Source organism: Capnocytophaga sp. oral taxon 412 str. F0487, assembly GCF_000271925.1.
Taxonomy (GTDB): domain Bacteria; phylum Bacteroidota; class Bacteroidia; order Flavobacteriales; family Flavobacteriaceae; genus Capnocytophaga; species Capnocytophaga ochracea.
Genome location: NZ_AJZR01000061.1, coordinates 7,501 through 65,171, shown reverse-complemented (window position 1 = coordinate 65,171; position 57,671 = coordinate 7,501). Strand labels below are relative to the sequence as shown.

General features: G+C 41.6%; 47 protein-coding genes and 3 pseudogenes (2 of these 50 only partly in view). 20 read left to right on the top strand and 30 right to left on the bottom strand.

The features are described 5' to 3' along the window. Positions 1 to 776, top strand: partial view of a DUF1735 domain-containing protein gene (locus tag HMPREF1321_RS10625; RefSeq protein ID WP_009422605.1) — the 3' portion only. 622 nt of this gene lie to the left of the window's left edge; 776 of the gene's 1,398 nt are visible here — the last part of the coding sequence; the start codon falls outside the window, past its left edge; its stop codon occupies positions 774 to 776. Between the two features lie 98 nt (positions 777 to 874). Here HMPREF1321_RS10625 and HMPREF1321_RS10620 read toward each other — a convergent pair whose 3' ends face one another. From HMPREF1321_RS10620 to HMPREF1321_RS12285, 6 genes and pseudogenes are all read right to left on the bottom strand, one after another. Then, positions 875 to 2,911, bottom strand: a complete 2,037-nt coding sequence (locus HMPREF1321_RS10620) for a S9 family peptidase (protein WP_009422560.1) — start codon at positions 2,909 to 2,911, stop codon at positions 875 to 877. A 9-nt stretch (positions 2,912 to 2,920) separates the two neighbouring features. Further along, positions 2,921 to 5,029, bottom strand: a complete 2,109-nt coding sequence (locus HMPREF1321_RS10615; protein WP_034576062.1) for a glycoside hydrolase family 97 protein — start codon at positions 5,027 to 5,029, stop codon at positions 2,921 to 2,923. A 24-nt stretch (positions 5,030 to 5,053) separates the two neighbouring features. Further along, positions 5,054 to 5,485 (bottom strand): Holliday junction resolvase RuvX, encoded by a 432-nt coding sequence (gene ruvX, locus HMPREF1321_RS10610; RefSeq protein WP_009422551.1) that lies wholly within the window; start codon positions 5,483 to 5,485, stop codon positions 5,054 to 5,056. Positions 5,486 to 5,487: 2 nt separating this feature from the next. Continuing rightward, entirely contained in the window at positions 5,488 to 6,300 is an 813-nt protein-coding gene (locus tag HMPREF1321_RS10605; RefSeq protein ID WP_009422635.1) for a M48 family metallopeptidase, read from the bottom strand. Further along, the gene (locus HMPREF1321_RS10600; protein WP_009422620.1) at positions 6,300 to 6,731 is read right to left on the bottom strand and encodes a hypothetical protein; all 432 of its coding nucleotides are present in this window, start codon (positions 6,729 to 6,731) and stop codon (positions 6,300 to 6,302) included. The genes HMPREF1321_RS10605 and HMPREF1321_RS10600 overlap by 1 nt, the downstream gene beginning before the upstream one ends. Then, positions 6,728 to 6,967 (bottom strand): annotated as a pseudogene (locus HMPREF1321_RS12285) (DUF2752 domain-containing protein); the annotation flags it as partial. The pseudogene HMPREF1321_RS12285 and the gene HMPREF1321_RS10600, both read right to left, overlap by 4 nt. On the opposite strand from HMPREF1321_RS12285, the gene HMPREF1321_RS12280 reads away from it, so the two are divergent. Further along, positions 6,888 to 7,055, top strand: coding sequence for a hypothetical protein (locus HMPREF1321_RS12280; protein WP_009417661.1), 168 nt, complete (start codon positions 6,888 to 6,890; stop codon positions 7,053 to 7,055). The pseudogene HMPREF1321_RS12285 and the gene HMPREF1321_RS12280 overlap by 80 nt on opposite strands. Before the next feature lie 80 nt (positions 7,056 to 7,135). On the opposite strand, the gene HMPREF1321_RS10590 is transcribed toward HMPREF1321_RS12280, so the two are convergent. The 10 genes and pseudogenes from HMPREF1321_RS10590 to HMPREF1321_RS10550 form a co-directional block, all read right to left on the bottom strand. Beyond that, the gene (locus HMPREF1321_RS10590) at positions 7,136 to 7,477 is read right to left on the bottom strand and encodes a TM2 domain-containing protein (RefSeq protein WP_009417595.1); all 342 of its coding nucleotides are present in this window, start codon (positions 7,475 to 7,477) and stop codon (positions 7,136 to 7,138) included. A 167-nt stretch (positions 7,478 to 7,644) separates the two neighbouring features. Beyond that, positions 7,645 to 7,837: pseudogene (locus tag HMPREF1321_RS12275) on the bottom strand (phosphinothricin acetyltransferase). A gap of 482 nt (positions 7,838 to 8,319) precedes the next feature. Beyond that, complete coding sequence (locus HMPREF1321_RS10585; protein WP_034576058.1) at positions 8,320 to 8,703, bottom strand: hypothetical protein; 384 nt, start codon at positions 8,701 to 8,703, stop codon at positions 8,320 to 8,322. Further along, positions 8,693 to 8,935, bottom strand: coding sequence for an AtpZ/AtpI family protein (locus HMPREF1321_RS10580; RefSeq protein ID WP_083832750.1), 243 nt, complete (start codon positions 8,933 to 8,935; stop codon positions 8,693 to 8,695). The genes HMPREF1321_RS10585 and HMPREF1321_RS10580 overlap by 11 nt, the downstream gene beginning before the upstream one ends. Then, a complete protein-coding gene (locus HMPREF1321_RS10575) occupies positions 8,886 to 9,332 on the bottom strand; it encodes a polymer-forming cytoskeletal protein (RefSeq protein WP_009422598.1) in 447 nt (148 codons plus the stop codon). Before HMPREF1321_RS10575 ends, HMPREF1321_RS10580 begins: the two co-directional genes overlap by 50 nt. A gap of 178 nt (positions 9,333 to 9,510) precedes the next feature. After that, complete coding sequence (locus HMPREF1321_RS10570; RefSeq protein WP_009422589.1) at positions 9,511 to 10,062, bottom strand: Maf-like protein; 552 nt, start codon at positions 10,060 to 10,062, stop codon at positions 9,511 to 9,513. Continuing rightward, complete coding sequence (gene mrdA / locus HMPREF1321_RS10565) at positions 10,062 to 11,921, bottom strand: penicillin-binding protein 2 (protein WP_002675470.1); 1,860 nt, start codon at positions 11,919 to 11,921, stop codon at positions 10,062 to 10,064. Before mrdA ends, HMPREF1321_RS10570 begins: the two co-directional genes overlap by 1 nt. Continuing rightward, entirely contained in the window at positions 11,918 to 12,424 is a 507-nt protein-coding gene (gene mreD / locus HMPREF1321_RS10560) for a rod shape-determining protein MreD (RefSeq protein WP_009411304.1), read from the bottom strand. The genes mrdA and mreD overlap by 4 nt, the downstream gene beginning before the upstream one ends. Further along, positions 12,421 to 13,257, bottom strand: a complete 837-nt coding sequence (mreC, locus tag HMPREF1321_RS10555) for a rod shape-determining protein MreC (RefSeq protein ID WP_002675472.1) — start codon at positions 13,255 to 13,257, stop codon at positions 12,421 to 12,423. Before mreC ends, mreD begins: the two co-directional genes overlap by 4 nt. 34 nt (positions 13,258 to 13,291) lie before the next feature. Next, positions 13,292 to 14,320: a rod shape-determining protein gene (locus tag HMPREF1321_RS10550; RefSeq protein WP_002675473.1), complete on the bottom strand. Its 1,029-nt coding sequence runs from the start codon at positions 14,318 to 14,320 to the stop codon at positions 13,292 to 13,294. A gap of 722 nt (positions 14,321 to 15,042) precedes the next feature. Here HMPREF1321_RS10550 and HMPREF1321_RS10545 point away from each other — a divergent pair. From HMPREF1321_RS10545 to HMPREF1321_RS10520, 6 genes and pseudogenes are all read left to right on the top strand, one after another. After that, on the top strand, positions 15,043 to 15,528 hold the full coding sequence (locus HMPREF1321_RS10545) for a hypothetical protein (protein ID WP_009422597.1): 486 nt from the start codon (positions 15,043 to 15,045) through the stop codon (positions 15,526 to 15,528). 31 nt (positions 15,529 to 15,559) lie between these two features. Next, positions 15,560 to 16,234: a (d)CMP kinase gene (gene cmk, locus HMPREF1321_RS10540; protein ID WP_009422545.1), complete on the top strand. Its 675-nt coding sequence runs from the start codon at positions 15,560 to 15,562 to the stop codon at positions 16,232 to 16,234. Between the two features lie 53 nt (positions 16,235 to 16,287). Next, on the top strand, positions 16,288 to 17,421 hold the full coding sequence (gene bioB, locus HMPREF1321_RS10535) for a biotin synthase BioB (protein WP_009422581.1): 1,134 nt from the start codon (positions 16,288 to 16,290) through the stop codon (positions 17,419 to 17,421). A 28-nt stretch (positions 17,422 to 17,449) separates the two neighbouring features. Next, positions 17,450 to 17,677 (top strand): DUF3820 family protein, encoded by a 228-nt coding sequence (locus HMPREF1321_RS10530; RefSeq protein ID WP_002675489.1) that lies wholly within the window; start codon positions 17,450 to 17,452, stop codon positions 17,675 to 17,677. After that, positions 17,658 to 18,168, top strand: a pseudogene (locus tag HMPREF1321_RS10525) (gamma carbonic anhydrase family protein). Before HMPREF1321_RS10530 ends, HMPREF1321_RS10525 begins: the two are co-directional and overlap by 20 nt. 344 nt (positions 18,169 to 18,512) lie before the next feature. Then, a complete protein-coding gene (locus HMPREF1321_RS10520) occupies positions 18,513 to 19,040 on the top strand; it encodes a DUF3575 domain-containing protein (protein WP_009411308.1) in 528 nt (175 codons plus the stop codon). 67 nt (positions 19,041 to 19,107) lie between these two features. On the opposite strand, the gene HMPREF1321_RS10515 is transcribed toward HMPREF1321_RS10520, so the two are convergent. Together HMPREF1321_RS10515 and HMPREF1321_RS10510 are read right to left on the bottom strand one after the other, a co-directional pair. Continuing rightward, entirely contained in the window at positions 19,108 to 19,923 is an 816-nt protein-coding gene (locus HMPREF1321_RS10515) for a 2,3,4,5-tetrahydropyridine-2,6-dicarboxylate N-succinyltransferase (protein ID WP_016479662.1), read from the bottom strand. A gap of 11 nt (positions 19,924 to 19,934) precedes the next feature. Beyond that, positions 19,935 to 22,571, bottom strand: coding sequence for a valine--tRNA ligase (locus tag HMPREF1321_RS10510; protein ID WP_009422612.1), 2,637 nt, complete (start codon positions 22,569 to 22,571; stop codon positions 19,935 to 19,937). 424 nt (positions 22,572 to 22,995) lie between these two features. Between HMPREF1321_RS10510 and HMPREF1321_RS10505 the strand changes: the two genes are divergently transcribed. Beyond that, positions 22,996 to 24,627, top strand: coding sequence for an acyl-CoA--6-aminopenicillanic acid acyl-transferase (locus HMPREF1321_RS10505; protein WP_009422587.1), 1,632 nt, complete (start codon positions 22,996 to 22,998; stop codon positions 24,625 to 24,627). A gap of 571 nt (positions 24,628 to 25,198) precedes the next feature. On the opposite strand, the gene HMPREF1321_RS10500 is transcribed toward HMPREF1321_RS10505, so the two are convergent. Next, positions 25,199 to 26,422, bottom strand: a complete 1,224-nt coding sequence (locus HMPREF1321_RS10500) for an exonuclease SbcCD subunit D (RefSeq protein ID WP_034576057.1) — start codon at positions 26,420 to 26,422, stop codon at positions 25,199 to 25,201. A gap of 64 nt (positions 26,423 to 26,486) precedes the next feature. On the opposite strand from HMPREF1321_RS10500, the gene HMPREF1321_RS10495 reads away from it, so the two are divergent. Then, the gene (locus tag HMPREF1321_RS10495; RefSeq protein WP_034576055.1) at positions 26,487 to 27,653 is read left to right on the top strand and encodes a class I SAM-dependent RNA methyltransferase; all 1,167 of its coding nucleotides are present in this window, start codon (positions 26,487 to 26,489) and stop codon (positions 27,651 to 27,653) included. A 4-nt stretch (positions 27,654 to 27,657) separates the two neighbouring features. Here the strand turns inward: HMPREF1321_RS10495 and HMPREF1321_RS10490 are convergent, their stop codons facing one another. The 10 genes from HMPREF1321_RS10490 to HMPREF1321_RS10445 form a co-directional block, all read right to left on the bottom strand. After that, entirely contained in the window at positions 27,658 to 28,455 is a 798-nt protein-coding gene (locus HMPREF1321_RS10490; protein WP_034576052.1) for a hypothetical protein, read from the bottom strand. 12 nt (positions 28,456 to 28,467) lie between these two features. Continuing rightward, entirely contained in the window at positions 28,468 to 29,001 is a 534-nt protein-coding gene (locus tag HMPREF1321_RS10485) for a c-type cytochrome (protein WP_009422607.1), read from the bottom strand. Between the two features lie 10 nt (positions 29,002 to 29,011). Next, entirely contained in the window at positions 29,012 to 30,811 is a 1,800-nt protein-coding gene (locus tag HMPREF1321_RS10480; protein WP_009422625.1) for a quinol:electron acceptor oxidoreductase subunit ActD, read from the bottom strand. After that, the gene (locus HMPREF1321_RS10475) at positions 30,792 to 32,723 is read right to left on the bottom strand and encodes a family 20 glycosylhydrolase (protein ID WP_009422579.1); all 1,932 of its coding nucleotides are present in this window, start codon (positions 32,721 to 32,723) and stop codon (positions 30,792 to 30,794) included. The genes HMPREF1321_RS10480 and HMPREF1321_RS10475 overlap by 20 nt, the downstream gene beginning before the upstream one ends. A 5-nt stretch (positions 32,724 to 32,728) precedes the next feature. Then, positions 32,729 to 35,587: a 4Fe-4S dicluster domain-containing protein gene (locus HMPREF1321_RS10470; RefSeq protein WP_009422583.1), complete on the bottom strand. Its 2,859-nt coding sequence runs from the start codon at positions 35,585 to 35,587 to the stop codon at positions 32,729 to 32,731. Between the two features lie 16 nt (positions 35,588 to 35,603). Further along, positions 35,604 to 36,305, bottom strand: a complete 702-nt coding sequence (locus HMPREF1321_RS10465; RefSeq protein ID WP_009422610.1) for a cytochrome c3 family protein — start codon at positions 36,303 to 36,305, stop codon at positions 35,604 to 35,606. 27 nt (positions 36,306 to 36,332) lie between these two features. After that, a complete protein-coding gene (gene coaE, locus HMPREF1321_RS10460) occupies positions 36,333 to 36,917 on the bottom strand; it encodes a dephospho-CoA kinase (RefSeq protein ID WP_034576050.1) in 585 nt (194 codons plus the stop codon). Then, the gene (locus tag HMPREF1321_RS10455; protein WP_009422548.1) at positions 36,914 to 37,846 is read right to left on the bottom strand and encodes a YbbR-like domain-containing protein; all 933 of its coding nucleotides are present in this window, start codon (positions 37,844 to 37,846) and stop codon (positions 36,914 to 36,916) included. The genes coaE and HMPREF1321_RS10455 overlap by 4 nt, the downstream gene beginning before the upstream one ends. A 197-nt stretch (positions 37,847 to 38,043) precedes the next feature. After that, the gene (locus HMPREF1321_RS10450) at positions 38,044 to 38,883 is read right to left on the bottom strand and encodes a prephenate dehydrogenase (protein WP_009422576.1); all 840 of its coding nucleotides are present in this window, start codon (positions 38,881 to 38,883) and stop codon (positions 38,044 to 38,046) included. 7 nt (positions 38,884 to 38,890) lie between these two features. Beyond that, positions 38,891 to 41,239 carry a hypothetical protein gene (locus tag HMPREF1321_RS10445; RefSeq protein ID WP_009422592.1) on the bottom strand — a complete coding sequence of 783 codons (2,349 nt, stop codon included), beginning with the start codon at positions 41,237 to 41,239 and terminating at the stop codon, positions 38,891 to 38,893. Between the two features lie 845 nt (positions 41,240 to 42,084). Here HMPREF1321_RS10445 and HMPREF1321_RS10435 point away from each other — a divergent pair. The 5 genes from HMPREF1321_RS10435 to HMPREF1321_RS10415 all read left to right on the top strand — a co-directional run bounded on the left by HMPREF1321_RS10435 (position 42,085) and on the right by HMPREF1321_RS10415 (position 47,212). Beyond that, the gene (locus HMPREF1321_RS10435; protein WP_009422629.1) at positions 42,085 to 43,446 is read left to right on the top strand and encodes an OprO/OprP family phosphate-selective porin; all 1,362 of its coding nucleotides are present in this window, start codon (positions 42,085 to 42,087) and stop codon (positions 43,444 to 43,446) included. Positions 43,447 to 43,473: 27 nt separating this feature from the next. Beyond that, complete coding sequence (locus HMPREF1321_RS10430; RefSeq protein ID WP_009422582.1) at positions 43,474 to 44,304, top strand: lamin tail domain-containing protein; 831 nt, start codon at positions 43,474 to 43,476, stop codon at positions 44,302 to 44,304. Between the two features lie 83 nt (positions 44,305 to 44,387). Then, entirely contained in the window at positions 44,388 to 45,032 is a 645-nt protein-coding gene (locus HMPREF1321_RS10425) for a hypothetical protein (RefSeq protein ID WP_009422572.1), read from the top strand. A gap of 3 nt (positions 45,033 to 45,035) precedes the next feature. Next, positions 45,036 to 45,509: a CYTH domain-containing protein gene (locus HMPREF1321_RS10420; protein ID WP_009422559.1), complete on the top strand. Its 474-nt coding sequence runs from the start codon at positions 45,036 to 45,038 to the stop codon at positions 45,507 to 45,509. Beyond that, positions 45,506 to 47,212 (top strand): SLC13 family permease, encoded by a 1,707-nt coding sequence (locus HMPREF1321_RS10415; RefSeq protein ID WP_009422608.1) that lies wholly within the window; start codon positions 45,506 to 45,508, stop codon positions 47,210 to 47,212. Before HMPREF1321_RS10420 ends, HMPREF1321_RS10415 begins: the two co-directional genes overlap by 4 nt. A 216-nt stretch (positions 47,213 to 47,428) precedes the next feature. Here the strand turns inward: HMPREF1321_RS10415 and HMPREF1321_RS10410 are convergent, their stop codons facing one another. After that, the gene (locus tag HMPREF1321_RS10410; RefSeq protein WP_009422595.1) at positions 47,429 to 48,061 is read right to left on the bottom strand and encodes an HdeD family acid-resistance protein; all 633 of its coding nucleotides are present in this window, start codon (positions 48,059 to 48,061) and stop codon (positions 47,429 to 47,431) included. 431 nt (positions 48,062 to 48,492) lie between these two features. On the opposite strand from HMPREF1321_RS10410, the gene HMPREF1321_RS10405 reads away from it, so the two are divergent. The 5 genes from HMPREF1321_RS10405 to uvrB form a co-directional block, all read left to right on the top strand. Then, positions 48,493 to 50,457, top strand: coding sequence for a putative porin (locus HMPREF1321_RS10405; RefSeq protein ID WP_009422613.1), 1,965 nt, complete (start codon positions 48,493 to 48,495; stop codon positions 50,455 to 50,457). Positions 50,458 to 50,501: 44 nt separating this feature from the next. Next, on the top strand, positions 50,502 to 52,553 hold the full coding sequence (locus HMPREF1321_RS10400; RefSeq protein ID WP_009422588.1) for a peptide MFS transporter: 2,052 nt from the start codon (positions 50,502 to 50,504) through the stop codon (positions 52,551 to 52,553). A 79-nt stretch (positions 52,554 to 52,632) separates the two neighbouring features. Then, positions 52,633 to 53,871: a type IX secretion system plug protein domain-containing protein gene (locus tag HMPREF1321_RS10395; protein ID WP_009422573.1), complete on the top strand. Its 1,239-nt coding sequence runs from the start codon at positions 52,633 to 52,635 to the stop codon at positions 53,869 to 53,871. An 84-nt stretch (positions 53,872 to 53,955) separates the two neighbouring features. Next, positions 53,956 to 55,236, top strand: a complete 1,281-nt coding sequence (locus HMPREF1321_RS10390) for a replication-associated recombination protein A (RefSeq protein ID WP_009422611.1) — start codon at positions 53,956 to 53,958, stop codon at positions 55,234 to 55,236. A gap of 530 nt (positions 55,237 to 55,766) precedes the next feature. Then, positions 55,767 to 57,671, top strand: the 5' portion of a protein-coding gene (gene uvrB / locus HMPREF1321_RS10385) for an excinuclease ABC subunit UvrB (protein WP_009422593.1). It continues 93 nt past the right edge of the window; 1,905 of the gene's 1,998 nt are visible here — the first part of the coding sequence; it begins with the start codon at positions 55,767 to 55,769; the stop codon falls past the right edge of the window.

Below are 57,671 nucleotides of genomic sequence, written 5' to 3'. Positions count from 1 at the left end.
ACAATGGTAGTGTTTATATAGGAAATAGTGATAAGGAAGTCGCTTTCACTATAAAGAGTAGCTATGAACTCCCAGCAGGACTTAAAGTAGCCTTAGTGCGCGATGATAGTGCTGTGCTAAGTGGTAGAACCCTCGCACCTGCAGGAGTTGAAGGAACACTCCCCGAAGATGATTTCGATGCGTTAAGTAAAAAGCTTACTTTCAATCTAAATGAAGATTCTTTTACTAATAAGGGAGAATACGCATTACCCCTCAAATATGTAGTAAAAGATGCTTCAGGCAATGAACAAGAATTGACTAATAACAAACTCTTTGTGAATTTCGACATTAAAGAGTTAGTCTCATCAAATGATAATGTAGAAGTGGGCACTCAACCATCAGGTAAAATAATAGATAGAAAAGGTATTATCGCTTCTTATTATGGAGACATATATTACTCTCCAAGATTTCTATTAGATGGAGATGAAAATACCTATTCTTATGTGAGAGATGGTGCTTATTATTACTTTACTTTTCCTAAAGTAAGACTTATAAAATCAGTAGTATTGAAAGCTATATCAGGGAACCAAGTGAAAAATATATCAGCGTATGCTGGTATGACACAAGGAAGTGAGCAATATCAAGGAACTATAACTTATAACGGTAGTGGTGAAATTGTAATAACCTTTAAAAAAGCCATTCCTCTTATACGTCTATCAGTAGGAAACTTTGTTAATGATGAAAACGCTTCCTCTTATTGGATGGGATTCTCTGAAATTAATTTCTACGAAGAGTAGTAAAAATTAAATAAAATACTATTCTACTTTTAATAGAGTAGTATCCTTTATAAAAAGGAATGTTTACTAAACATTCCTTTTTCTGTTTATCTATTTTCCTATAATTCCAATAAAAAAGCGTATTCTTTTGCAGTTTCTTTTAAGGCTTCAAAGCGTCCTGAGGCACCGCCGTGACCAGCTTCCATATTGGTGTCTAAATATAGCGGATGGTCGTCGGTTTTGAGTTCTCGCAGTTTGGCTACCCATTTGGCGGGCTCCCAGTACTGTACTTGTGAGTCGTGCAAACCGGTACTCACGTACATTGCTGGATAGGCTTGGGCTCGCACTTGGTCGTAAGGCGAATAGGAGAGCATATAATTGTAATATTTCTCGTTATTAGGATTCCCCCACTCGTCGTATTCGCCCGTAGTGAGCGGAATACTGTCGTCGAGCATTGTGGTTACCACATCTACAAAAGGTACAGAGGCGATAATGCCTTTATACAATTGTGGTGCCATATTCACTACGGCACCCATTAACAAACCTCCAGCCGAGCCACCTTCGGCAAATAGATGTTCGGGAGAGGTGTAGCCTTCGGCGATGAGAAACTGAGAACAAGCGATAAAATCGGTAAATGTGTTTTTCTTTTTGAGGAGTTTGCCATCTTCATACCATTGGCGACCTAAATACTCTCCTCCGCGGATATGTGCAATAGCATAGATAAAACCGCGGTCTAACAAGCTCAAACGGGTGGTAGAAAAATAAGGATTGATGGTTACTCCGTACGAGCCATAACCGTACAGTAACAAAGGATTTTGCCCATTTTTCACTATGTCTTTGCGGTAGATGAGCGAAATAGGAACTTTTACTCCGTCAGGGGCAGTTGCCCAAAGGCGTTCTTCTATATAATTATCTTTGTTGAAGTTCCCGCCTAATACCTCTTGTTCTTTTAGCAGATGCTCTTCGCCAGTGCGCATATTGTATTCTATAATAGAAGCAGGAGTTGCCAATGATTGGTAGTTGTAGCGCAACCATTCGGTGTTGAAATCTACATTTTGAGTAGTATAAGCGGTATAAGTTTCGCTATCAAAGGGGAGATAATGTACTTTTGAGCCGTCCCACGAACGTATTTGTATGCGTTCTAAGCCGTTGTACACTTCTTCGACTACTAAGAAATCTTTAAAAATCTCGATATCGTTGAGGCGTACTTCGGGACGATGGGCTATTACCTCTTCCCAATGCTCGGAAGTTGTAGCACTTTCGGGGGTACGCATCAGTTTGAAGTTGGTCGCACCGTCTTTATTGGTGAGAATATAAAAATACTTCTCATAATGAGCGATATCGTACTCCAAGCCACGTGTGCGAGGCTGGAATACTTTGAAAGTCTCGTGAGGGGTGTTGGCATTTAAGATTTGATATTCGGATGTAAGGGTACTTTCGCTGCCTATCACAAGATATTTGCGAGATTTTTCGCGGTAGATGAACACATCAAAAGTATCGTCTTTTTCGTGAAAAATCAGTACATCGTCTTTGGGGTCAGTACCTAAAATATGGCGGTATACTTTGAAAGAGCGCAGGGTTTGGATATTGTTCTTTACGTAGAAAATGGTACGATTATCGGCTGCCCAAATCGCTTGTCCGTTGGTATTTTTGATTTTATAGGGCAGTATTTCACCTGTGCTGAGGTTCTTGATTTGCAGGATATATTGCCGGCGAGATACCGTATCTACCCCAAAAACCGCCCACTGGTTGTCGTCGCTTATGGCAAAGCTATCGAGGTGAAAGTAGGCTTTGCCTTTAGCCATCGCATTACAATCGAAAAGCACTTCTTCGGGAGCTTTGATCGTTTCTTTGTAGCGCACATAAATAGGATAATCCTTACCTTCTTCATAACGAGTTTGATACCAATAACCGTTGTAAAAGTAAGGCACAGAACTATCGTTCTCTTTGATGCGGCTTTTCATTTCTGCAAAGAGCGTTTCTTGCAAAGGTTTGGTGTGTGCTGTTTGCGCCTGATAGTAGGCGTTTTCGGCTTCTAAATAAGCAATAACTTCAGGGTTTTCGCGCTCGCGTAGCCAATAGTAATTATCGGTGCGTTCTTTTCCAAATTCGTTGAATATATGGGGTATTTGTTTGGCTTTTGGAATTGTAGTCATCTGTTTTTGTTATTCACTTTTCACTGATATTGCCAAACCACCACTGGGGGCAAGGCGTTGTTTGAGTTTGGTTTTGTGAGTTACTTTCATTGTTTTGATAGAGTAACTTTGGGGGTTGGTACGCCAATCAGCATTTTTACCGTCGGTGTAGAGGGTAGCGGTATAGGTTTTTCCTTTGGGTAGAAAACTGAAATCAACGAGAGCTTCACGGGCGTTTTCATCGGTAATAGCACCTACGAACCACTCGTTTTTACCTTTAGCTTTGCGGGCAATGGTGATGTAATCGCCGGGTTCGGCTTCTAAAATGTAAGTATTATCCCAGTCGGCTACTACATCTTTGATAAATTGGAAAGCATCGAGGTGTTTTTCGTAGTTCTCAGGTAAGTCGGCTGCCATTTGCAACGGACTGTACATTGTTACGTAGAGCGCTAATTGCTTCACAAGGGTAGTGCTGAGTTTGGCTTTGTTGTTGCCATATTGGCTCAAATCGCCTTCAAAAATACCAGGGGTATAGTCCATAGCACCGCCCATTAAGCGAGTGAAGGGGAGGATAGTAGTATGTTCAGGGTGATTGCCGTTGAACGATTCAAATTCGGTGCCGCGTGCACTCTCTTGGGCTACCCAGTTAGGGTAAGTACGGCTCATACCGGTAGGTCGCACCGCTTCGTGTGAATTGACCATTATGCGGTACTTAGCAGCGGTTTCGGCTACATAGTTATAGTGGTTTACCATCCATTGTCCGTCGTGGTATTCGCTGCGCGGAATGATAGGTCCTACATAACCTGTTTTCACTGCATCGTAACCATTGTCGTTCATAAAGCGGAAAGCCTCGTGCAAGTGGCGTTCGTAATCCGCTACTGAGGAGGTCGTTTCGTGGTGCATAATCAGTTTTACACCTTTGGCAGCGGCGTATTGGTGTAGTGCTTGTACATCAAAATCGGGGTAGGCTTTGGTAAAGCTGTAGATGCGCTCTTTGTCGTAAGCATAATTATCTTCCCAACCCTCGTTCCAACCTTCCACAAGAACGGCATCAAAACCGTGTTGAGCGGCAAAATTGATGTATTTCTTCACGTGCTCGGTATTAGCACCGTGGTGTCCGTTAGGTGTGAGTTTTGTATAATCGGTAACGCCAATGGTAATATCGCGGTCATCGGAGTAAGCCCACGTACTGCTACCTCCTATGAAATACTCCCACCAAACGCCTATGTATTTGGTAGGGTGAATCCAAGAAGTATCGATGATTTTACAGGGTTCGTTGAGGTTGAGGATAAGGTTAGAAGCCAAAATATCGCGAGCATCATCGCTCACTACTATCGTGCGCCAAGGTGTTACGCTACCCGTTTGAATGTAGCCTTTTACCCCATTCTTATCGGGAACTAAATGAGCTGATAACTGATGTTCGACAGCATTGACGTTGAGCATCATCGCAGGGTAATTCACCAAAGCCGCCTCGTGCAAATTGATGTATAATCCATCACTCGATTTGAGCGTCAAGGGAGTTTGTACGGCTACATTGGGAGTAGGTGCTTTGGCAACCAAAGGCTCTTCGCGCACTTTATCTATAAGTTTTGGAATTTCCGAAATAGCAGAAGTGGTAATAGGAAACTCATTGGTGTCGTAGTCAGCGGGAATCCAGAAAGCTTTGTGGTTGCCAGAGAGTTGGAAAGCAGTAAGCTCTTCTTGAATTCTAAAGTGACGGAAGTTGTCTTGCAAGGGGAACTCATAGCGGAAACCTAAACCATCGTTGAACAAGCGAAAACGCAAGAGCAATTGTCGTCCGCTGTTTTTCTGAGAGAGGTGCACTAACATTTCTTTGTGATGGTCGCGTATTTCTTTGTTTTCACCCAATACTGGTTGCCATACACTATTAGCTTCAGCAAACTGAACATCTGTGATTTCAAAATTGCTGTTGAAATCCTCCTTTTGGTTGATTACAAAACCCAGTGCACTCTCGCTGATGACTTTTTTACCTTTGAAAGTTAAGGCGTAAGTAGGCGTGCCTTTTTCAGTGAGCCGAAATGAGAGTTTGAGGTTTCCGTTAGGAGATGAAAGAGTTTGTGCAAATAGAAGAGGTGCACAACAGAACATACATACAATAGTGATAATAAACTTTTTCATTGGTTAAATATTTTTGCTGTCATTTTATCTTTTGCTTGACCACTCATTGGCTCTCCCTGAAAGAAATTCTTGTAATATGATAGTAGCACTTATCTCATCTATCAGCGCTTTGTTCTGGCGTTGTTTCTTTTTAAGTCCGCTATCAATCATTGTTTGGAAAGCAAGTTTGGAGGTAAACCGCTCGTCTTGACGGTGGATAGGTATCTCTGGAAACTCCTGTTGTAACTTACTGATAAACTTTTGTATCTCAGCCTCTACGCTGGAATCCTCGTTGTTGAGTCGTTTAGGTTGCCCAATTACAAAGGCTTCTACGGCTTCCTCGGCAGTGTATTGTTTTAGGAAAGCCAGTAGGGTAGGGGTTTCTACTGTGCAAAGCCCCGAAGCGATGATTTGCAGGGGGTCGGTTACAGCAATACCTGTGCGTTTGGTTCCGTAGTCTATAGCTAAGAGTCGCATAATTATTCTTCCTCTATGATTTCCTTAAATGTTTTCCAAGTAGATGAAGAAATAACAGGCTTGTAGTTAGTTCGCTGTTTACTGATATTTTGTAGCAAATACTCTTTCCTATCTTTTGCGAAAGGATGAGTGCTTACCCATTTAAATGCCGAAGGCGGAGTATTTTTATCATCTATCACCCCTATAAACTCAGCAAAAGGTTTAGGGTCTATCTTCGCATTTTGTATATAGGTAAGTCCCACAAGGTCGGCTTCTTTTTCCATATTTCGGTTAAAAGCACTCGAAGATACAATTCTGCCTACTTCTGTAATCATCGAAAGGTCTGACCGCCCCGAAATAATAGCAAACAAAGTGCCTATCCCTAATTCTCTTACAAGCGACTGCATTACGTGATCTTTTTCAATATGCGCCAGCTCGTGCCCAATCACCCCACAAAGGGCTTCTGGGCTTGAGGTCTTTTTTACAAGTCCTGTATAAATCATCAGCTGGTGATTAGGCAAAGCAAAAGCATTTACCTCTTCACTATCTAATAAGTACACTTTCAGCTCCTTCCGGTCGATGTTATTAGCATCACATATTTTGGTCACCATACTGTCGATAGTCGCTACTGCAAGGCTATCGTCTACCACCGAGTTTCTGCTCGTGAAGTCCTCAAACATCATTTCACCCAGCTTCACCTCTATTTTCTTCACATATTCATTCCTTATCAGCGGGTTAATCTTAAAAATCCCCAACCAGTTTACTTGTTGCAGTAAAAACCAACCACCAAAGAAAACACACAGTAAAATAGTGCCTCTTGATATTACTTTATTCATTATTTTTTCACTATTAAATCTACAATATCACCGTAAAACCACCACGATAAATGTTCGCCCTTGCGTATCTTTATGGCAGAATAAAACGTGCCTATAATTTCATAGACATTAAAGATAAAGGCAATAATCAGCCAAGCAATATAAGCATTAGTTACTAAATTGCTCCCCAATACTATTGATACAGTCCACCAGAAAGTAGTGGTGTTTACAAAAAATAAGAAGAGTTGTGAAACGAAGGCTTGATAACAATGCCAACGCACAAAATAAGAGCCTTTGCGATGTGCCACCAGAAAGAATATGGTAGCCAGTAGATTGATGATAGGCAAAGGCATTCCCGCCATAATAGCCACTATCGACATTATATAGCTATTGGCAGCGCGCTCCTTGTCACCATCGCTGATGCGTTCGTTTAATTGTTTAGATTCTATCATAAACCTTTATAAATATTCCAAATCCAGTTCAGTACTATGAGAATAAAAAAGGGAATATACACGTAAGGGTGTTTAAAGAATTTTTCAAACTTTATGTAAGCTCCCTGCAAAGTAGTTTTCTTTCTGCATAAATCATAAAGTAACCATAACGGAGTAATGATAAGTAATACCGATGCCAATACCCCAAGCGGATTGGTTAGTAACGCCTCTCCCCAGTGTCCTTCAAAAAAAGCCTCAACCGACCGCGTGGTACCACACGACGGACAGGGGTACCCCGTAACATTCTTTATTGCACAAACAGTAACCCCTATGTCCTGTCCGTGAAAAATATAGTGGCTAAGTAGCCACCCCCAACAGGCAAGACATAGGAGTGTGATGAAAGTATAGAACTTTTTAGTCGTCAATTAGTAACTAAGTGCTGAAGCTAATAATTCCGCATTTTTGTCTCTTGTAGCGTCCATAATTAGGAACCAGTCCACAATTGTCCAAATACCCAAACCACCACAAGTAAGCAATTTACCAACTCCCATACCTACATCGCCTATGTAGAAACGGTCAATACCCAAATGTCCTGCAAAAATAGAAATGAGGAGAGAAGTAGTAGGGTCTTTAAATTGTATCGTTTGTAGCATTACCCATTTTGATTCGTCCAAAGAAAGAAGCTTTTCACGAATTTGAGGAACGATTTCAGGTCTGAAAAATTTACCATTAGTTACGATAAACATATCCACTTTTTGTGCATCCATAGTGTGTAAAATTATGAAATTAAAATTATGGTGCAATATTACAGCATTTTTTTGATATTGCCTAATATTTTAACAAAAAAAGTTATACTTCTGATTCAAATTCACAAATAGTGTCTTTAACAAGGTATTTTTCCACAAAATTGCAACACTTGGTCTTTACATTTCCCTTATCTTACCATCGTCTTGCCTTCATCATTCGTCTCTCGTCCCTCGTCATTTGTTCCCTTTTCCCTCGCTACCTTCCCCTTCTCGGAGATAGCCAGCAACAACTGGGTATGTGTAAGGGGGAGGTTTATCAGCTTTTCCAGCTTGTCCCCCTTCGGGGGTTCGGGGGCTTACCGAATAAAAGACTCGCCACAGTTTCTCCTTTTGAAGATATCCAGCAACAACTGGGTATGTGTAAAGAGTGATGTTATCTCCAAGTGCCTATGGCCTAAGGCCTAGTGCCTCTTCCTCTTTCTTTCGCCTCGAAACCCTCTTTTTGGCGTTTTTGGCATTGTTGTATTATATTATGAATCAATTATTTATATACCCTTTCTATACCAATCGTCCAAGATTCGTATAAGCTTCCTATAAGCTCTCTATAAGCTCACCCCACCCATCTTACAGCTCATTTTTTACCTCTTACCTCAACACGCCCTTCTGAACTCCTCCGTTTCCTTCCGAATTCTCCAACCTCTCCTCTGACCTGTCCGACCCGTCCATTCCTCTTGGTGGTATTATTGGCATTTCTGGTATTTCTGGCATTTATCCCATTTGCTAATCTGTTAATTTGCTAATTCTCTCATTTTCTAATTTCCAAATTTTCTAATCTGCTAATTTTCTACCCGCCTGGCTCCCACTTATTTTATCAACCGAATCGCTAATACAGCCTCTATGGTTGTAAAATAAAAAGAAGGTAATAAGATGAAGAGCATTTCGTATAAAGGAGAAGGACTTACAGTTTTTACCAGCGGAAGTGAGAGAATTACTACGGCTACAAAACGCAATGCAAAGCCCGCCATAAAAGCAAAAGCAGTGTGCTGTTTGCGTCTTTTGTTTACGATGAAGATAATACTAAATAAGAAGAAAGATAAACCACAATGGAAGATGAGCAAGGTTTTTAGCGAATAGTACAAACTAATACCCTCTGTGTTTACGCAATAATCGTACAGCCAAAAGAGTCCTACTCCTCCGGCAATAAGCAATAATAAATATTTTACAAACAGGAGTATGTTACTCTTCATCGCTCATCTGTTGGGCTTTCTTAATTACTGAATACATAGCTCCAAATACCCCAAAAAGCGAACATACCACTGTCCATAGAGAGTACTCATTAGGAAATTTACCATCTAACCAAACACCAAAAAAGCTACAAATGACTATGGTAATAGCCATTTGTAGCCCTATTTGTGAAAAGGTAATCCACTTATTTAGGTGGTTGTTTTTCGGCTGTAAGTGGTGTTTGTGGTTTTTCATTGATGGTAAAACTGTTTTTGCCTCCTTTCATCGAGCAAGAAACGTTAAATACCGCTCCTGGTTCTATAGAAAGCTTATCTACGTACACTTCGCCTTCTACAACTGCAGTAGATTTTAAACTTAAAATACTACTCACTTTGAGGGTACCTGTTATTTTACCTTCAATATCGGCGTTTTCGCAAATCACAGTGCCTTTTATCACACCGGTTCTGCCTACTACTAATTTACCTGAAGTTTGGAAAGTTCCTTCCACTTCACCATCAATTCTAAAATCAGATTTTGAATTGATTTCTCCTTTGAATTTTGTTTCAGTAACAATACGGTTGCTACTTCCTGTGGGATTTTCTGCTGCCATAATAATCTTTTTATTATCTCTCTCTTTATTAAATATAGCCATTTGTATTTCTATTTAAAATACAGCCCCAAAAGTACAATAAATATTTTTAAACTGCAATTTTTTTAATGATTCTTTTTTTATTATTTTTCTTAATAAATTGTTTTTTAATAGTTTAAGCTAATTAGCATATAAGAAAAAACTCTGGTAAAATTCAAGAATTACCAGAGTTTACTTGTTTTTATATTTGTTCTTTGATTAAGTGCGTAGGCAGTCCCATCACGTTGTTATAAGAGCCTTCAATAGTGGTAACTCCTATATGTCCTATCCACTCCTGTATACCGTAAGCTCCTGCTTTGTCAAATGGCTGATAGTGACTGATGTAATAGGTTATTTCGTCATCGGAAAGCTCTTTAAAGGTTACTTTCGTAATACAGTGCTCCGTTATTTGCTTTTCATTGGTAGTAAAACATATAGAGGTAATTACCTCGTGAGTCTTCCCCGAGAGCGAACGCAACATTGCAAAGGCTTCGGTAGTGTCTTTGGGTTTACCAAGGGCTTTACCTTCGTGCCACACAATAGTATCAGAGGTGAGAAGCATACAATCCGTAGGTATTTCACCCGCAAAGGGCGTAGCTTTCAGCTGGGCGAGATAGTCGGTGATTTGCTCTCGCTTTAAGTGTTTAGGGTAGGTTTCGTCTACGGGTTTGAGGACTACCTCATAAGGAAAATCTAATTCTTTCAGGAACTGCTGACGGCGCGGTGAGCCTGAGGCTAATATAATTTTCTTCATTATCGGTTGATGGTAAAAGGCAATCCGCTATAAGGCTTCATATATTCGTCTTCAAGACTCTTTTCGAGCATTTGCTTTTCGAGGTCACAGCGGTATACTTCCCCTTTTAGGTATTTTTCAATCATTAGTGAGGCGATGGGAGCAGCTACTCGTGCTCCGTAATACCCGTTTTCCACAAATACGGCAATAGCAATCTTAGGGTCTTCTATGGGAGCAAAAGCTACGAATATAGAGTGGTCAGTAAGTTGCATACGCTTCCCATTCACTTTTATAAAGTTTTCGGCGGTACCTGTTTTAGCAGCGATATTAATACCTTCAATTTGGGTACGGCGTGCGGTACCTTGCTCATATGCCATATTCATACCTCTAATCACAGGTTCAAAGTTCTTAGGGGCTATCGTAGTGTGTTTAGCAACGGTATACTCTTGAAATGGAGTAATTTTATTATCTATTTTTTTTACGATATGAGGGGTATAGTAATAACCTCTATTAGCGATGGCAGCCATCACATTAGCAAGCTGTATAGGAGTGGTGAGCAGTTCTCCTTGCCCAATAGCGTTAGAGATATTGGTTGTGCCGTTCCAGCGACCTTTACCATATTGTTTGTCATATAAAGCAGTATTAGGCACTTTCCCTGCACGTCCCGTCGGTAAGTCAGCACCTAAAAAGCTTCCCAATCCAAAACTTCGTACGTGAGCATTCCACTTGTCCATACCCACTGCCGAAGTGGTTTTCATATCAATAGCGCGCTTATAGGTATTTGCAAAATAAGAGTTACAAGAAAAAGCTATCCCGTGTAATAAGTCATTAGAACTGCGCCCGCAGTGGCAACGCATTATACGCCCTCCAAAACGATAACCTCCTCCACAGCTGAACACACTACCTGGTGTTATCACACCTTCCTGTAAGCCTATCAGTGCGTTTATTACTTTAAATGGCGACCCTGGTGGGTATTCTGCTAATAGTGTGCGGTCGTAAAGAGGTTTAGCAATCGAATCGTTATAAAGGGCTGTGTAGTTTTTAGAACGTTCACGTCCTACTAACAGAGCAGGGTCAAAAGTAGGTGCTGATATCAATGCGAGAATCTCACCTGTTTTAGGTTCTATAGCTACGATTCCGCCGTGTTTGTGTTGCATCAGCATTTCGCCATAGGCTTGCAAATTGATGTCTATGGTTAGTTGCAAAGGTTGCCCAGTGATAGGCAAAGTATCCATTGCGCCATTTTTATAACGTTCAATGGCAGCGTTGTGTTTGTCTTTTTGGAAGAATTGTACACCTTTTTTACCTCGTAAGAATTCCTCGTATTGTTTTTCTACCCCACTGCGCCCTATCAGTTCACCAGCTAAGTAATAAGGGTTCTTTTTCAGTTCCCATTCATTTACCTCGCTGATATATCCCAATACATTCCCCGCATTGTGAGTGAGGTAACTGCGGAGCATTCGCTTCTGTATATAAAATCCTTGAAACTTGCGCAACTTTTCTTGTAGTACGGCATAATCATCTTTGGAGAGCTGGTGCACGATTACCGAAGGTTTTTTGCGTGAGTAATCACTTGCTTTTATGAGTCGTTCCCTAAACTCTTCTTTACTGATTTCAAGGAGTCCACAAAGCTCTAAGGTATCGAGAGTTTTCACCTCACTGGGCACAACCATCACGTCATAGGCAGGTTGGTTCGATACCAATAGTTCTCCATTACGGTCGTAAATATATCCGCGTTCGGGGTAATCGTATACCGTTTCAATAGCAATGTTGTCAATTCCTGTATTTTCCTCGTGAAATATTACTTGTAAGAAGAATAACCGTACTAAGAACACCACTGCCACAAAAAGAATAATAATGGGCAACAGATATTTTCTCATTTCTTATTTTTACTAAACAGATAGATGAATAGCAAACAAACGATGATAGTGAAGATAGATGCTCCTACAATCTTTGCTAATGTAAGAAACAAGTGATTGAAGTTAAAGACTTCTAAGAAATAAAACAGTGTGTGATGCACTACCACCATCAAGGTTGTATAACTAAAAATCTTAGAAAACGGATAAGCGAGCAAATCCAATTCTTGATACTCAAAATTCTTGCCAAATACTGTTAGTAGTATCGGATTACGCAAATAAGCTATGAGTACACTACTGGCAGCGTGCAACCCTCCCGTATTAGAAAAAATGTCTATACACAACCCTATTAAAAATGCCGCTACCAATGAAGGCATTCTGTTTTCACGATAGGGTAATAACAGTATAAACACTATGTAAACCATCGGATTTACATAGCCCCAATACTCCACATTGTTGAAGATGAGTACCTGCAACAACACTAAGAATACAAATAAATATACATTTCTTACTACTGGGTGACTCATTTTGGGTTCTGTTTTTCTAAATCAGAAACGGCTGCTCTATCTCTATCTTCAATAATATACACATATTCAAGGTTCGACATATCAGCAAATAGCTTTACATCAATGATATACGTATTATCTTTTTTGCTCTTTTCAAAATGAACTATCCTGCCAATAGGAATTCCCTTGGGGAATATGTTCGACATACCCCCTGTTACAATCGTATCTCCATTCTGTATAGGGGCTATATTAGGTACTTCTAACAGCTGTACTTTATTCACCTCTCTGGTATCCCAACGCAATGAACCAAAGTGTTGTGTGCGCTTCACCATTGCATTCAGTGCCGACCTAGTATTCAGTACACTTTGTACAGTAGCAAACCTCTCCGAAGTATTCTCTATTATCCCCACAACTCCTTGTGGCGAGAGCACTCCCATATCTTGCTTTACACCGTCTTTTGTACCTTTGTCGATAGTGAGGTAGTTGTTTTTTAAACGGAAACTATTTTTTATAACATTTGCTTTAAGTACCTTGTATTTCAGTGAATCGGTAGTGGGAAATGACACCGAATCTACAAGAGATATATTGCGGATTTGCTGTTCCATCCGTAAGAGTTGTGAGCGCAGAGCTCTATTCTCCTCAGTAAGGGTTTCGTTCTGACCGCGTAAGCTAAAATATTGTGCCCAATAGTCTGTGAAACTGTAAAGCCTACCCGACACTGCATTCGCTGAGTTTATGTAAGCACTCTGAGGATAATAATTGCTGTTAAAAACCAAACCAATAGCGCATAAGAACAGTGCGAGGAACACAAAAAAGTCCCTCGACCTCATAAAGAATTGAATGATTTGGTTCATACCTCTTGTTTCTTATCTCTTACCTCTATCTATTTTACTTTAATAAAATACTTCTGAATTTATTAATGTTTTTTAGAGTGATACCTGTTCCACGTACTACGGCACGCAAAGGGTCTTCGGCTACGTATACAGGGAGGTCAGTTTTCATAGAAATACGTTTGTCTAACCCTCGCAACATCGAGCCACCACCTGCCATATAGATACCTGTATTATAGATATCGGCAGCCAATTCAGGAGGCGTTTGCGAAAGTGTCTCCATTATAGCATCTTCTATACGAAGAATAGACTTATCCAGTGCTTTCACCATTTCGCGGTAGGAAACTTGCACTTGCTTAGGCTTACCGGTGAGCAGGTCACGCCCTTGTACCATAATATCATCTGGTGGGGCATCGAGATCTTCAGTAGCGGCTCCTACGGTCATCTTAATGTTTTCTGCAGTACTTTCTCCTACGTAAAGGTTGTGTTGCGTACGCATATAGTGCACAATATCCGAGTTGAAAATATCCCCTGCAATTTTTACCGACTTGTCGCATACAATACCCCCTAAGGCAATCACCGCAATCTCGGTAGTACCCCCACCTATGTCGATAATCATATTACCCTTAGGTTGCATAATGTCAAGCCCTATACCAATAGCCGCTGCCATCGGTTCGTGTACGAGGTAAATATCCTTACCGTTCACACGTTCGCACGACTCGCGTACCGCACGCGTTTCCACCTCGGTAATTCCTGAGGGGATACAAACTACCATACGCAACGAAGGCGAGAAAAAGCGTTTGCGCAACGCAGGTATACTCTTAATGAGCATTCCTATCATCTGTTCCGAAGCGTCAAAGTCGGCAATTACCCCGTCTTTTAGCGGACGAACAGTCGTGATATTAGGGTGTGTTTTCCCTTGCATTAGCCGTGCTTCTCTACCTACGGCTATAATTCTTCTGGTTGTCCTATCTATTGCTACAATCGATGGACTATCAATCACTACCCTGTCATTGTGAATAATGAGGGTGTTCGCAGTACCCAAATCAATGGCTATTTCTTCTGTCAAGAAATCAAAAAAACCCATATTATTTTTCTTTCTATTATATATTTACCTTATAAATCAGTTATTTAAGTGTTTTGTAGACACTACTTTTTGCGGGTGCAATTTTACGATTTTTTTTTGACCTACACAAATATTCTTACACTTTTTCTCAAAACTTTATGGCTAACTACCTCTTATCTTGCTGTTTATCAGTTTATATGAATTTCTATTAAATAATTTCTATTCGATATAATATAACATCTTTTAGGTATACGTAAAACTAATTTCTAATCTCGCATAGTGTTCTACAATAGCTCACCGACTTTTGAGTAAGCACCGAGTTCCTATCCTTATCCATTACTCATTCCCTTTTCTTTCGCCTCGAAACCCTTTTTTTAACATTTTTAGCGCTGTTGTATAGTATTATTAATCAATTATTTATATACCTTTTCTATACCAATCGTCCAAGATTCGTATAAGCTTCCTATAAGCTCTCTATAAGCTAACCCCACCCAAATTACAGCTCATCTTTTAGCTTTTACTTCAATACACCCTTCCGTTTCTCTCCGATATCTTCCGAACCTCTCAACCCTCCCCATTTTCTCATTTTCAAATTTCCTCATTTTCTCATTTTCAAATTTTCTTATCTCATTGTTTTTAAGTATTTATCATTAGATAGTTGTATTTTTTTAAGATAAAAACGCATCAGGGCATTGCAGTTTGCTTTTTGTTTTATATCTTTGTAGCGTTAAAAAGAGACAAAAATGAACGATTTTCTTAACGCTCAGGAATCCCGAAAGAACAATCGCACTAAAAATATTGTTGCAGTAATAGTGGGTGTGGTGTCTTTTATTGTGGTATTTTTAGCAGCATTCTTTACGACGCGCTATCTCACAAGCTCCTTCTTTTCAAAAGCTAAAAACGATTTAGTTACCGATGAGATGAAGAATCAAGTAGCCGAAATAAACCGGCAATTACCACAAATAATAGAAGAGGGGGTGCGCTTAGATAGTGTTGCCCTAAAAGGGGAAAAAACTATGGGGTATTATGCAACCCTTTTTAATTTCGATTCCGAAGGAGTAGAGTTCGACGCATCAGCAGCTAAGGAAGCCATTGTACAAAACCTAAGAACCAATCGCGGGAAGATGCGTTTTTTCATTGATAACAATATAACACTGTACTATTATTACTACGATAAAAACAAAAAAGTTGTAACCGAAATAGAAATAGCCCCATCACTCTACAAATAACTAACGATTAAAAACTAATAACTAAACACTAATGAATATTATCATTGCCATTGATGGCTATTCCTCAACAGGAAAGAGTACTACTGCCAAAGCCGTAGCCAAAGCGTTAGGCTACGTCTATATCGATACAGGTGCGATGTACCGCGCCGTTACTTATTTAGCCTTAGAAAAAGGTTATGTTTCTACCTCGGGCATCGAAGTAAAACCGCTGATGAAAGCCCTGCGAAAGTCGGAAATAAAGTTCGTATACAACCCTGAGTTGGGATTTTCTGAAATTTATTTAGACGGTAAGAATATCGAAAACGAAATACGCGGTATTGAAATAGCCAATTGGGTGAGCGAAGTTGCCAAACAACCCGAAGTGCGCACTTACCTAGTAGACCTTCAACGCAAAATGGGTAAAGACAAAGGTATTGTAATGGACGGACGCGATATCGGTACAACGGTATTCCCGAATGCTGAACTTAAAATATTTATGACCGCTAGCGAACAAGTGCGCGCCCAGCGCCGTTATAAAGAGTTACAAGCCAAAGGCGATAAAGCATCGTTCGACGAAGTGCTTGCCAATATCCAGCACCGCGACCATATCGATACTACCCGCAAAGAGTCACCTCTCAAAAAAGCTGATGATGCCATAGTTATCGATAATACCAATCTTACGATAGAGGAACAAGTACAAAAAATCTTAGCATTTGTTAATTGTTAATTGTCAATTGTCAATTGTTTTGTATCTTTGCCCCCGAAATAAAGAAAAGAACTATGTGCGAAAATCAACATACGTGTGGCTGTAGCAATGCCGAAACCCGTCATAATTGGACGAAAGAAGAAATAATGGCTATTTACAATAAACCCCTAATGGAGTTGCTCTACGAAGCCGCTACCGTGCACCGTAAATATCACGACCCTAACTCAGTACAAGTCTCTACACTTCTCTCTATTAAAACCGGAGGTTGCTCCGAAGACTGTGCTTACTGTCCGCAATCGGCGCGTTACGAAACCGAAGTAAAAATAGAAAACGCCGATATGATGGGTGTTACTCACGTAAAAGCCCAAGCCCTTCGTGCTAAATCAGCAGGAGCTTCACGTGTGTGTATGGGGGCAGCGTGGCGTAACGTAAAAGATGGTCCCGAATTTGAACAGGTGCTCGAAATGGTGCGTACTATCAATAAGCTGGATATGGAAGTGTGCTGTACACTCGGTATGCTTACCGAAAACCAAGCCAAACGTTTGGCGGAAGCAGGCTTGTATGCTTACAATCACAACCTAGATACGTCAGAAGAATACTACAAAGAAATCATTTCTACCCGTAGTTATGACGACCGCCTCAAAACGATTGACAACGTGCGCAAAACCAATATCACTGTGTGCAGTGGAGGGATTATTGGTATGGGTGAATCACTCGAAGACCGCGCCGGAATGCTCGTAGCGCTCTCAACGCTCAATCCACAACCCGAGTCAGTGCCTATCAATGCCTTAGTGCCCGTAGAAGGAACACCTTTGGAAGACTGTGAGCCCGTAGATATCTTCGAGATGGTGCGTATGGTAGCTACCGCACGTATCGTGATGCCACAATCGCAAGTGCGCCTTTCCGCAGGTCGTACCCAAATGAGCCAAGAAGGACAAGCTCTCTGTTTCTTTGCGGGAGCCAACTCTATCTTCGCAGGCGATAAGCTCCTCACCACTCCTAACCCCGATATCAATGAGGATATGCAAATGCTCGGCGTACTTGGTATGCGTATTCAGAAACCTTTTGAAACGCATCCACAGCCTCATACGGTAGAAGCAGAAGATTCTCAATATCACTCCTTAGGCGAAAACCCTAAATGGACACGCCCTAACCATAAAATAGAGCGCAACGAAGAAAAGAGGAAGATGGTTAAAATAGCACATTAGTAAATCTGCTAATTTTCTAATTTTCTCTATGAACTCCGAAATTCTCAAAGAAATCATCACAACCCCAATGCCCTATGGCAAGTACAAGGGTACTATGATTGCTGATTTGCCTTCCTATTACCTCGAGTGGTTCAGCACTCAAGGATTTCCCAAAGGAAAATTAGGAATGCTATTGGCTACTACTTTCGAGATAAAAACTAATGGTCTACAAGAGATAATCGATAAACTAAAAGAATATGTTAGTCAAGAAAGTTAACGGAAAGTAACCTACCTTTGGGGAAGGTTGCTTTTTTGCTGAAAATGCTACCCTTACCGGTGATGTGCACTTAGGCGACCGCTGTACCGTGTGGTATAATGCGGTTATTCGTGGCGATGTAAACACTATTTGCATAGGTGATGACACCAATATCCAAGATGGTGTAGTGATTCACGCTACCTATCAAACACACCCTACGACCATTGGCAATCGCGTGTCCATAGGGCATAACGCTATTGTACACGGCTGTACTATCGAAGATGATGTGCTTATAGGTATGGGAAGCATCGTAATGGACGGGTGTGTGGTAGAAAACCATAGCATTGTAGCCTGCTGGAGCCGTAGTACCTCCTAATACCCATATAGAAAAAGGGAGCCTCTATGCTGGCGTTCCTGCTAAAAAACTCAAAAATATTACCGATGAACAGAAAACTCTCATCGAGCGAATTGCCCTAAACTATCCTAAATATGCAAGTTGGATAGAAAAATAGACAATATGCTATGTGTTGATTATCAGTATTAAATATATGTTATTTAAAATTATTCTACTATTTATTTGGATGTATTCAAAATAATATATACCTTTGCCCCACTATTAGTAAAGGAATATAATAGTAGTAAAGTCTTTATATTTCGTTTGCGATTCCTTGTGAAGTCTGTATTCTTTTTTAGTGTTTTTAATAGTTGTTACCTTTTCTTCACAAGTGAATTAGTTAGTTTTACATATAAAAGTCCAGTGTGCTACACACTGGACTTTTTTTGATTTTACAGTATTATTTTTGTGTATTAGCATAAAAGTAGTATCTTTGCCATTATTTTTAAACTAAGAAAACCGATGAAAAAAATTATTGTAGCTGTAATGCTTATGTTTTTCTCAGCAAAAACATTTGCCCAAAGTGATTTTCCTCAACATCAAGTAAACTTAAATATCTTGAATGTTATATGGTTAGCTTCTGTAGAGTTAGGTTATGAACATTACATAGCTCCTAATCAGTCTATCGAAGGAACTATTTTCTTTAACGACCGCTTTTCTGTATTCCCTAAAAAGAGTGGAGAGAAGTACAGAGCTACTAGTATTCAAATAGGATATAACTACTATTTTGAAGAAGACGGAGGCACAGGGCTCTATGTAAATCCCTTTATCAAACAACGCTTTGGAACATTCTCTGAAGATGGAGTAAAAACGCGTTTGGATAGTTTTATCTTAGGTGTAGGGGCAGGTTACCAATGGAATCTCGACGATACCTTTATCATCGCTCCTTTTGCAAATATTGCACGAAACTTTGGTAAACAAGTTAATGAAAATAAGAAGTTCTGGGCTATCGAACCTAACTTTGGTATTAAGATAGGATATAAATTCTAAATCTATTATCTATTAAAAAGGCTACCTTTGGGGTAGCCTTTTCTATTTTATATCCTCATCACTTTTCTTATACAGAAACTCCATATTCTCTAAGGGCATCATTTAGTGAAGTTTTCTTATCGGTTGAGGCTTTACGCTGCCCGATGATAAGGGCACAAGGCACTTGGTAATCGCCAGCAGGGAAGTGCTTGGTGTAACTACCAGGGATAACTACCGAACGTTCGGGCACATAGCCTTTCAGTTCTTTAGGTTCACTACCCGTTACATCAATGATTTTAGTAGAGGCTGTAAGCACTACATTAGCACCAAGTACCGCTTCTTTGCCTACGCGCACTCCTTCTACCAAGATACAACGCGACCCGATGAAAGCTCCGTCTTCTACTATCACGGGAGCTGCTTGCAAGGGTTCTAATACACCTCCTACACCTACACCACCACTGAGGTGCACGTGCTTGCCTATTTGAGCGCAACTACCCACAGTAGCCCACGTATCTACCATTGTACCTTCATCTACATACGCCCCTATATTCACATAGCTGGGCATCAGTATAGCGCCTTTGGCAATAAAAGCGCCACGACGTGCTACAGCAGGTGGTACTACGCGCACTCCTTTCTCATCGTAGTTGTGTTTGAGCGGAATCTTATCGTGAAACTCAAAGATACCCACCTCTACGGGTTTCATATTTTGGATAGGGAAGTAAAGCACAACAGCTTTTTTCACCCATTCGTTTACTTTCCAGCCATCGGCAGTAGGCTCTGCTACTCGCAATTTACCTAAATCTAAGAGGTGAATCACCTCTCTAATAGTTTGCTGTACGATTTCCTCACGAAGCAATGAGCGATTCTCCCACGCCTCATCTATCATTTGTTTTAAGTGTTCCATTTATCTAATTATCAATTGTTAATTGCTTTTATCGCTTTTTCAAGTGTTTCAATTTTCGTCAAAGCATCAGCTTCTTTTTTGCGCTCATTATCTACTACTTGGGCAGGTGCTGAATTTACAAACTTCTCATTAGAAAGTTTCTTGCGTACTGAGGCTAAAAAGCCTTGTGTATAGGTGAGTTCCTCTTGTAGTTTTTTGAGTTCCTCTTCTACATTCACTGCCCCTTCCATTGGGATAAAGTATTCATTAGCTTTTACGCGGAAAGACATTGCGCCTTCTATGGCTGTACTTACTTCGGTAATAGCCTCAAGCCCGCCCATTTTGCTAAGTACCACATCAAAACGATTGCTCATTTGCTCTTTGTTTAATACTGAAAGGCTAAGCGGTGTTTTGAAAGGTATATTCTTCTCTTTGCGCACCGTGCGGATACCTGCTATCACTTCGGCAGCAAAGTCGAATTCTGCCAATAGTTTTTCGTCGTACGGCTGTACAGTGGGGTAAGTAGCCACGATAAGAGCTTGTTCAGCGGTACGAGGAGCTAAACTTTGCCATATTTCCTCGGTGAGGAAAGGCATAAAGGGGTGAAGGAGTTTTAATAAGTTCTCAAAAGCGGCTACCACGCCCTCGTAAGTTGCTTTGTCCATCGGTTTGCCGTATTCGGGTTTTACCATTTCCAAAAGCCACGCACAGAAGTCGTCCCAGGCGAGTTTATAAATTGCCATTAGGGCATCGGAGATACGATATTTCTCAAAATGGTCTTCTACTTCGGTGAGTACTGCGTTGAACTTCGCTTCAAACCATTGCAAAGCGATCTGAGCGGCTGCAGGTTGTGCTACCGAGCTATCCACTTGCCATCCTTTTACCAATTGGAAGGCATTCCACAATTTGTTGCCAAATCCTTTTCCTTGCTGGCAAAGGGCTTCGTCAAACAGCAAGTCATTACCTGCTGCCGATGAAAGCAAGAGCCCCACGCGCACGCCATCAGCACCGTAATCGGCGATGAGTTTGAGTGCATCAGGAGAGTTACCTAAGGATTTAGACATCTTGCGGCGTTGTTTGTCACGTACCAATCCGGTGAGGTACACATTGCTAAACGGACGCTCGCCTTTGTATTCATAACCTGCTACTATCATTCGGGTTACCCAGAAGAAAAGGATATCAGGTCCTGTTACCAAATCGTTGGTTGGGTAATAATACTCAATTTCACGATTATTAGGCTCTAAAATACCGTTGAAAACACTCATTGGCCATAACCAAGACGAGAACCAAGTATCGAGGGCGTCTTCATCTTGTCGCAAATCGGCTTCAGTAAGATGTGCATTGCTACTCTTTTCTTTAGCCAACACAAGCGCTTCTGCCTTAGTTTCAGCTACTACAAATTGGTCTTTGCCCTCGCCGTAGTAGTAAGCAGGAATTTGTTGTCCCCACCACAATTGGCGTGAGATATTCCAATCGCGTACGTTCTCTACCCAATGGCGATAAGTATTTTCGAACTTTTTAGGGTATAACTTGATGCTTTCGTCTTCCAATACCGCCTTGATAGCGGGTTGGATAAGAGTGTCCATTTTTAGGAACCACTGGTCGGAAAGGCGGGGTTCTATCACGGCTTTGGTACGCTCGGATGTCCCCACTTTGTTAGTATAGGTCTCTTTTTTAGCGAGTAAGTTTTTTTCTTCTAATTCGGCTACTATCTCTTTGCGCACTACAAAGCGGTCTTTGCCAGCATAGTGCAAGCCGTAGTGATTAAGGGTTGCATCATCATTAAAGATATCAATGACTTCTAACTGATGTTTGTCGCCCAAAACCTTGTCGTTAGGGTCGTGGGCAGGGGTTACTTTCAGGCAACCTGTACCAAATTCTACATCTACGTACTCATCTTCAATAATCGGAATCACGCGGTTGCAGATAGGCACAATCGCTTTTTTGCCTTTCAGGTGCTGCCAACGTTCATCGTTAGGGTTGATGCAGATAGCCGTATCGCCAAAAATCGTTTCAGGGCGGGTAGTAGCAATCACGAGGTACTCATTCGTCCCCTCGATTTGATATTTCAGATGATATAAAAATCCTTGACGTTCTTCATAAATCACTTCCTCGTCAGAAAGGGTGGTTTTAGCCTCTGGATCCCAGTTCACCATACGGTGACCGCGGTATATTTGTCCTTTGTTGTACAAATCCACAAACACTTTGATAACCGAAGCCGAAAGCTCCTCGTCCATTGTAAATTTAGTGCGTTCCCAGTCGCAAGAGCAACCTAATTTTTTGAGTTGTTCGAGAATCACCCCACCGTATTGGTGTGTCCATTCCCACGCGTGTACAAGGAACTCCTCGCGAGTGAGGTCGGATTTCTTAATGCCTTGTTCTTTGAGTTTTGCCACCACTTTGGCTTCTGTTGCAATAGAAGCGTGGTCAGTACCTGGTATCCAGCAAGCGTTGAAGCCTTTGAGGCGTGCACGACGAATAAGTACATCTTGAATCGTGTTGTTGAGCATATGCCCCATATGGAGCACTCCTGTAACGTTAGGAGGCGGAATCACAATGGTATAGGGGGTACGCTCATCGGGGGTTGAGTGAAAATAGTTGTGGGCAAGCCAATAGGCATACCATTTTTCTTCTAAATCAGTAGGGTTGTATTTTTTGGGTTCTGTCATATGTGCTAATTTGCCAATTTCTATTCTGACTGCAAAAGTAGTAAAAAAATACCAATTACCAATTTTTAAACTACTTTTGCTCTGTCTTACTTTCTTTTTACTACTGTCTTACTTTGGTTTGTTTAACTCTTTTTAACAATTCACTTTTAGCTTTTAATCATTAATAATCAACTCTTTGTATACCCTTTCTATACCAATCGTCCAACATTCGTATAAGCTTCCTATAAGCTTTCTATAAGCTAAGTATACTCTCCTACTACCTTCGACTATCTCCGATATTCTCCGAATCCGTACGATTTTTTACTATATACTCAGAAAACTACAATTTTCGCATTTCTGGTATTATTGGCATTATTGGCATTTTGGGTATTAAAAAATTATCCCTATTTTTGCACCTTAATCAGCAGTTCGAAGAGTCGGCAAAATGAAAAAACTCTTACTTCTTACTTTTTACCTCCTGCTCACCTCTTGCGGTATTTTCTACAAGAAAATCACTCCGCCTGAGGTAACCTATCCGTACCAGAAACCTCAAATTACTGCACTAAATGATACGTTGCGGTATTTTCAGGATAACTATATTGTAAAAAATCAACAAGGCTTGTGGGAGCTCTACCTTTCAGGAAATCCGTATCAGTTAGGGCTCAATTCAGGTGCACTTACTGAGCCTTTGTATCACCGTCAGGACAGTCTGCTCTTTGTCAAACTCAATCAGTTTGTGCCTTCACAGCGCAAACAGCGTTTTTTGCGCAAGTTCGTCAAGTGGTTCAATCGAGATATCAATAATTGTGTGATACCTCCCTTCCGGCAAGAACTCTGGGGACAAGCGCAGTACTCCGATACGATTTTTAACTACATAGCCCCTGCTTATCAGCGCACCCTTTACCTGCATTCGGCTCACGATTTAGGGCACGCTTTGCAAGATTTGATGCTCGTAGGCTGTTCTTCATTAGCGGTTTGGGGCGATAAAACCGAAGATGGTCAGCTCCTCATAGGGCGCAATTTCGATTTTTATCTCTCCGATGACTTTGCTACTGAAAAAGTAGTGCGATTTGTGCGTCCTGAGGAAGGCATTCCTTTTATGAGTTACGCTTGGGGCGGAATGATAGGTGTGCTCTCGGGTATGAATCTCGAGGGTCTTACGGTTACTATCAATGCAGGAAAGTCATCTATTCCGCTGAAAGCTCGCACCCCTATTTCGCTCCTCTGCCGTGAAATCTTGCAGTACGCCAAAAATATCGATGAGGCGATTGCCATTGCTAAAAAGCGAAAGGTATTCGTGTCCGAAGCTATAATGGTGGGGAGTGCTACCGACGGCAAAGCAGTAATCATCGAGGTATCACCCAAAAAGTTTGGAGTGTACGAAGCTCCTAATGCAGTGCTTTGCACCAATCATTTCCAAAGTGAAGTGTACAAGAAAGATAAGAAGAATCTCAAACAGATACGTACTTCGCATTCAGCGTATAGATATGCCAAAATGCAGGAGTTCCTAACAGAAGAACCTAAGCTGAACCCCTCTAAAATAGCTACACTCCTCCGCAGTACCGAAGGCTTACACGCCGATTCCATAGGCTATGGCAATGAGAAAGCGCTCAACCAGCTATTGGCACATCACGCAGTAATTTTTAAACCTCAAGAACGCTTGGTATGGGTATCGACAGCTCCTTATCAGTTGGGCACTTTTGTAGCCTATGATTTGAAGCAGATATTTGCTACCAAAGCTTACCCGTCGCACAGTCCTTATCCTCAAACTTCCTTAAATATTCCGCCCGACCCTTTTATGTACACCCAAGCGTTTAAGGATTACGAAGCGTATAGGGTATTAGAGCAACAGATAGAAACACATCTGCGCGAACATACCCCTATTGTAATAGATGAAGTAAAGCACATAACAAGTCTCAACCCGCATTATTGGAAAGCCTATTATTTATTAGGGCGAGCTTATCAAACACAAGGTAACAAAGAAACCGCACACCAACTCTTCCAAAAAGCCCTCCAATGCGAAATACCATATAGTGAAGAACGAAAAAAGATTCAAAAATTAGTCAATAAAAATTAGTAACTCGTATTAAACTTGCTTTTGCAGAAATCCAAAAAGAATTATCTTACTAATTAGCATCAGTCTGATATATATAACACTGATTTACGGTTGTATTTACGTTATAATCAGTGAAATTTAAGCAACTCGTTGCTAAAATCCGTGCACTTTTGTTCTATAATATTGAAATCAATCGGGGTCTAAATCCGCGCAATCCGTGTAATCTGTGCGAGATTTTAAAGTAGCGAAGCAACTTATTTGTTTGATTTTTTTTATGATTTGTAAGATTTCTGTAGCGTAAGCTACACTTTTAATTAGCATCAGTTTGATATATATATATAATACTGATTTACGGTTGTGTTTGCATTATAATCAGTGAAATTTAAGCAACTCGTTGCTAAAATCCGTGCACTTTTGTTCTATAATATTGAAATCAATCGGGGTCTAAATCCGTGCAATCCGTGTAATCTGTGCGAGACATTTAAAACAGCAAAGCTGTTTATTTGTTTGATTTTTTTTAAGATTTGTAGGATTTCTGTAGCGTAAGCTACACTTTTCTTACATCAAACTCACATCAATTAACCACTAATCATTAATCAGTCGCTTTCTCCATTGCTTCATCAAACAAAGGTTTATAGAATTCAGGCAGTTCTTTTTGGAATTTATTTTGGTAAACCCTTTGTAGTACCTCATAAGGTTGCAGGTCGTTTAAAGTAATTTCCTTTTGCAAAGTTTCCTTTGTAGTGTTTTGTTGCTGTTGGTAGCGCACATCTATACGCGCCAAGCGTACGTGTTTATGAGCGATAGCTTTCAGTATGCTGTTTTTGAGTTCAGGAGCAGGTTCGTTTAGTAATACTTTTACTTCTAAATAAGGAGCAGGAGTATGAGTAGTTCCCTTAGGTAAAGAAGCCAAAGCATTCAGCACTTCTTTAACCGGTAGTGGTTGTTCAGGCACGCTTAACATAGGAGTATGCAACGGAATAGGCACCGTTTTAATATCCTGTACACGTCCTTCTTCTAATGAAAAAGCCACTACTTGATGCTGATAATGCTTTTCTGAAAATGATAAGGGTATAGGGCTTCCCGAGTAGCGTATATGAGCTTTACCACCTAAGGCTTGAGCTTTGTGAATATGTCCCAAAGCAATGTATTGTAACGCGTTAGGAAAACTCGTAGGTTTGAAGCCTTCCATTCCCCCAATGATAGGACGCTCAGCCGTGTCCTCATCGCTGAGTTCTGCTCCCAAAGCGTGCAGATGTCCCATAGCAATCAGCGGTTTTCCTTTGGCAATAGCTAAAGCCTTTTCCGTAATTTCGCGGTAGAAAGCCTCCACCCCTTGAGTATAATCGGGGTTAGTAGTTTCATTTTTAGGAGTATCCCCTAAGCGGAGAAAAGGCACAGCAAGGCAGTAAGCTATTACTTCCCCTTTTTCGTAAAGCGGAATAATAAGACGTTTGTAATCTATCTCTCTCTGTTCATTTCTTTTCACATATCCCACCAAATGCACTTGTGTATCTTCTAAGAGTGGTTGGGGCATTTCAAGGCGTACAGGCGAATCGTGATTACCCGCAATAGCTATAATTTGCAGTTGAGGGAAACGCTCAGTTGCTTGATGAAGAAAATGATAAAACTGCTTTACCGATGCCACTGCAGGGTTAGCAGTATCAAACATATCACCACTGATAAGTAAAACATCAGTATGTTGTTCTTCAATAATTTGCAAAAGATTATCCAAGAAATATTGATGTTCGTTATAGCGGTCGTATTGGTAAAACGTTTGTCCTAAGTGCCAATCGGCAGTATGTAGCAAGTTCATTTTTCAGTTATTTATTTTCTCAAATGGCAAAAATAATGTATATTTGCCATATTTTTATATACTAATGGAAAATAATTATAAAATGGTAGCCAAAACTTTCTTTGGCTTTGAAGATATTTTAGCTGATGAATTGCGCAATTTAGGGGCTATGCACGTAACCAAAGGCGTTCGCAGTGTACAGTTTGAAGGCGATAAAGGCTTTATGTATAAGGCGAACCTCTGCTTGCGTACCGCTTTAAAAATACTGAAACCTATTGCTTCTTTTTATGTGCGTAACGAGAAAGAATATTACCAAAAACTCTATAACTTCAATTGGCAAACCTACCTAAGAGTAGACCAGACCTTCTCTGTTACAGCCACCTTACAAACCGAACTTTTTAATCACTCTCAATACGTGGCTTTAAAAGCCAAAGATGCCATTGCTGATGCTTTTCGCAATGCCACAGGGCGTCGTCCCAATGTAGATGTACTACACCCCGATTTGGAGATACATATTCATATTCAGCGCAACGAAGTAATTGTGTCACTCGATAGTTCAGGCAATTCACTGCATCAGCGCGGGTATCGTACAGCTACCAATATAGCTCCTATCAACGAGGTGCTCGCTGCTGGTATCCTATTACTCAGCGGTTGGCAGGGGCAGTGTGATTTCTTAGACCCTATGTGTGGTAGTGGTACTTTTTTGATAGAAGCAGCTATGATAGCTTGTAATATTCCAGCCAATGTACACCGAAAAGAGTTCGCTTTTGAACGTTGGAATGATTTTGATGAAGACCTCTTTAATCTTATCTTTGGCAGTTGTATTAAAAAAATACGAGAGTTTCACCACCAAATTATAGGATATGATAAAGCACCCTCAGCAGTAGCCAAAGCCAAAGATAACTTAAAAAACGCCGACCTATCTGAGTACATTCAAGTATTCCAAAAAGACTTTTTTGCTACTGAAAAAGAAGATAAACAGCAATCATTACATATGGTGTTCAATCCACCTTACAATGAGCGCCTACAAACCGATGTAGAACAGCTTTACTCATCGATAGGCAACACTCTTAAACATCATTATCCCAATACCGATGCGTGGTTTATCACTTCTAATTTAGAAGGTATAAAATATGTAGGATTGCGTCCTTCACGAAAAATAAAACTCTTTAATGGTAAATTAGAAAGCCGATTGTTACAATATAAGATGTACGAAGGAAGTAAGAAAGCTAAAAAACAAACCGAAGAGTAAACTTCTATTTTACAAATGGCATTACCATTAAATAGAAATTGAGGTATTGCCCTAATAAGATAAGGATAGCTGTTCCGAAAAGGAGCAGCTTTTTTTGTTTGGTTCGTGAGGATAGCAAGATGAGAAAAGGTAGCGCAAAACTGAGAATGAGCATTGCTACAATCGCCTCTCCATAGCCTTTGCTGAGAAGAGTTTGGTAATAAACAGTTTCTTCGGGAATATTGGCGTACCATATCAGCATATATTGTGAGAACCATAAGTACGCCCAAAAAATAGAGAAACCAAAGAGGTATTTGCCTAAATCAGAATAGTGCTCTGGCTTGCTAAATAAGGTAATGAGGGCAATACCTGAGAGCAGAAAACTGCTGAGCAATTGCCACGCAAAGAGGGTGCTGTGCCATTCGGGAGTGAGACTCAAAAACCAATCCCACGCCATCGGAGTTTCGGTAAGAAAGAAAAGGACTAAGAATAGCACGTGAAAAAACGATAAATCGCTTTTGCGGTATGTTATTCCCCCCTTGGGGGGGGTAAGGGGGAGGTTTAAATAGCGATACCCCACCCATACTGCCATATAGCCCACAGTACGCAACAGAAAATAAGGTTCGTGATGCATTATATACAGCACTCCCAACAAAACTAATAACACTAACCATAAAGGTGTTGTGATACGCTTCATTATAGGGTACAAACTCATAGCCCACTCAGCGTGCGTAACTTTGTTGATGGCATAGAATACCAATACCCCTACCAACGTAAGCGCAATAAACAACAGAATTGAATATGTTAAAAACAATATGCTCATACTTCTTACTTCTTACCTCTTATCTCTTAGCAGTTCAACGTACATTGTTACTTGCCAGCGTTCTTTCTCACTCAGCTGATTAGCAAAAGCGGGCATTGTATTGCGTCCGTAGTAGAGCACGTGATAAATACTGCCTTCGGTGAGTTCTCTGCTCTTGTAGTTGGGAACTCCTAAAATCTTCTCCCGTTGTACTAAAACTCCTTTGCCGTCACCTTTCTCACCGTGACAGAGCGCGCAATAGATGCCGTAAAGTTTTTTGCCATCGGTTAGGTTTTGAGTTTGTTGTAGGATATCAGTTGCTAAGGGGTTGTGCAATTGTGCTTTGGCTTGCTCATAACCCTCAATGGTATTAGGGTAGCGGTAGGGCAACTCACCTCTTTTTACAGTGTGCTCAGGAGGGGAGAGCGGTGCGACTTCATAAGTTTTATAAGCAGGACTCTCATACATATCAGGCATAAACTCAATGTTGCGCTCTTGTTTGTTCCTACAACCAACTACCAATAATATTAGCAATAAATACTTTATATAATTATTAAAATGTTTCATTTCTTACCTCTTACTTCTTATCTCTTACCTGAATTACAAATTTATCATCACTACTTTTCTTTATAGGATTTTCAGCTTTTTTGAACGGATATAACCTACTTCTGATAAAGAAACTAATCACCAATAGATGCGCTGCAAAATATACAACCAACTCGAATATTACGGGTACAAAAGAGGGGAGGTTTTGCCAGAAAGTGGCATTAGGCTTTCCGCCAATATCCATTGGCCAGTCTTTTATCATTGTGAAATAGGTGAGCCAACACCCGAAAAACAAGCCTATGAGTCCGTATAGAAAAGTGGCTTTACCTAAACGCGTGCGCTTGAGCCCTAAGGCTTCAGCTAAACCGTGTACATAAAAAGGCGTATATACTTCTTGAATTTCCTTGCCTTCTGATTTTAATTCTTTTATTTTGTCTAAAAGAGAATCAGGAGTGTCTAAAATTATCACTACTCCCTGACACCTGTCCCCTGACACCTGAGACCTAAGACCTGACACCTGAGACCTGCCTCCTTTCACCTCAGCTTGTGCAATCATTGGGAACCTCCTTGCATATAATAAGAACAACAAAAAGAATAATCCCAAAGTGCCTACAAATATCCCTATATCCACCCACGTAGGACTGAACATCGTCCACGACGACGGTAGATAACCGCGGTGTAGTGAGGTAACGATAATCACAAAGCGCTCGAACCACATCCCTACACATACCACCAAAGCAACACATACTGAAAAGGTAATACTACGGCGTAACTTTTTGAACCAAAGCAGTTGAGGGAGGACTATATTGCAAATAATCATCGTCCAGAATGCCCACGCATAATCACCTGTAGCACGATTTAAAAAGATATATTTTTCAAATTCTGAATGAGAACGCATTGCCATAAAAAACTCGGTGAGGTAAGCAACCGCTACAATACTACCTGCCACTAACATTACAGTGTTCATCAGCTCGATGTGTTTGAGGGTGATATAGGCTTCTAACTTACATACTTTGCGCAAGATAATCAGTAGCAAACTCACCATTGCAAAACCCGAAAAGATAGCTCCTGCTACAAAGTAGGGCGGGAAGATAGTAGTGTGCCAACCAGAGACTACCGAAGTAGCAAAATCAAAAGAGACAATAGTATGCACTGAAATGACTAACGGAGTGGCAATACCTGCCAAGAGCAGCATTGTTTCTTCCATACGTTGCCAATCTTTGGCGCGACCACTCCACCCGAAACTCAGCAAGCTGTAAATCTTCTTCTGAAAAGGCTTGAGAGCACGGTCGCGGAGCATCGCAAAATCAGGGAGTAAGCCCACCCACCAAAACACTAAGGATACCGAAAAGTAGGTAGCAATAGCAAAAACATCCCATAGCAAAGGCGAGTTGAAATTGTCCCACAACGAGCCGTATTGGTTAGGAATAGGCAAGTTGAAATGCAACAACCACGGTCTACCTAAATGCAGTATTGGGAAGATACTCGCTTGCAACACAGCGAAAATAGTCATCGCCTCAGCCGAGCGATTGATAGCCACCCGCCATTGTTGGCGAAAGAGCAACAATACCGCCGAGATGAGCGTTCCTGCGTGCCCGATACCTATCCACCACACAAAGTTGGTGATGTCCCACGCCCAGCCTACGCTTTTGTTGAGCCCCCACGCGCCTATGCCGTCGCGCAAGGTTACCCATATTGCCCATACCCCCCAGAGGGTCGCAAGAAAGGTAATGCCAAAGGCAATCCACCACGCGCGAGAAGCACGACCTTCGATAGGGCGCGCTATATCTTCACTGATGGTATGATAGGATTTATCGTTGAGTATCTGCATAAATAAGGTTTTTTACAGCGTCCTTGCCGTCGGGGGTTACGAACACACAAGTGAATTGCCATTTCACCAATCGCACTTCGGGGGTAGAGAAAGCACCCACGGGGAGCTTGAGTAACACTTTATTCCATCCCTTGTTGAGGGTAACTTGCAAAGGAGGACGCATTTGGAAATTTTCGTTAGTAAGAGGTATTTCGTTAGAGGGTTCTCTGTGAGCTGATTCCCATATAGGAGGAGAGAGTTCAGTATCGTTTAGCCAAATTTTGCTCTTCTTGTAATCCCATTTGCCTTGTGGCGGAGGAAGATCTTTTTCCGACCGACTGTAATCTTGAAAACTTACCCATAAACCAACCTGCTGTTCTTCGGGTGAATATACATAAGTGTACGCATAAGCAGTGTGGTTGGGCTGAGGGTTTTTATAAAAAGCAGGAACAAGCTCACCCCAAGTATGTCGCAAATAAATGCCAGCCCCTATGGCTTTATGGGTATGATAAGTTTTTCCTTCATAAGAGTAGCTTTCTTTTAAAGCTTTCTCAGGTGGAAAGGATTGAGCAAGGTTGCCATTGTTAGGGAAAGCATCGGTAATACGCCAAACTACGTTGGTTTGAGGTACGTAGGCAAAGGGTTCGGTTGTAAAATGATGGGTTTTATGCCAATACATACGTCTTTCAAAATCGGCAAACTGCTTGAATATGGGGTCGTTGGTATCTGTGGGAAGCATAGTGCTTTTGCCGTCGAAATATTCGCTACCTCCTCCTTTCCAAGAGCGCTCAGCTAAGGCGAGCATCGCAGGATAGAAATTGTTTTGGATGAGAATATTTCTCTCTCCTCTGATATAGCGGTCATTCCACAGCCCTATAATAGCTCCCGCGTGATCGTCGTCGCCTTGGGCTACATTTAAAATTCTGCTGTTGTAGAGGGCAACCAAATCGGCAAAAGCATCGAAATGATTGATGTAGTGAAATTTGCTATCGATAGCAGGGATGCCTTTTTGTGCTTTACCGCGATAACTCCACAATTGGGTCATATCTATTTCACCTGCTTTATATTGCCACCCAGGATTCCACGAAATCACCTTTTTGCCTTTATGGCGCAGGTAAGCTACCATTTCGGGTACAAATTGCGGGTTGCTAAAAACTACTTCATCAGTACCTATGTGAATATAAGGAACATCAAAATTTTCGACTACTTCATCCAATAGCTCTTTGAGAATTGCCATTCCTTTTTCCGATTGCATATCTACCCCAAAAGCCTTTTCAAAAGCACGACTGTGTCCAGGCATATCAATTTCGGGGATGAGCAATACATTGTGTTTTTTGCAGAAAGCAACTAACTCTTTGGCTTCTTGGAGGGTATAGTATTGGGCAGGCATACGCTCATAGCTAGACGGTGCATTGAGTTCAGGATAACGCAAACTCTGCAAACGCCACCCTTGGTTTTCGGTGAGATGCCAATGAAATACATTGATTTTATACTGCGAAAGTAGTGCTATTTCTCTTTTCAACTCCTCCAAACTCATAAAGGTGCGCCCCACATCTTGCATAAAACCGCGCACTCTAAAAGCAGGATAATCAATGATTTTGCACCCTTCGTAATAGGCTTTATTGCCTTTGGTAACCAAAAGTTGTTTTAGGGTTTGTTTTGCCCAATACACGCCTTTTCCACTGATCGCCCTGATGAGAATGCAATTTTTGGTAACTTCTAACATATATCCTTCTTCTTTATTGACGGGAATTTCAGGTAAATCGGCTACCATTTCTACAATAATAATCGGACGCGTTTCTGCCGATGCTACCTTGTAGCGTTGTCCATTAGCGATGACTTGTTGCGGTGCAGGCAATAAGTGGTCTATCCCTGCATACAGCACACAAGGACAAATACACCCAAAGTATATCAAAAATATGTAAAACTTCATAACTCCTAATTTCTCACTTTCACTTGATACACCACATTAGGGTCTGTCCCCAGCTCTGCTAAAAGCTGATACATACGCTCGCTGGCACTTAACTGGGCAATTTTGCTTCCTTCTTCGTTAGCATCTCCAAATACCATAGCCCCTGTATTACAAGCTGCTGCACAAGCTACTACATTGTTGAACTCTCCTGGGGCAACGGCACGACCTTCTCTTTTAGCTTTCAGTATTACTGCTTGGGTGTTCTGGATACAGAGGGAACACTTTTCCATTACTCCTCTCGAACGTACCGTTACATCGGGGTTGAGCACCATACGCCCTATTTCGTTGTTCATATTGTAGTTGAACTGCTTGTTTTCACTATACTGAAACCAGTTGAACCGGCGTACTTTGTAAGGGCAGTTGTTGGCGCAATAGCGCGTACCCACACAGCGGTTGTAAGCCATTTGGTTTTGTCCTTGCTGTCCGTGAGCGGTAGCGATTACAGGGCAAACGGTCTCACAAGGAGCATTATTACAATGCTGGCACATCACGGGCTGAAAGCCTACGCACCTTTGTTCGTTTTCTCTTGATTCATAACGATCAATGCGCAACCAGTGCATATCGCGTGAGCGGCGCACTTCTTCTTTGCCTACTACAGGCACATTGTTCTCGGCGTGGCAAGCGATCACACAAGCCGCACAACCCGTGCAAGCATTCAGGTCGATAGAGAGTTTAAAGTGATGTGGGGTAGTAGGGTCTTTCTTTGTTTTAGGAGGGTGAGGATTCCACACTTCGGCAGAGGAGTTTAAGAAAGTATCTAAACTGATTTCTTTAAGAATATTTTTACGCCCTACTAATTCATTTTGCAGTTGCAAGCAGGCAAATTCGTGTGTGCCGTCTGCTTTTTCTATCTGTACGCCTTGGTTTTTACAATGGTCTTTATAAAGAGGGAAGGCATTCACGCCTATTTGCATTTCGGTTTGTATGCCTGCCTTGCGCCCATAACCTAAGGCAAGCCCCACACTGCCTTGCGCTTGTGCAGGGGTGATAAGTACGGGAGCGATGATACTTTTGCCGTTAGCACTGATTTTCGCCTGATGCCCGTCCAAAGCACCATCGGCAGTATGCCAATTCTCAATACCTAAGGTTTTGGCATCAGTGGGATGCATCGTGAGGAAGTTATCCCACGTAGTGCGGTGGATAGGGTCGGGGAGCTCTTGTAGCCAAGGATTGTTAGCTTGCTGTCCGTCTCCCAAAGCGGTGCTGGTGTAGAGAGAAAGTTCAAAAGGCAATTCCGTTTGGCTTATAAGCAATTGACTGATAGATATATCAGTAAAAGATTCTTTGGTGCGGAATAAACTTAGTCGTTCCTCTTCTTGTTGTTCAAAATCAAATCTTTTTTCCTTATCTACAAAAGTGCTGTCGTGTAGGGCTTGTTCCCAAGGAAATCCTTTTAAGATATGGGTTTCCCAATGAGATTTGATAAAATCGTAATAGCTCTCCTTGTGTCCTATCCATTGCAAAAAACAGTCTTGCCATTGGCGGGTGTTGAAAAGCGGACGTATACAAGGTTGCATCAGTCCGTAGTGCCCGTATTTAAATTCTACATCGCCCCACGACTCTAAATAATGAGGTTGAGGCGCCCAAAGGGTCGTTTGCTGGGCAGTTTCATCAGCACGTATCGCAAAGGATACCGAAAAAGGTACTTTCTTCAAGCCTGCGGCAAACACTTCGGCGTTAGGCAAACTGTATAAAGGGTTGAGATTGTTGATAAAGAGAACGCCTACCTTGCCTTCGTTTATATCGGTGAGCAATGGTTTGAATTTCCACACTATATCTCCTTTTCGCGTGAGTACGGGTGTTTCAGGTATAAAAGCCTTGCTTTTCAGTCTTTTATTCAGCGCAAAGGTGAGTTCTTGAGCATTGTCCTTGTCAATCCCTGTTACGATTACGGCATCGCTACCCGCTTTTTTTACTTCATCGGCTATTGCTTTGAGTTTTTCATTGATTTCAGCAGAAAGATCTTCAGAATGAGAAGTTTGATATTCTGTTAAAAAAATATAGAATTGTGCTAAAGCTACTTTCAGTTGTTGAGGGGTGAGGGCGATGCGCTCATCGGCATTAGCGCCTGTAAGGCTGAGGTTGGCTTCCAACTGAATATGGCGCGACATTCCGTTTGCTTTGCTGGGGATACGCCCTTGCGCATAGCCTACTTCATAGCCCCCGCCATTCCAATCGCCCAAGAAATCGGCATCAAAAGAAACGATGAGCTTTGCCTTGCTGAAATCGTAATCGGGCATTGCACGCAATCCATAGCGCCATTCAAAAGCGGTGAGAGTAGCATCTTCTGATACTGTATCGTATTCTACGAGTTTAAAGGTAGGGTATTTTTCTTTTAATAGTTCTACAAGAGCATAACTCGACGGACTTGCGAGTGTTTGACTGAGCATCACAATTTGCTTTCCTTCAGCTTTTGCTTTCTCTAAGGCAGTAACGGCTTTAGTATCCAACTGTTCCCACAATTCCCCTCCTTGGGAGAGGGTAGGGGAGGGGTTTCTATTTTCGTCATACAAACTCAATACCGATGCCAATATCCTTGCATTCACTGCCCCTCCTGCTTTGGCTTCGGGGTTGCGCAACACAGCAATGGGTCGCCCTTCGCGAGTTTTCACCAGTACGCTGGCAAAGTCAAAACCATCGGCGATACAAGTAGCGTAGTAATTGGCTTCACCTGCTACAATGCTTTCAGGCTGTATTACATACGGAATCGTTTTATGTACAGCACCTTCGCAACCAGCCAAGGCTGCCACTGCTGTAGAAAAACCTAAGAATTTTAGGAAATCCCGCCGTGAGGTAATGGTATTATGTATAGTCTCATTTGTCATTCGTAACTCGTAATTATTAGTAGTGGCATTTAGCACATTCTAAGCCTCCCATTTCGGCAACGGTTAGTTTGCTAACATTTAGCTTTTTAGCCAAAGCCTTATGCACTTCTTCATAGTGCTGATAATAAGGGTTGTTAGCATTCATAGGCATTTGACGGTGGCAGTTTATACACCACCCCATCGTAAGAGGAGCGTACTGGTGTACCACCTCCATTTGTTGTACTTCGCCGTGACATTTCTGACATTCCAATCCACCTACTGCTACGTGCTGACTGTGATTGAAATAAGTAAAGTCGGGGAGTTTGTGAATGCGTATCCACTGCACAGGTTTAGGAGTGCCCGTATAGCGAAATTTCTGCTCGTCCCAGCCTACTGCTTCATATAATTTCTTGATTTCTTTGGTATAAAATTCTTTAGTGTAACCATTGGCGAAATCTTCCTCACCCTCATATTCCGAAATAGTATTGTGGCAACCCATACACACATTGAGTGAGGGCACACCTGCTACTGCCGAAGTCCGTGCCCCCGAATGGCAATATTTACAATCGATTTGGTTATCACCTGCGTGAATTTTATGAGAGAAGTGAATAGGTTGTATAGGTTCATAGCCCTCGTCTACCCCTATCTGCATCAGAAAGGCGTAAAGAGCGTAAGTAATGCCTAAAAAGGCAATGATAAGGGTTGATATAATGATAATCTTTTTCAATTGATAATTCATAATTGACAATTGACAAATGCCGTTGCGTTACAAACTTTGGCAAAGTTGAAAATGTATCCTCTTTACTTGTTCTTTGGCACTTTCTAAATCGACGTTCTCAATTACCGCATTTGAAAGGGCAATACGCTGGGTGTCACTCCACTGCTGTGCCATACGCGCTCGCACTTGGGCTTCGGTACAATGGTCGCGTGCCATTACGCGGGCAATGCGCACCTCCTCAGGTGCTGTAACTGTGATGATATAATCACAATCCTTATAGCTTCCACTTTCAAAGAGGATAGCGGCTTCTTTCAGTACATAAGGTGAAGTTTGCTTCTTTGCCCATTGTTTAAAATATTTTGCAAGGGCAGGATGTACAATGCCGTTGAGTATTGCCAATTTCTCAGAATTGTTGAACACAATCTGGGCGATATAAGCGCGGTTATATTCTCCATTTTGGTAAGCCTCCTCACCAAAAGCAGCGATAATGCGTTCCTTTACCTGCGTATCGGTAGCGATGAGCGCTTTAGCTTGTTCATCTGAATTGAATACCGCGATACCTAAGACAGCAAATGCTTTGGCTATCGTGCTCTTGCCACTACCAATACCTCCTGTGAGTCCTACTACCATCATTCTTTGCGTATTAGAAAATCAACGGAGGTTTCTTTCATAAAAGCTACCTTTATGCGTCGTTTATGAGTATTGAGTTGTAGTGGTATATGGTTGTCGGTTGCTTCGCACAAATCAGCAGTTACTTCAATATCGTTAGGAGTAAGGGTCTTTAAGATACTCAATTCACCTGTACAAAGTACACTCACTTCGTTGGGGAAGACTTTTACTTGACTCTCTTTCGGTACGCCCATCACCTTCACAGGCACGCGCAATTCCTGCTCGCTCACCTTATCGACAAAGGCTTGCATCACAATTTTATGAGCGTTATAATGTACCCAAGGAGTGCTTTTGAGCGTATAAGTTTCACCGAAATTGTCTTTTAGCGGACGTTTGTGTCGGTATTGGAAAGTTACTTGTGTGAGCGTATCTATCACTTTTTGGCTACCTGAAGCTACTACCGAATCGGGTAAGAGGCGCAATTCCGTAAGTTGGTATTCTTTAGGGAACTCCACGTTTAGGTGTACTACTACGGGTATTTTTTTGGTGTGTTTGGGTACTAAGTATAGTTGTAGAGTATCGGAGACTACCGAGCGTATTCTGAAATTCGATAGGTAAGTATTGCTGAGCTTGTCCTTACTGCTTTTAGAGAGTGTATAAAAGTGTTCGCCCACTTCTTGTAAATCGGAGAAATCTACGGTGAGGGTAGCATTTTGTCGGTAGGATTTCAGAAGAGAGAAGCCATTGCCTTCTACTGTTATTCTCACGTAGTTAGGAGCAGAGGGTAGAAATACCTTGTCGGCTGGCAGATTGATAACCGTTACTGGTACTGATAATTCTCTGATGAGGTTTTTAGAGAGTTTCTTCAGCGACCAAATGAATACCGAGAGCAACAGGCATATCACAAAAGTGAGGTTGCGACGATTAGTGAAAAAGAGGCGAAATGGCTTCATAATTAGGTAAAAGGTAAAATTTGGCACAAAGGTATAAACTTTTATTGAGAGCGCAAAATAATACTTATTAATACTTTAATGCGGTATATACCTATTATTAGAAAAGTATATACCTATGAGGTCAGCGGTATATATCTATCACTAAACGGGTATATACACGTTACGGCTCGCGTATATACCCGTTTGGTATTAGAATACTATTTGAGTATTTTCCTAATATAATTGGCTTCGTGGATACTTTGGGTAAGGGCTTCGGATTGTTCAGTTTCGATGAGAGTTCTGAAAGCTTCTAAATTCTTGATATATTCATTGAGGGCTTTTAGCACATTGTCCTTATTCTCCAAAAAGATAGGACACCACATCTGAGCGTCACTTTTTGCCAAACGCACCGTAGAGGCGAACCCTGTACTGGCTAAATCGAAGATTTGAGCTTCGTCTTTTTCTATCTCTAAAACGGTTTTGCCCAGCATAAACGAACTTACGTGCGAGAGGTGTGATACATAGGCAGTATGCAAGTCGTGGTCAGAAGGTTGCATCATCTTCACGCGCATATTAAGGGCTTTTACAATACTCAACGCACGGTCAAGCAGTTGCCAATTGCTTTTTTCTACTTCACAAAGTGCCATTACTTTCCCATCGAAGAGGTTGTAAAGAGCTGCCTCAGGTCCTGAATGCTCGGTACCTGCCATAGGGTGCGCTGCTACAAAATTTTTCCTATGGGGGTGCGTAGCTACTACCTCGCAGATGTGACCTTTTACAGAACCTGCGTCCATTACTAACGTGTGCTCGCCTACTTTATTGAGTACCTCTATAAGCACTTCGCCTATATGGTTCACGGGTACTGCTATGAGCACGAGGTCGGCATCGGTGAGATGGTTGTAATCCGTACTTTCATTGATGATGCCTAAGGCTAAGGCTTTTTCTATATGATTAGGGTTTAGGTCGATACCAGCAATATGATAGCCTAAACGTTTTTTTAATTCTAAGGCAAAGGAACCTCCTATGAGACCTAAGCCTATGATGACTGCTTTTTTCAATTCGATATTAATTAGCTAATTGTCTCATAGTGTAGAGCACCAATTCAGTGGGTGATTTTTCAGTAACTATCCAAATAGATTTATCTAAATCTACATCTATTGCAATGGGGGATACTGATTCTACGGGAAAGTCTTTTAACAATTTTCCTTTTTCGTCGTATAAATAGGCTTTTTTGGTGTTTTGTTCGTTTACTGAGACGTAGTTGATGCCACGAATACGGAACTGTTTAGGACGGGCATATTTACCTTCGGGAAGTTCAATGCGTTGCCCGCCTATGGTGAGTATGTTGCCCGAAAGAGAGGTAAGAGCATAACGATTACCTTCCCAATAAAAGGGTTCTACCAGCGATGGATTTGTGCGATTCATTCCTCCTTTCTCATCTATAGAAATAAGGTTACCTTCTTGAGTGGTGAACATAAACAAGTTATTGAATACCAAAGGAGGATTGTTAGAGAAACGATAGTTACCCTTTACTATTATTCTGTTTTCGCCGTTGCGGTGCAAGATATTAAAGATACCATTATCGGAAGGGTAGATAAGATAGTCTTTGCCATTGAAACGGTAATGCTTAGGAGTAAACAAAGGTTTCCCATTGGTGCGCTGTAAGAAGCCTTTCACTTGTTGTCCTTTTCTGTCTAACAGGTGCAAGATATTGTTTTCGGCAAAGAGGAAGCGGTATTCGCGATTGCTATCGTAATCGAACACCTCCAAAGGTGTGATAGGGTTTTGATATTTTAGAGGGAAAGGCTCTACCACATTGCCGTTGCGGTCAATAATCCAGATAGACTTTTCGGTAGTGAAAGCCATTTGCAAGAAGCCGTTTTTAAATAAATCGACCTGGTAAATAGGACTTTGTATCTTTCCGTCTAAGCGTTTTTTCCACAAGAGAGAACCGTTGTTACCTATCAGATATAAATCGTTATTGGTGTCTTGCACGGCTATTTCGAGTTGTTTGGTGCGGTGGTTTAAGAGAATGGTAGGAGGGATAACCATTTGGTCGTCTAACGTAAGGCGGAAACGTTCTTTCATTTCATCGGAAAGAGTGCTTTCAGTTTGTTTTTGACTGATGAAATTGAGCACGTAATAGTCGTTTTGAGGGGTTTGTTGGAATACTGCCCAGCGATAGTTTTCGGCTATATAAGGATATTTACTGCTAAAAGCTGTGTTGTCATAAAGATTTGTGAGCCGTGTAACACTCACGTTGGAAGCGCTGTTTTGTTCTAACCAATCGTAAGATTTATTGGCTGAAAGCACATTGCCTCGTTGCATATCGTTGATTACTGAGGTAAGAAGGTCTTTGGTGGTAGTAAATACGAGAAACTTTTCATACACTCCGACGTATTTAGGGACAAACTGAGGTACAAAAGCCGTGAAAAAATCCATTGGGAGGTCGGGGTTTAGTTCGTACATAGAGAAGTTGTGCTGAAAGTCTTCTGAGAGTACGGGCAACTGCTTAATGGTCTCATCTACATCAAAAGAAGAGGCGACGGCAAATTGACCTTCGGGGGTTTGAGCGAAAGCTACCCCATTGATAGAGGTTTTAAACGGATTATTGGTAGCTGTACTATCGTTTTGAGCGAGCTTATCGCCGTCGTCGAAAGTATAAGAAACGAGTGAACGCAAGCGCGCGGGAAGTACGTTTAACACATTGTTTTGATAGGGTAGGGTGTGTGCCATTATATCGGCATTGGCATTGGCAATGAGCGCCATACCGCTAAAACGTATGTTGTTTTCTTCTAAGAAAAGGTCGAGAGAGACCCAATCTTTTACATTTTGCAATATCTCGGTTCCGAAAAACGATTTGAAGTAAGCATTTGCTTCGTCTTTTTGGAAGAAAAGAGTGGCAACGCATTCGGTATTACCTACTTTTTGGAGTTGTTCCAAAGACTGTTGCCGTGGTGTTTTAGTTTCTTGTTTCAGTTGTTGATAAGCCGAAACTGTCTCGGAATCGCCTATAACCAAGTTGTTATCGGCTATGGTGTAAAACCATTCTTTACCAAACTGAGCTTGTTTTTGGATTTGAGTATCGGCATTGCGCCAAAAACTAATAGTATCGTTACTAATACGAGGAGTTATGGCAAAGAAATGACCTTCGGTATCAAAAGCTACCCATAAGTTATCATCGGTGGGAATGCTATTAAGGAGTTTTACCTCGTGTGGGCGCAACTGATGAGGATTGAGCGTCTTCCAAAAGGTATTGTTAGCAATGGCACTGAGGAAGTTGTCTTTATCGTTGATGCGGAAAAGCATTTGCGTATTATCGGGGAAGAGTAAGGGTGTTACCTCCTCTTTCTTCTCTTTGGAATCGCAGGCGAGTAGGGATAAAAACAGCGTTATGTAAAAAAGAATGCGCATAATTAAGATGTTTCAATGAAAGCAGTGTAATATGCAATGAAGTGCAAAGGTAGGAAAAAATTTTTTAATACCAAAAATGCTGATAATGCCAATAATAGTAATTTAACTTTGCCAAAGGTCGTAGCACGACGAGCGATTAACTTTGCCAAAGTTTGAGATGAAAAAGCGACGTATTGGGGAGGTTAGGAGGAGACGGAAGATATCGGAGGAGAACGGAAGAGTGCTGAGAGGAATTTTGGTGAAAAAGGGGTGTAAGGAGGGCGGGGTTAGCTTATAGAGAGCTTATAGGAAGCTTATACGAATCTTGGACGATTGGTATAGGAAGGGTATATAAGTAATTGACTTATAACACGATATAACAGCGCTAAAAATGTTAAAAACGGGGTTTCGAGACGAAAGAAAGAGGAATCCTCACCCCGTCCCTCTCCCAAGGAGAGGGGGGATATGGCGACGGAAAGGAGAAGGGATAATTAGAGAATTAGCAAAATTGAAAATGAGAAAATGGGTGATGTGGGGAGCTTAGGTCATAGGTACTAGGGGGAGTATGATGGAAAAGGGAAGAGATAGAGGTATGATAAGATAAAATTATAGAAAGAGTTGATAGTGAACGGTTAAACAGTGAATAGCTTAAAAGTGAATAGTTAAAAATTGAAAATAGAAAAATAATCGAAAGTAAGATAGAGGTGAGATAAAGGTGTGTTATGTTAAAATTAAGGATTTTTCAGCTTAAATCAAAAAAAAAGAAAATAATTCATTGCTAATTGGAAAATAGTTTTTACCTTTGTGGCGTTAAAAGAACTATAATAATAATTTACCAACTCCATTAACAAACATTATTTTAACCGATGAAAAAGTTACCCTTTTTAATTTGGGGGCTATTGCTGTCTTTCTTCAGTACAGCTATAGCCCAAGAGCTCGATACCATTCGCTATAACCAATATGGCGTGGCAGTCGATAGAAAAGAACTTCGCTCAGAGGCACGTAACAACATCTTGGTTTTTGAATCAAAACATCAGAACTATAAGTTTTGGTTTGACAACCGTGTGCAAGTGGATGCTGCTACGTTTTTTGGCGCTAAGAGCGATTACGACAAGATAGGCAACGGTGCTTCTATTCGCCGTGCTCGATTTGCCGTAAAGGCACAAGTTACCAAAGATTGGTACGGTGAAGTGGACGTTGATTTCGCCGATGGTATTTTTGAACTTAAAGATGCTATCGTGGAATACGACGGGATTAAGAACGTAGCCTTGAAGGTGGGAAACTTCAAAGAAGATTTCTCGATGGAGCAAACTACCAGTTCGCGTTACTTAACCTTTATGGAACGCCCTATGGTGTGTAAAGCCTTAGTGCCGTCACGACATTTGGGTATTCAAGGAGAGTACTTGCGCGACCATTTTAGGGCTTCGCTTGGTATGTTTTTGCAACGAGTGGCTGGCGTTGAGGAAGTGACCAATGTGCAAGACAACAACAAGGATTACGGACGTAACCAGGGATATTCAATCACTAGTAAAGTGGGCTGGATGCCTTATACCGAAGACCGTATGCAAGGTTGTTATTTAGGAGTTAAGGGCTCTTACCGCACTCCTAAAACTGATGTAGCACCTAAGGATTACGGCGGAGCGCGTTTCAGTACCCGCAACTCTACCTCGATTAACCGCAAAAAGTACTTAGACACTGATGTTATACCCAATGTAGACCACGAATGGTTGCGCGGGGTAGAAGCTGCTGCTTACTACGGAGGCTTCCGCGTACAAGGGGAATGGATAGGCGACCACGTTACTACGGAAGCTACCTATTACAATTTCACAGGGTGGTATGTGCAAGCAGCGTATTTGCTCTTTGGTGGGAAACAGAAGTTTAACGTATCGGAAGGCGAGTTTACTCAGCCTACCCGAGGCAAGGAATGGGGTGATGTGGAGCTGGCAATGCGCTGTGATTACCTCAGCTTGAACGACAAAGACGTGTATGGAGGTTCAGGAGCAAACTTCACTACGGGGTTGAACTTTTATGTGAATAACAACGTGAAAATAGCTCTGAACTATCAGTATACTAACAACGACCGTTATGCAAACGGCAGAGGCAAACTGATTATTGGGCACGATGCCACAGGAGCCCCAACTACCGATTATAAAAAAGCGGTGGAAGGCAAAGGCAAAGGCGGTGTGAGCTACCATATGCTCGCTATGCGCTTTGAAATTAATTTCTAAACATTCACCTTTTAAACCATTACTAAAATGAAAAGTTTAAGATACATACTTCTATTAATATTGGTCATCACAGCAGGTTGTGTGAAAGATGCAGTGTACGAGGGAGCTTCGACTATCAAATCGGTGAAGCTTACACCCGCAGCCCCTACCTCGACAGACAACGTAGTGGTAACCGCTGTAATAGCTCCGGGACTACAAGCACCTTCGACAGTAACTTTGGTTTACAACGCAGGAGCAGGCAACCAAACCGTAGCGATGACGGGCAAGAACAATACTTTTACAGGGACTATTCCGGCACAAGCCGATAAAACAAAAGTAACCTACAAAGTAACAGTAGTGAATACCGCAGGATTTTCGACCGTAAAAGAAAGTAGCTATGTGGTAGGCGATAAGCCTTCGGACTACACTAAATTGGTTCTTAACGAGCTTTACGGAGCAGGCGCCGATGCCGAAAAATTTATAGAACTTTACAACAACGGCGACACTCCTATCAAACTAAAAGACGTAACCATTAAAAAAGACGAAGAACTTGTGTGGACGGGTATTGAGGGTGAAGTGGTAGCCCCTCACTCACATTTTGCTATCGTAGGCGCCAAAGGCACTACCCCAAGAGGGTTCAGTTCGGGTTTTTCGAGCAAAAAAAATGTGCTTATAGAGCTTTACAGCCCTGAGGGAACTAAACTAAACACCTTCCAACGAGGTGAAAAAGGCGATGGTTGGGGCAAAGTGAGTCTTGCGGCAGTTACGAAATCGTGGAGCCGATGTCCTGATGGTACAGGTAAATTTATGCAAGCAGACCCAACCCAAGGGAAAGCGAACCCTGCGACAGGAACAGAAGATGAGACTGTTAAGCAGTGAGAGAGGAGGAGTGTAAGGACGGTTATTGTAGGGAAATATTACAAAATAAGCGATTAAACAATAAATGATATAAAAACATAATTATGGCAAAAGAAGAATTAAAGATAGGCGAAATTTCTAAACCGCGTTTTGAGTTTCGCAGTTTTGGGCGTTGCTTTGCTAAACAAGCAGAGCGTATGGCACGCCTAAGTGTACCTGTTCCTGAAAAAGTATGGGAACGCCGCAGTACCGAAACCTATATTGTGAGTAGGACTAACGATGTGAATAACACTAAAATTCGCGATGGTAAGATGGACATCAAAACCTTTGTACAAAAGGTAGATGGCTTAGAACAATGGAACCCACTGATGAAAGGAGAGTTTCCCATCTCGGCAAAAGTGCTTAAAGAAGAGGTATTCCCCGCTTTTAAAGCGCAAGGAATGCCTGAGCTTACCAAAGGAGAATACACCTTAGGAGAGTTCTTACAGATGGTGGAAGCACACCCCGACTTGCAAGCAGTAACCGTTGAGAAGGTGCGTTTTGGTTATATGGTGAACAATACCATTTGCGAAACCGGCAACGTATATATCAATGGGGCTTTGGTGAAAACCATTAACTCAGAGTCTACCGAGATAGAAGATATTAAGAAAACCATTGCCGATTGCGGATTGGAAGGAGTAGAGAACATCAACTACTTGCAAGCGATTAAACGCGTGATTGGAATGATACATAAACCCTTAGCAAATTAAGTTATGGCACAAGAAATAGAAAGAAAATTTATGGTGAAGAGCGATGCCTATAAAACGGCATCGTTTAAGGCGACTCGTATCACCCAAGGTTATTTGAGCTCCGTTCCCGAACGCACGGTGAGAGTGCGCATAAAAGGGGACAAAGGTTTCATTACCATAAAAGGCATCGGTAATGAAAGTGGCGCAAGCCGGTTTGAATGGGAAAAGGAAATACCCGTAGCTGAAGTGCAAGAGCTATTGAAGCTATGTGAACCAGGTATTATAGACAAGACACGTTATTTGGTAAAGAACGGCGACTATTGTTTTGAGATTGACGAGTTCTATGGAGACAATGAAGGACTTGTAATGGCAGAGATTGAATTACCCGACGAGAAAGCTACTTTTGCCCGTCCTGAGTGGTTGGGTGAAGAAGTGACAGGAGACAAGCGTTATTACAATTCAATGTTAATGAAGAACCCTTATAAGAACTGGAAATGACAAACAATACCGACCACACGCCACCCTTTGACCCTTTGGATATGAATAACTATCATATCGAAAAGTTGCCAAAGGTACAAAAAACAGGGGTAGAGCGGTTCCTCCAACGCATTGGAGGACCGCTTGCTATCCTCGCCTTTGTGCTTATTTACTGGGTAGCCAATATTTCGTTTATCAACCGGATTGATACCAATGAGAAGACGACACCGCTTACTGAATCGGCGATGGCTCGGTATGCCCAAATAGAAAAGGCTAAAACCAAACAACTAACAGCTACAATGAAGGGAGAAAAAAAACTCTCGGACGAGCAAAAAGTAACTCTACAACAGGCAACACACGACGAGTTTATACACATCAACTACGCGATGCTGGCTATTTTTGTAGCTGCTATTATTTTATGGATTACCGAAGCAATCCCCAATTACCTCACTTCATTACTGGTAATACTGGGCATTGTACTTTGTGGAGTCACGACCGACAAGACGGCATATGCTCAATTAGGACACCCTGTGATGTGGCTCAATATTCTTTCGTTTATCTTGGCGAGTATGTTAGTGAAAACGCAGGTGGCGAAGCGATTTGCTTTGTGGTTTGTGTTGAAGTTTGGCAGAAATTCGGGAGGTATTATACTGAGTTTTATCATTATTAACTTAGTACTATCGGCATTTATTTCGGCAACTACTGCCAAAGCTGCTATACTGTTGCCTATCTTTATGGTAATAGCCGCTATCTACGGAGCTACGGGAGGAGAACACCGCAATAACTTCGGTAGGAATTTGATATTGCAGAACCTTTTCCAAATCAATTTAGGAGCTAATGCCTTCTTGACAGGCTCAGGGGCAGCTCTTTTAGCGGGCTCTCTTATAGCAGGAGCTATGGGTATAGGCTCTTTTAGTTATCAGGATTGGTTTAAAGCAGCCTTTCCGATGAGCGTGTTGCTTATTCTCATCGCGTGGTTCGTAGGCTCGAAAATATATTTTCCACTGAAAAAAGAAGAGCGCGTACCACAGATTGAAGGAGGTATGGAAAGGCTTAGGGAAGAGCTTAACAAGCTCGGCAAAATGAAGTTTGAGGAGTATAAAGCGATTGCTATTTTTGTTTGTGTACTCATCTTGTGGGCTACTGATAAGCAACACGGTATCAACCAAACAGCAGTAGCTTTTATGGGTGCCGTAGTAGCCTTGCTTCCGGGCGTAGGCGTCGTGAAATGGAACGATGTAGACATTCCTTGGCACTTGCTATTGTTCTCGGCAGGTGCTTATACCTTAGGGGCAGGACTTGATGCGACAGGTTTGCCTGGCACACTTATAGATGCACTTTTTGGTAGTTTAGGGATAACACAAGCCACTCCGTTTTGGGTATTGTATATGATACTCACAGGAGGGATTTTGCTTTTCTCGCTTATATTCCAATCTAAAACAATGCTTACCCTCATATTCATTCCTATTGCCATAGGGGTAGCTCAGAAAAACGGGTATCCGATTATGAGTCTGGCTTTCCCCGTAGCAATGCTCGTGGGACACGTGTATGTACTGCCCTTTAACAGTAAACCTGCTGCCCTGCTATACACTACCAATCAATACAGCTGGAGCGACACCTTCAAGTTTGGTATCACGATGATGTTTATTAGTTGGTTGATGATACTTTTGTGGGGCGAAACGGTATTGCGGTGGTATGGGTTTACCAATGGAGTATTCTTTTAATATCACAGTGCAATAATGACAATTACTGAAGGTAAGAGTAAAGATAACTCTTAAAAAGGGTACTGGATATTGGGTGTAGGCACATCAATTATAAAATCATAATACCTCCAAAGAGTATTTAATTCTTTGGAGGTATTTTCTGTAAAAAAGCACTATAGTTCTGTAGTCATAGGTATAACTATAGACTCGTGCCAGTGGTATTTTGCTAATCTGCTGTTATTTTAAAGCTTCTCTCACTTCTTTTTCGAGGTCTTCTATACGGTTCTTTAAATCATCTGATAACTTTTGAGCAGAACTTTTTAACTTTTTCAGATTGAACGAAAGTACTACAGAAGAAATACCTGTGAAGATAAACGCTAAACCTGTGAACACTACTAATGAGATACCTGTAAAGATAGGATTAGCAATCAAAATGAACGAAAGGATAATACCCAATACGCTTACTATGGCTAGGTTACCCCAATTCAGTACACCAGCTTCTTTTACTTCGAAGGCAAAACCGAGTAACTGAAACGAACGGAATAACAATGTGAATCCTACTACCAGTGGTAATATAAACATTGATAGGGCGGGATACATAAGTAAAAAAATACCCATTATCAATGAAATGAGTCCGCTTACCAAATACCAACCCCAACCGTTGAGAGTTTTAGTATTTTGTAGGGCAAAGAAGGATTCAGTTATCCCTGATATTAAGAATGAGAGACTAAAGAGTACTGAAAGGGTAAGATAAGAAGCTTGTGGTGATATAATTACCCCTATACCACAAAGAATGAACAAAATCCCTAAAATAAGGTGAATGTACCAGTGTTTTACTGATCTTCTGATGGATTTGAAAAAATACAACATAACTTTATCATTTAAAAATTAACGACGCAAAGGTAAGGATATTTTTTTGATTAGCAAAAATATTTACAAATAAAAGATTAAAAATATAGTTGTTTTGTCAGTTATGTAGTTTATTGGTTAATTATAAAAGCTTGAACTGTCCTAAAAGTTTTGTTCTGTGAGGGTGATTTGACAATCGCTCCTACAATATAAATAGAAGAAATTGATTATCAAGGTAATCAACTTTTTCAAAGACTGAAACTTTAGCAAAATGTAGTGACGCAAATGCGATTTTAAGACTTTTCGGACAGTCTCAGCAATTGATATAACGAGATAGACACAAATAGCAAGCTCGCACTATCGAATAAATTTGGTATGTTTGACCTGTATCTAAAATTAACAAATTGGCTAATTGACAAATTATTCCTATCTTTGCCCCCAAATAGAAACGAATGACACTGAAAAAAACTATATATTTCCTTATAGGATTACTATTCCCCTTGCTGAGTTGGGCACAAGAAGACGATAGTGCGAACAACAATCAGGAGGGCGGGGTAACCTTTAAGTCGTTGCGTCCTAAAAAGAAGAAAGACAGCATTACTTTCACTGCACGCGACTACAAAATTATTACTTATACCCGCGATACCACCTCGGTAGATACTTCGCTTACGATGCAAAAGTATTACCTGAACAACGAGTGGGGAAAGGATATGTTTGGCAAGATGCCTTTCTCGAATATGGGGCAACCGTATAATGCACTCTCTTACGACTTCCGCCGTCAGGATTACCTGCCTTCGATGGGAGCAGAAGCTAAAAAGCAACTCTACCTCACTCCGGAAGAGGTAACTTATTACCATTTGCCTACGCCACTTACTGAGTTTACTTACAAAAGCGGTATGGAACAAGGTCAGTTTTTGAATACCCTTTTTTCAATCAATCTACAGCCCAACCTCAATATCTTTATCGCTTACAAAGGTTTGCGTTCCTTGGGTAAATACCAACGTATATTAGTGAGCAATGGCAATTTTAGAGCGGGCTTTTCCTACGTATCGCCTAACAAGAAATACACTGCCTTTGCACACTTTGCTTCTCACGATATCACCAGTCAGGAGAATGGAGGTATAGTAACGCCCGAGCAGTTTGAGGGAGGTGAAAAACAGTTTAAAAACCGTGCGACAATAGACGTGCAATTGCTCAATGCTGAGAATATCCGGGAGAGCAAGCGTTATTTTTTGCAACACGACTACGCTTTCTTGCGCAACCGCGATTCGCTGGCTTCGTACAAGCAGATACGCTTCCGCCATTTGTTTAGCTACGAAACCGAACATTATACTTATGACGAAACCCAAAGCAACAGTTATTTTGGCGATGCCTATGTACCCCAAAACCTGCACGATAAGGCGCGCTTGAAGAAGATGATCAACCGCTTGGGAGTAGAGCTTGAATTGCCCTATCTGGGTAGAACCTTCCTCTTTGGAAATGCTTATTTCTACAATTATTACTTTCAGAACGCTTACTACGTATCGGGAGTGTTGCAACGCCGACAAATTAAGGATACCGACCTGAGTTTAGGTGTGCAATGGCATAAGAGAGTAGGTGGTTTCAGTATAGAAGCAGAGGGTGAACAGACATTTGTAGGCAAGATGACAGGAACTAGACTGAGTGGAAAACTTGCCTATGCTTTTGACGATAAGAACAGCATCACCGCAGGAGCTGAATTGCATTCGGCTATGCCTAATTTTAATTATTTGCTGTATCAAAGCGATTACAAGCAGTTTAATTGGGATAACTATACTTCGTTTAATAAACAGAATACCCAGACCCTCTATGGCGATTTGAAAACCCAATGGGGGAATGCGTCGCTCAGTCTTACCAACCTCAACAACTACACTTATTTTCAAGAAGAAACCTTAGGGAAAGTGCGTCCTGAGCAGTACAGTAGCAATATACAATATTTGCAACTGAAAGTACAAAAAGAGTTTAAATTTGGTAAATGGGGCTTAGATAACACTATGCTTTACCAGCAAGTGGTACAAGACAGCAATATTTTGAATGTGCCTACTTTTGTGACTCGCAATAGTTTTTACTTTGCATCACACTTGTTCAACAAGGCAATGTACTTACAAACGGGGATAGGGTTTAATTACTTCACCAAATATTACTCCAATCAGTACAATCCGCTTTTAGGGGAATTTGCTGTACAGACGGCAGAGAAGACGGGTAACTTTCCGATGTTTGACTTTTTTCTCAATGCCAAAGTGCGTACGATGCGCATTTTCTTCTCTTTAGAACAATGGCAAGTGCCCGTGAGCAACTGGCTAAAAATAGGAAATCCTTACAACTATTATTCTGCACCACGTCAGCCGTATAGAGATTTTATTATTCGATTGGGAATTAAGTGGGATATTTTTAGTTAAGAGTTAAGAGTTGAAAAGCAAGAAAAATAACGAATAAAATCTATATGACTAAAAAGACAATTTTCGATACACAAGTATTAGGACATCCAGCGGGGCTGTTCGTGCTCTTCTTTACAGAAATGTGGGAGCGTTTTTCGTTTTATGGAATGCGCGTACTGCTCATCAACTTTCTTACAATGACGCTTATAGGGTATAACCCAGGATGGGCGTGGAGTACTGAAAACGCGGGTGCACTCTTTGGTACGTATGTTATGCTTCTTTACCTCACTCCTATACTTGGAGGTATAATAGCCGATAAGATTACCGGCTACCGCTGGGCAGTAATTATTGGGGCGGTTATTATCACCTTAGGACACGTGTCGATGGCTTTTGAAACTGAGGTTTCGCTCTATTTGGGGCTTGCACTTTTGGTGATAGGAACAGGCTTTTTCAAACCTAATATGGTGTCATTTGTATCGGAAATGTACAAAGACCTACCCGAGAAGAAAGATGCTGCTTATACCATCTTCTATATGGGAGTAAATTCTGGAGCTTTCTTTGGAATGATGCTCTGCGGTTACTTAGCAGAACGCATTGGGTGGAGTTGGGGTTTCGGTTTGGCAGGAGTGTTTATGCTCTTGGGAACTATACAGTTTTGGTTTGCCAAACCTTTATTTGGTTCAATAGGATGTGAGCCACGCAAGCAAGAAAAAAAAGAGACTACAAGTGATGCAAAACAAGAAGAGGAAAAACTCAATCCTTTCACTACCGTAGATAAGATATTGGTAGCACTTTCGGCAATCATAGGTATTGGTTATGCACTAAACGACCCTCTCTCGAAAATATGGAATATCGACCTCTTTGGGTGGGCTGCTACCTCAGGGCTTAAAGGGCAATATGTGATGGTGATTGTAGGCTTAATAGCTTTCTTTTACCTGATAGGAAGTCGCATAATACGTTATACTACGATAGTGCGCGACCGTATGCTTACCGTGGTCATCTTTGCCTTTTTTGTGGTGTTCTTTTGGTTGTCGTTTGAACAAGGGGCTTCGTCTTTAGTGATTTTTGCACGGGACAATATAGAGCGTGAATTACAGGGTAATTGGGCAGTACTTTACAATATTTTTAATGCACTACTCACCGTGATTCCACTATTACTGATTACTTACGTACTTTTCCTTTTGGTAAAGAAAACCTACAAAAAGATATTTCCTGCCGTAGTAGTGTTATTGCTGTGCTTTAGTCTTGTATGGGGCATCGCTTCGTGGATGCTACAACGCGACTTCAAAACTACTGCTTACAGTGTGAGCTATCAAGCTTATGAACAAACCGATACACAGGGCAGAACTACTTATATCCCTATTACTGAAGAAAACAGAGTCGCTCGCCCTGATTTGAAAATCGTAGAACGTACTACTATCATAGGAGTAGCTGATTATGACCTAAAAGTAGGACAAGAGATAAAATTGCTAAGCAAGAACAACAAAAACACTTCGTTTGGCTATGTAGATGCCGAAAAGGAACAGTGGGCAAAACAGCGGGGAGCAGAGCTCAATACTGACAACGGGCTGATAGTTGCGCAAGTGAAAGAAGAGCGCGATAACTGGGTAGAGACGACTGTATCGTGGTTTTCTATCCTGAATTCTTTCTTCATTATTGCCTTAGCGAGCTTGTTCTCACGTTGGTGGGATAGCAAGTATAATCCACCTGCTGCGAAGAAATACGGCATCGGACTGCTGATGCTCTCAGTAGGATTTGGTTTACTCGCCTTAGGCTCTCACGGGGTAACTCACGGAGTAAAGGTGAGTATGTTATGGCTTGTATTTGCTTATATGTTTAACACTATGGGTGAGTTGTGCTTATCGCCTGTGGGGCTTTCGTACGTCTCGAAGCTTGTACCTGCACGAATGATAGCATTTATGTTTGGGGTATGGTACCTTGCTGTAGCTATTGGTCATAAATTAGCAGCTGTACTGGGCGGACAGATAGAGAATATCACCCGTGAGTACAGTTTGAGTACTTTCTTTTTGATATTTACCATTGTGCCTGCTGTAGCAGGGGTACTCATTATTCTTATCAATCCGTTTGTGAAGAAACTGATGCACGGAGTGAAGTAAGTGAGTTCTATTCTTGTGGAGAATATTTATTTTACTAAATAAAAAATAGTACACCTAAGACAAATATAAATATTTAATTATGAAAAAACTTCTCTTTTTACTCCTACTTCCCTTGGCAATGCAAGCTCAACCGCTGGTGGAGAAAACACCACCTGATTATATTAAAACGATTATCTTCAAAGCTAATGGCAACGATAAAAACCAATTCCCTATCGTGCGCCGTAACGAGTCGTTTAGTTTGCAGTTTGATGACCTCGGGGGTAATGAGGAGACTTATTACTACAAAATCACCCATTGCAACGCCGATTGGTCAGTCTCTTCTCTGCTGAAAAGCGAATACCTTAAAGGCATTGATAACCAACCGGTACAGCCCGAGAGTAACTCCTATGGTACCCTGCAAGGCTATTCGCATTACCGCCTTACTTTCCCTAATGAACTCACTAAAATTACTCTCAGCGGTAACTATATGCTCTCTATCACCGATAGTTATGGCACAGAGCTCTTTTCACGCCGATTTGTGCTCTATACACCCCAAGTGAATGTACTCACCGAAGTAAAACGCGCTCGCGATTTGCAGTATTTCGATACTCAACAAGTAGTACAGTTCACTATTAAGCAGAAAGATTTTAGACTTGATAATCCTAATGTAGCGGTGAAAGTAGCCATACTGCAAAACTACCGTTGGGATACGGCTATCACGGGTGTAAAACCTCAGTACGTGATGGGTAACGACCTCGTGTATCGCTACGACCGCGAAACGGCTTTCTGGGGAGGCAATGAATACTTCTATTTTGATAGCAAGGATATACACGTGCCTGCATCGGGAGTCTATCGTTTGGATAGAAGCAAATGGGTAAATAGCTACTTGTTTACCAATGTAAGCCGTGCGAGCAATGTCTATACTTATTATCCTGATATCAATGGCGATTTCTTGGTAACCACTATCAACGGAATGAACCCTGCCAATGAAGCCGATTACACCCAAGTGCATTTTGCCTTAGAAGGGAAATCTACTTTTTGGGGTAAAGAAGTGTATGTATACGGCAAGTTTAGCAACTACGAACTCCGTGATGAATACAAACTCACTTATGACGAAAAAGACGGTCTTTTCAAAGGGAAAGTACTTCTCAAACAAGGGTTTTACAACTATAAGTTTGCTACCAAAGCAGGCAACATAGTTGATTTCAACGAAATAAGTGGTAATTTTCAACAAACTGAAAACACTTACCTCGTGCTAGTGTACTACCGCGCTCCTGGTGCTCTCTACGACGAGGTGGTAGGCATCGGCTCTGCTTCTAGTACCAATATCACAAAATAGGTCGTAGTACGACAGGCAGTTTATACATTACTACTCTTTGGCAAAGTTGATTTCATTAATCATTAAACATTAATCATTATATCAATGTCTTCTCCTTTAGCAGAACGTATGCGCCCCACTTCCTTAGCGCAATATGTGGGACAAGAGCACTTGGTTGGAACTCAAGGGGCTTTGCGCCAACAGATAGAACGGGGTCTTTTGCCATCGCTTATCTTTTGGGGTCCCCCAGGTACGGGTAAAACTACGCTGGCTAATATCATTGCGCACCAAAGCAATCGCACTTTCTATACCTTGAGTGCCATTAGTTCGGGGATTAAAGAAGTGCGCGAAGTAATTGACCAAAGCAAACAAAGTGGTGGACTCTTCACTACCCAAAACCCTATTGTTTTCATCGACGAAATTCACCGATTTAACAAAACCCAACAAGATTCCCTTTTGCAGGCTGTTGAAAAAGGTTGGATTACCCTCATTGGAGCAACTACCGAGAACCCCAGTTTTGAGGTGATTCCTGCCTTGCTTTCTCGTTGCCAAGTGTATATACTGAACGCTTTTGAGCGCAAAGATTTAGAGCAACTGCTTCATAATGCCATTACCCAAGATGCTATTCTTAAAACCAAAAATATTGAACTGCAAGAAACTGAAGCTCTTTTGCGACTCTCAGGTGGCGACGGACGCAAATTGTTGAACACTTTTGAGCTCATCGTCAATGCGACTCCTGAAGGTGAACCAGTAGTGATTACGAACGACAGCGTCCTTAGATTGGTGCAGAAAAACACCGTACTCTACGACAAAACAGGTGAACAGCATTACGATATCATTTCGGCTTTTATCAAATCGATACGGGGCAGTGACCCTAATGGCGCAGTCTATTGGTTGGCACGAATGATTGAAGGTGGTGAAGATGTGAAGTTTATCGCACGCCGTATGCTCATTCTCGCTTCCGAAGATATAGGCAATGCTAACCCTACTGCAATGATTTTGGCTAACAACACCTTTCAAGCCGTTACGACTATTGGTTACCCCGAGGCGCGTATTATCCTCAGTCAGTGTGCTATATATCTCGCTTCTTCGCCTAAGAGCAACGCTTCTTATAAGGCAATTAACAAAGCCCAACAGGTTGTGAAGCAAACAGGCGACCTGAGTGTACCTATCCATTTGCGCAATGCCCCTACCAAACTGATGAAAGAGCTCGGCTATGGCAAAGACTACCAATATGCTCACGATTATGAAAGTAATTTTGCCTTTCAGGATTATTTGCCTGATGAATTACAAGGAGAAACCTTCTATGAACCCTCTGATAATCCACGTGAGAATGCCCTACGCGACTATCTCAAAAAACTCTGGGGCGACCGCTACGGGTACTGAAATTAGAAAATTAGAAAATGAGGGAATTAGAAAATGACAATAATGCTAGAAATACTGATAATTAACTTTGCCAAAGGTGCGAGCCGCACAGGCAGTCGTAGCACGACGAGCTATTAACTTTGGCAAAGTTTGAGATGAAAAAGCGATGTGTTGGGGCTGTTAGGAAGATTCGGAAGGAAACGGAGAAGTTCGGAAGAGGGGAGGGAGGATTTTTGTAAAAAAAGGCTGTAAGGGGGGTGGTGTTAGCTTATAGAGAGCTTATAGGAAGCTTATACGAATCTTGGACGATTGGTATAGAAAGGGTTTGTAAAGAGTTAATAGTGAGGGGTTAAGAGTTAAGAGGGGGAAGCAGTTTTGAGGGTAATAAATCGAAAAGAAAGCAAAGATGAGGTGAATAGATGGACGAGAAAAGACTATAAAATTTTGAATTTAGATTTTAGTATTTAGAGTCTCTGAGCTATGTGCGTGAAATAATTTTTACTTTTCAGTTTTCTTCACTATCTTTGCACTCTTATTTATGGTTAAATCAAATGAAATTCAATATAGTTTCTGACTTTGCCCCTACGGGCGACCAACCTCAGGCTATCGACCAATTGGTAAAAGGTATAGAGCGCAACGATAAGTACCAAGTGCTATTAGGCGTTACGGGCTCTGGAAAGACTTTTACTATCGCTAACGTGGTGGAGCGCATTCAGCGTCCTACTCTTGTGTTGGCACATAATAAGACGCTGGCTGCTCAGTTGTATTCTGAATTTAAGACTTTCTTCCCCAATAACGCGGTGGAATACTTTGTCTCTTACTACGACTACTATCAGCCGGAAGCTTATATACCTTCCACAGGTACTTATATCGAAAAAGACCTCTCTATTAACGATGAAATTGAAAAACTGCGTCTCAGTACGACCTCTGCTTTGCTGTCGGGCAGGCGCGATGTATTGGTTGTGGCATCGGTGTCGTGTTTGTATGGTATCGGTAATCCTGTCGAATTTCAAAAGAATGTAATCACCCTCAAACAAGGCGATATACTCCCCCGTACCAAGCTGATGCATCGATTGGTACAAAGTCTCTATGCCCGTACAACAGCCGAATTTAGGCACGGCAATTTCCGCATCAAAGGCGATGTGCTTGATGTCTTTCCTGGGTATGATGACAACGCCTTCCGCATTCACTTTTTTGGCGATGAAATTGAAGAGATAGAACAGTTTGACCCTACTACTAATCACGTGTTAGACCACTACCAGAGCCTCAATATCTACCCCGCTAATATGTTTGTTACTTCTCCCGATATTCTCCAAAAAGCGATATGGAACATTCAACAAGATTTGGTGAAGCAAGTAGAGTTCTTTGAGGCTTTAGGCAAACCCTTAGAAGCCAAACGGCTGAAAGAACGCACTGAGTTTGACCTTGAGATGATACGGGAATTAGGGTACTGTTCGGGTATTGAGAACTACTCTCGCTATTTGGACGGTAGAGAACCAGGCACACGTCCGTTTTGCCTCATAGATTACTTCCCCGATGATTTTTTGATGGTGATTGACGAGAGTCACGTAACTGTCTCACAAGTGCACGCGATGTATGGTGGCGACCGCAGTAGAAAAGAAAATTTGGTGGAATATGGTTTCCGATTGCCCGCAGCGATGGACAACCGTCCTTTGAAATTCGAGGAGTTTGAAGCGCTACAAAACCAAGTGATTTACGTGAGTGCCACCCCTGCCGATTATGAGCTCCAGCAAACGCAAGGCGTGTACGTAGAGCAGGTGATACGCCCCACCGGCTTGCTCGACCCCGAAATAGAAGTGCGCCCCAGTGCCAATCAAATAGATGATTTGGTAGAAGAAATACAACTGCGCACCGAGAAAGACGAGCGTATATTGGTAACCACCCTCACCAAGCGAATGGCAGAGGAACTTACCAAATACCTCACTCGCATTGGTATTAGGTGTCGTTACATTCACAGTGATGTGGATACATTGGAACGCGTGGAGATTATGCAAGACCTGCGCAAAGGACTCTTTGATGTGCTCATAGGGGTGAACCTCCTCCGTGAGGGCTTAGACCTGCCCGAAGTGTCGCTCGTCGCTATCCTCGATGCTGATAAGGAAGGCTTTTTGCGTTCCACTCGTTCGCTCACTCAAACCGTAGGAAGGGCTGCCCGCAATGTGAATGGAAAAGCAATAATGTACGCCGACAAGATTACTGAGAGTATGCAACGTACCATTGACGACACCAATTACCGCCGTGAAAAGCAAATGAACTACAACAAGGCACACAACATCACGCCTCAGCCTTTGCACAAGAAGATAGAGAATAGCCTCAGCAAGAGCCCTATAACCGAATTTCACTACGATCCGTCGTTTAAAGAGCGCACAGCTGCCGAAGCGCAATCGGTATATTTATCGGCTAAGGAGTTGGAAAAGAAAATCAAAGAAACCCGC

What these genes read in the sequence shown, in the direction of transcription:
- HMPREF1321_RS10620 (WP_009422560.1), bottom strand. Translation starts at nt 2,911, where the DNA reads ATGACTACAATTCCAAAAGCCAAACAAATACCCCATATATTCAACGAA.
- HMPREF1321_RS10615 (WP_034576062.1), bottom strand. Translation starts at nt 5,029, where the DNA reads ATGAAAAAGTTTATTATCACTATTGTATGTATGTTCTGTTGTGCACCT.
- ruvX (WP_009422551.1), bottom strand. Translation starts at nt 5,485, where the DNA reads ATGCGACTCTTAGCTATAGACTACGGAACCAAACGCACAGGTATTGCT.
- HMPREF1321_RS10605 (WP_009422635.1), bottom strand. Translation starts at nt 6,300, where the DNA reads ATGAATAAAGTAATATCAAGAGGCACTATTTTACTGTGTGTTTTCTTT.
- HMPREF1321_RS10600 (WP_009422620.1), bottom strand. Translation starts at nt 6,731, where the DNA reads ATGATAGAATCTAAACAATTAAACGAACGCATCAGCGATGGTGACAAG.
- HMPREF1321_RS12280 (WP_009417661.1), top strand. Translation starts at nt 6,888, where the DNA reads ATGATAAGTAATACCGATGCCAATACCCCAAGCGGATTGGTTAGTAAC.
- HMPREF1321_RS10590 (WP_009417595.1), bottom strand. Translation starts at nt 7,477, where the DNA reads ATGGATGCACAAAAAGTGGATATGTTTATCGTAACTAATGGTAAATTT.
- HMPREF1321_RS10585 (WP_034576058.1), bottom strand. Translation starts at nt 8,703, where the DNA reads ATGAAGAGTAACATACTCCTGTTTGTAAAATATTTATTATTGCTTATT.
- HMPREF1321_RS10580 (WP_083832750.1), bottom strand. Translation starts at nt 8,935, where the DNA reads ATGAAAAACCACAAACACCACTTACAGCCGAAAAACAACCACCTAAAT.
- HMPREF1321_RS10575 (WP_009422598.1), bottom strand. Translation starts at nt 9,332, where the DNA reads ATGGCTATATTTAATAAAGAGAGAGATAATAAAAAGATTATTATGGCA.
- HMPREF1321_RS10570 (WP_009422589.1), bottom strand. Translation starts at nt 10,062, where the DNA reads ATGAAGAAAATTATATTAGCCTCAGGCTCACCGCGCCGTCAGCAGTTC.
- mrdA (WP_002675470.1), bottom strand. Translation starts at nt 11,921, where the DNA reads ATGAGAAAATATCTGTTGCCCATTATTATTCTTTTTGTGGCAGTGGTG.
- mreD (WP_009411304.1), bottom strand. Translation starts at nt 12,424, where the DNA reads ATGAGTCACCCAGTAGTAAGAAATGTATATTTATTTGTATTCTTAGTG.
- mreC (WP_002675472.1), bottom strand. Translation starts at nt 13,257, where the DNA reads ATGAACCAAATCATTCAATTCTTTATGAGGTCGAGGGACTTTTTTGTG.
- HMPREF1321_RS10550 (WP_002675473.1), bottom strand. Translation starts at nt 14,320, where the DNA reads ATGGGTTTTTTTGATTTCTTGACAGAAGAAATAGCCATTGATTTGGGT.
- HMPREF1321_RS10545 (WP_009422597.1), top strand. Translation starts at nt 15,043, where the DNA reads ATGAACGATTTTCTTAACGCTCAGGAATCCCGAAAGAACAATCGCACT.
- cmk (WP_009422545.1), top strand. Translation starts at nt 15,560, where the DNA reads ATGAATATTATCATTGCCATTGATGGCTATTCCTCAACAGGAAAGAGT.
- bioB (WP_009422581.1), top strand. Translation starts at nt 16,288, where the DNA reads ATGTGCGAAAATCAACATACGTGTGGCTGTAGCAATGCCGAAACCCGT.
- HMPREF1321_RS10530 (WP_002675489.1), top strand. Translation starts at nt 17,450, where the DNA reads ATGAACTCCGAAATTCTCAAAGAAATCATCACAACCCCAATGCCCTAT.
- HMPREF1321_RS10520 (WP_009411308.1), top strand. Translation starts at nt 18,513, where the DNA reads ATGAAAAAAATTATTGTAGCTGTAATGCTTATGTTTTTCTCAGCAAAA.
- HMPREF1321_RS10515 (WP_016479662.1), bottom strand. Translation starts at nt 19,923, where the DNA reads ATGGAACACTTAAAACAAATGATAGATGAGGCGTGGGAGAATCGCTCA.
- HMPREF1321_RS10510 (WP_009422612.1), bottom strand. Translation starts at nt 22,571, where the DNA reads ATGACAGAACCCAAAAAATACAACCCTACTGATTTAGAAGAAAAATGG.
- HMPREF1321_RS10505 (WP_009422587.1), top strand. Translation starts at nt 22,996, where the DNA reads ATGAAAAAACTCTTACTTCTTACTTTTTACCTCCTGCTCACCTCTTGC.
- HMPREF1321_RS10500 (WP_034576057.1), bottom strand. Translation starts at nt 26,422, where the DNA reads ATGAACTTGCTACATACTGCCGATTGGCACTTAGGACAAACGTTTTAC.
- HMPREF1321_RS10495 (WP_034576055.1), top strand. Translation starts at nt 26,487, where the DNA reads ATGGAAAATAATTATAAAATGGTAGCCAAAACTTTCTTTGGCTTTGAA.
- HMPREF1321_RS10490 (WP_034576052.1), bottom strand. Translation starts at nt 28,455, where the DNA reads ATGAGCATATTGTTTTTAACATATTCAATTCTGTTGTTTATTGCGCTT.
- HMPREF1321_RS10485 (WP_009422607.1), bottom strand. Translation starts at nt 29,001, where the DNA reads ATGAAACATTTTAATAATTATATAAAGTATTTATTGCTAATATTATTG.
- HMPREF1321_RS10480 (WP_009422625.1), bottom strand. Translation starts at nt 30,811, where the DNA reads ATGCAGATACTCAACGATAAATCCTATCATACCATCAGTGAAGATATA.
- HMPREF1321_RS10475 (WP_009422579.1), bottom strand. Translation starts at nt 32,723, where the DNA reads ATGAAGTTTTACATATTTTTGATATACTTTGGGTGTATTTGTCCTTGT.
- HMPREF1321_RS10470 (WP_009422583.1), bottom strand. Translation starts at nt 35,587, where the DNA reads ATGACAAATGAGACTATACATAATACCATTACCTCACGGCGGGATTTC.
- HMPREF1321_RS10465 (WP_009422610.1), bottom strand. Translation starts at nt 36,305, where the DNA reads ATGAATTATCAATTGAAAAAGATTATCATTATATCAACCCTTATCATT.
- coaE (WP_034576050.1), bottom strand. Translation starts at nt 36,917, where the DNA reads ATGATGGTAGTAGGACTCACAGGAGGTATTGGTAGTGGCAAGAGCACG.
- HMPREF1321_RS10455 (WP_009422548.1), bottom strand. Translation starts at nt 37,846, where the DNA reads ATGAAGCCATTTCGCCTCTTTTTCACTAATCGTCGCAACCTCACTTTT.
- HMPREF1321_RS10445 (WP_009422592.1), bottom strand. Translation starts at nt 41,239, where the DNA reads ATGCGCATTCTTTTTTACATAACGCTGTTTTTATCCCTACTCGCCTGC.
- HMPREF1321_RS10435 (WP_009422629.1), top strand. Translation starts at nt 42,085, where the DNA reads ATGAAAAAGTTACCCTTTTTAATTTGGGGGCTATTGCTGTCTTTCTTC.
- HMPREF1321_RS10430 (WP_009422582.1), top strand. Translation starts at nt 43,474, where the DNA reads ATGAAAAGTTTAAGATACATACTTCTATTAATATTGGTCATCACAGCA.
- HMPREF1321_RS10425 (WP_009422572.1), top strand. Translation starts at nt 44,388, where the DNA reads ATGGCAAAAGAAGAATTAAAGATAGGCGAAATTTCTAAACCGCGTTTT.
- HMPREF1321_RS10420 (WP_009422559.1), top strand. Translation starts at nt 45,036, where the DNA reads ATGGCACAAGAAATAGAAAGAAAATTTATGGTGAAGAGCGATGCCTAT.
- HMPREF1321_RS10415 (WP_009422608.1), top strand. Translation starts at nt 45,506, where the DNA reads ATGACAAACAATACCGACCACACGCCACCCTTTGACCCTTTGGATATG.
- HMPREF1321_RS10410 (WP_009422595.1), bottom strand. Translation starts at nt 48,061, where the DNA reads ATGTTGTATTTTTTCAAATCCATCAGAAGATCAGTAAAACACTGGTAC.
- HMPREF1321_RS10405 (WP_009422613.1), top strand. Translation starts at nt 48,493, where the DNA reads ATGACACTGAAAAAAACTATATATTTCCTTATAGGATTACTATTCCCC.
- HMPREF1321_RS10400 (WP_009422588.1), top strand. Translation starts at nt 50,502, where the DNA reads ATGACTAAAAAGACAATTTTCGATACACAAGTATTAGGACATCCAGCG.
- HMPREF1321_RS10395 (WP_009422573.1), top strand. Translation starts at nt 52,633, where the DNA reads ATGAAAAAACTTCTCTTTTTACTCCTACTTCCCTTGGCAATGCAAGCT.
- HMPREF1321_RS10390 (WP_009422611.1), top strand. Translation starts at nt 53,956, where the DNA reads ATGTCTTCTCCTTTAGCAGAACGTATGCGCCCCACTTCCTTAGCGCAA.